This is a genomic window from Chitinophaga sp. CF118 (assembly GCF_900112615.1).
Classification (GTDB): Bacteria; Bacteroidota; Bacteroidia; order Chitinophagales; family Chitinophagaceae; genus Chitinophaga.
Genome location: NZ_FOMK01000004.1, coordinates 1 through 57,671, shown reverse-complemented (window position 1 = coordinate 57,671; position 57,671 = coordinate 1). Strand labels below are relative to the sequence as shown.

47 protein-coding genes (1 of these 47 running past the window's edge) are annotated in these 57,671 nt (G+C 39.3%); 27 read left to right on the top strand and 20 right to left on the bottom strand.

Annotated features, from left to right (window positions below; translation table 11 throughout):
- The 5 genes from BM176_RS16575 to BM176_RS16555 form a co-directional block, all read left to right on the top strand.
- A protein-coding gene (locus BM176_RS16575; RefSeq protein WP_090105051.1) for an RHS repeat domain-containing protein crosses the window boundary here: on the top strand, window positions 1–877 show its end. It extends 2,351 nt beyond the left edge of the window; the window shows 877 of its 3,228 coding nt (coding positions 2,352–3,228); its start codon lies beyond the left edge, outside the window; the stop codon is at window positions 875–877.
- Between the two features lie 12 nt (window positions 878–889).
- Window positions 890–5,383, top strand: a complete 4,494-nt coding sequence (locus BM176_RS16570; RefSeq protein ID WP_090105049.1) for a DUF6443 domain-containing protein — start codon at window positions 890–892, stop codon at window positions 5,381–5,383.
- Window positions 5,384–5,397: 14 nt separating this feature from the next.
- On the top strand, window positions 5,398–5,838 hold the full coding sequence (locus tag BM176_RS16565; protein ID WP_090105047.1) for a hypothetical protein: 441 nt from the start codon (window positions 5,398–5,400) through the stop codon (window positions 5,836–5,838).
- 339 nt (window positions 5,839–6,177) lie between these two features.
- Entirely contained in the window at window positions 6,178–6,636 is a 459-nt protein-coding gene (locus BM176_RS16560) for a hypothetical protein (RefSeq protein ID WP_090105045.1), read from the top strand.
- Between the two features lie 16 nt (window positions 6,637–6,652).
- On the top strand, window positions 6,653–7,093 hold the full coding sequence (locus BM176_RS16555) for an Imm44 family immunity protein (RefSeq protein WP_090105043.1): 441 nt from the start codon (window positions 6,653–6,655) through the stop codon (window positions 7,091–7,093).
- Between the two features lie 437 nt (window positions 7,094–7,530).
- Here BM176_RS16555 and BM176_RS16550 read toward each other — a convergent pair whose 3' ends face one another.
- Window positions 7,531–8,223 carry a hypothetical protein gene (locus tag BM176_RS16550; RefSeq protein WP_143097832.1) on the bottom strand — a complete coding sequence of 231 codons (693 nt, stop codon included), beginning with the start codon at window positions 8,221–8,223 and terminating at the stop codon, window positions 7,531–7,533.
- A 28-nt stretch (window positions 8,224–8,251) separates the two neighbouring features.
- Window positions 8,252–9,037: a hypothetical protein gene (locus BM176_RS16545; protein WP_090105039.1), complete on the bottom strand. Its 786-nt coding sequence runs from the start codon at window positions 9,035–9,037 to the stop codon at window positions 8,252–8,254.
- Between the two features lie 412 nt (window positions 9,038–9,449).
- On the opposite strand from BM176_RS16545, the gene BM176_RS16540 reads away from it, so the two are divergent.
- Window positions 9,450–10,130, top strand: a complete 681-nt coding sequence (locus BM176_RS16540; protein ID WP_090105038.1) for a hypothetical protein — start codon at window positions 9,450–9,452, stop codon at window positions 10,128–10,130.
- 275 nt (window positions 10,131–10,405) lie between these two features.
- On the top strand, window positions 10,406–11,398 hold the full coding sequence (locus tag BM176_RS16535) for a lipid A deacylase LpxR family protein (RefSeq protein ID WP_090105037.1): 993 nt from the start codon (window positions 10,406–10,408) through the stop codon (window positions 11,396–11,398).
- 56 nt (window positions 11,399–11,454) lie between these two features.
- Here BM176_RS16535 and BM176_RS16530 read toward each other — a convergent pair whose 3' ends face one another.
- A complete protein-coding gene (locus tag BM176_RS16530) occupies window positions 11,455–14,088 on the bottom strand; it encodes a discoidin domain-containing protein (RefSeq protein ID WP_090105035.1) in 2,634 nt (877 codons plus the stop codon).
- Between the two features lie 575 nt (window positions 14,089–14,663).
- On the opposite strand from BM176_RS16530, the gene BM176_RS16525 reads away from it, so the two are divergent.
- A complete protein-coding gene (locus BM176_RS16525; protein ID WP_090105034.1) occupies window positions 14,664–15,713 on the top strand; it encodes a sensor histidine kinase in 1,050 nt (349 codons plus the stop codon).
- Window positions 15,694–16,455, top strand: coding sequence for a LytR/AlgR family response regulator transcription factor (locus BM176_RS16520; protein ID WP_090105032.1), 762 nt, complete (start codon window positions 15,694–15,696; stop codon window positions 16,453–16,455). Before BM176_RS16525 ends, BM176_RS16520 begins: the two co-directional genes overlap by 20 nt.
- A 359-nt stretch (window positions 16,456–16,814) precedes the next feature.
- Here the strand turns inward: BM176_RS16520 and BM176_RS16515 are convergent, their stop codons facing one another.
- Entirely contained in the window at window positions 16,815–17,399 is a 585-nt protein-coding gene (locus BM176_RS16515; RefSeq protein WP_090105030.1) for a porin family protein, read from the bottom strand.
- A gap of 389 nt (window positions 17,400–17,788) precedes the next feature.
- Between BM176_RS16515 and BM176_RS16510 the strand changes: the two genes are divergently transcribed.
- Together BM176_RS16510 and BM176_RS16505 are read left to right on the top strand one after the other, a co-directional pair.
- Window positions 17,789–18,595 carry a helix-turn-helix domain-containing protein gene (locus tag BM176_RS16510; RefSeq protein WP_090105028.1) on the top strand — a complete coding sequence of 269 codons (807 nt, stop codon included), beginning with the start codon at window positions 17,789–17,791 and terminating at the stop codon, window positions 18,593–18,595.
- An 80-nt stretch (window positions 18,596–18,675) separates the two neighbouring features.
- The gene (locus tag BM176_RS16505; protein ID WP_090105026.1) at window positions 18,676–20,469 is read left to right on the top strand and encodes a DUF885 domain-containing protein; all 1,794 of its coding nucleotides are present in this window, start codon (window positions 18,676–18,678) and stop codon (window positions 20,467–20,469) included.
- Window positions 20,470–20,633: 164 nt separating this feature from the next.
- Here the strand turns inward: BM176_RS16505 and BM176_RS16500 are convergent, their stop codons facing one another.
- Window positions 20,634–21,677, bottom strand: coding sequence for a LacI family DNA-binding transcriptional regulator (locus tag BM176_RS16500; protein ID WP_090105023.1), 1,044 nt, complete (start codon window positions 21,675–21,677; stop codon window positions 20,634–20,636).
- Between the two features lie 186 nt (window positions 21,678–21,863).
- Between BM176_RS16500 and BM176_RS16495 the strand changes: the two genes are divergently transcribed.
- The 6 genes from BM176_RS16495 to BM176_RS16470 all read left to right on the top strand — a co-directional run bounded on the left by BM176_RS16495 (window position 21,864) and on the right by BM176_RS16470 (window position 32,247).
- A complete protein-coding gene (locus BM176_RS16495; protein WP_218162227.1) occupies window positions 21,864–24,977 on the top strand; it encodes a SusC/RagA family TonB-linked outer membrane protein in 3,114 nt (1,037 codons plus the stop codon).
- Between the two features lie 23 nt (window positions 24,978–25,000).
- The gene (locus tag BM176_RS16490) at window positions 25,001–26,689 is read left to right on the top strand and encodes a RagB/SusD family nutrient uptake outer membrane protein (protein ID WP_090105021.1); all 1,689 of its coding nucleotides are present in this window, start codon (window positions 25,001–25,003) and stop codon (window positions 26,687–26,689) included.
- 116 nt (window positions 26,690–26,805) lie between these two features.
- Window positions 26,806–29,574, top strand: a complete 2,769-nt coding sequence (gene galB, locus BM176_RS16485) for a beta-galactosidase GalB (protein WP_090105018.1) — start codon at window positions 26,806–26,808, stop codon at window positions 29,572–29,574.
- Window positions 29,575–29,814: 240 nt separating this feature from the next.
- On the top strand, window positions 29,815–30,870 hold the full coding sequence (locus BM176_RS16480) for a sensor histidine kinase (RefSeq protein ID WP_090105016.1): 1,056 nt from the start codon (window positions 29,815–29,817) through the stop codon (window positions 30,868–30,870).
- Window positions 30,867–31,574: a LytR/AlgR family response regulator transcription factor gene (locus BM176_RS16475; protein WP_090105014.1), complete on the top strand. Its 708-nt coding sequence runs from the start codon at window positions 30,867–30,869 to the stop codon at window positions 31,572–31,574. The genes BM176_RS16480 and BM176_RS16475 overlap by 4 nt, the downstream gene beginning before the upstream one ends.
- 451 nt (window positions 31,575–32,025) lie before the next feature.
- Window positions 32,026–32,247, top strand: a complete 222-nt coding sequence (locus BM176_RS16470; RefSeq protein ID WP_090105012.1) for a hypothetical protein — start codon at window positions 32,026–32,028, stop codon at window positions 32,245–32,247.
- Window positions 32,248–32,321: 74 nt separating this feature from the next.
- Here BM176_RS16470 and BM176_RS16465 read toward each other — a convergent pair whose 3' ends face one another.
- The 6 genes from BM176_RS16465 to BM176_RS16440 form a co-directional block, all read right to left on the bottom strand.
- Entirely contained in the window at window positions 32,322–34,130 is a 1,809-nt protein-coding gene (locus BM176_RS16465; RefSeq protein ID WP_090105011.1) for an amidohydrolase family protein, read from the bottom strand.
- Between the two features lie 17 nt (window positions 34,131–34,147).
- Window positions 34,148–36,901 carry a S8 family serine peptidase gene (locus BM176_RS16460; protein WP_090105009.1) on the bottom strand — a complete coding sequence of 918 codons (2,754 nt, stop codon included), beginning with the start codon at window positions 36,899–36,901 and terminating at the stop codon, window positions 34,148–34,150.
- Window positions 36,902–37,118: 217 nt separating this feature from the next.
- Entirely contained in the window at window positions 37,119–37,304 is a 186-nt protein-coding gene (locus BM176_RS16455; protein ID WP_090105007.1) for a hypothetical protein, read from the bottom strand.
- A 71-nt stretch (window positions 37,305–37,375) separates the two neighbouring features.
- Window positions 37,376–38,407, bottom strand: coding sequence for a catalase family protein (locus tag BM176_RS16450; protein ID WP_090105005.1), 1,032 nt, complete (start codon window positions 38,405–38,407; stop codon window positions 37,376–37,378).
- A 117-nt stretch (window positions 38,408–38,524) separates the two neighbouring features.
- The gene (locus BM176_RS16445) at window positions 38,525–39,307 is read right to left on the bottom strand and encodes a M15 family metallopeptidase (protein ID WP_090105004.1); all 783 of its coding nucleotides are present in this window, start codon (window positions 39,305–39,307) and stop codon (window positions 38,525–38,527) included.
- A 106-nt stretch (window positions 39,308–39,413) separates the two neighbouring features.
- The gene (locus tag BM176_RS16440) at window positions 39,414–41,522 is read right to left on the bottom strand and encodes a C1 family peptidase (protein ID WP_090105002.1); all 2,109 of its coding nucleotides are present in this window, start codon (window positions 41,520–41,522) and stop codon (window positions 39,414–39,416) included.
- Between the two features lie 466 nt (window positions 41,523–41,988).
- On the opposite strand from BM176_RS16440, the gene BM176_RS16435 reads away from it, so the two are divergent.
- Window positions 41,989–42,441 (top strand): SRPBCC family protein, encoded by a 453-nt coding sequence (locus BM176_RS16435; protein ID WP_090105001.1) that lies wholly within the window; start codon window positions 41,989–41,991, stop codon window positions 42,439–42,441.
- Entirely contained in the window at window positions 42,422–42,745 is a 324-nt protein-coding gene (locus BM176_RS16430; RefSeq protein WP_090104999.1) for an ArsR/SmtB family transcription factor, read from the top strand. Before BM176_RS16435 ends, BM176_RS16430 begins: the two co-directional genes overlap by 20 nt.
- Before the next feature lie 137 nt (window positions 42,746–42,882).
- On the opposite strand, the gene BM176_RS32945 is transcribed toward BM176_RS16430, so the two are convergent.
- A complete protein-coding gene (locus tag BM176_RS32945; RefSeq protein WP_255373526.1) occupies window positions 42,883–43,011 on the bottom strand; it encodes a hypothetical protein in 129 nt (42 codons plus the stop codon).
- A 486-nt stretch (window positions 43,012–43,497) separates the two neighbouring features.
- On the opposite strand from BM176_RS32945, the gene BM176_RS16425 reads away from it, so the two are divergent.
- Window positions 43,498–44,028: an RNA polymerase sigma factor gene (locus tag BM176_RS16425; RefSeq protein ID WP_090104997.1), complete on the top strand. Its 531-nt coding sequence runs from the start codon at window positions 43,498–43,500 to the stop codon at window positions 44,026–44,028.
- A complete protein-coding gene (locus tag BM176_RS16420) occupies window positions 44,016–44,675 on the top strand; it encodes a hypothetical protein (RefSeq protein WP_090104995.1) in 660 nt (219 codons plus the stop codon). Before BM176_RS16425 ends, BM176_RS16420 begins: the two co-directional genes overlap by 13 nt.
- On the opposite strand, the gene BM176_RS16415 is transcribed toward BM176_RS16420, so the two are convergent.
- From BM176_RS16415 to BM176_RS16400, 4 genes are all read right to left on the bottom strand, one after another.
- Window positions 44,668–45,465, bottom strand: coding sequence for a DUF1223 domain-containing protein (locus BM176_RS16415; RefSeq protein ID WP_090104993.1), 798 nt, complete (start codon window positions 45,463–45,465; stop codon window positions 44,668–44,670). The genes BM176_RS16420 and BM176_RS16415 overlap by 8 nt on opposite strands.
- 167 nt (window positions 45,466–45,632) lie before the next feature.
- Entirely contained in the window at window positions 45,633–46,415 is a 783-nt protein-coding gene (locus BM176_RS16410) for an alpha/beta hydrolase (protein ID WP_090104991.1), read from the bottom strand.
- Between the two features lie 4 nt (window positions 46,416–46,419).
- Complete coding sequence (locus tag BM176_RS16405; RefSeq protein WP_090104989.1) at window positions 46,420–46,857, bottom strand: organic hydroperoxide resistance protein; 438 nt, start codon at window positions 46,855–46,857, stop codon at window positions 46,420–46,422.
- A 42-nt stretch (window positions 46,858–46,899) separates the two neighbouring features.
- Entirely contained in the window at window positions 46,900–47,352 is a 453-nt protein-coding gene (locus BM176_RS16400; RefSeq protein WP_090104987.1) for a protein-disulfide reductase DsbD domain-containing protein, read from the bottom strand.
- 342 nt (window positions 47,353–47,694) lie between these two features.
- Between BM176_RS16400 and BM176_RS16395 the strand changes: the two genes are divergently transcribed.
- The 3 genes from BM176_RS16395 to BM176_RS16385 all read left to right on the top strand — a co-directional run bounded on the left by BM176_RS16395 (window position 47,695) and on the right by BM176_RS16385 (window position 50,982).
- Window positions 47,695–48,720 carry a sensor histidine kinase gene (locus BM176_RS16395; RefSeq protein ID WP_090106098.1) on the top strand — a complete coding sequence of 342 codons (1,026 nt, stop codon included), beginning with the start codon at window positions 47,695–47,697 and terminating at the stop codon, window positions 48,718–48,720.
- Entirely contained in the window at window positions 48,701–49,462 is a 762-nt protein-coding gene (locus tag BM176_RS16390; protein WP_090104985.1) for a LytR/AlgR family response regulator transcription factor, read from the top strand. Before BM176_RS16395 ends, BM176_RS16390 begins: the two co-directional genes overlap by 20 nt.
- A gap of 455 nt (window positions 49,463–49,917) precedes the next feature.
- On the top strand, window positions 49,918–50,982 hold the full coding sequence (locus BM176_RS16385) for a metallophosphoesterase family protein (protein ID WP_218162226.1): 1,065 nt from the start codon (window positions 49,918–49,920) through the stop codon (window positions 50,980–50,982).
- Between the two features lie 75 nt (window positions 50,983–51,057).
- Here the strand turns inward: BM176_RS16385 and BM176_RS16380 are convergent, their stop codons facing one another.
- Complete coding sequence (locus BM176_RS16380) at window positions 51,058–51,960, bottom strand: helix-turn-helix domain-containing protein (RefSeq protein WP_090106097.1); 903 nt, start codon at window positions 51,958–51,960, stop codon at window positions 51,058–51,060.
- 187 nt (window positions 51,961–52,147) lie between these two features.
- Between BM176_RS16380 and BM176_RS16375 the strand changes: the two genes are divergently transcribed.
- Window positions 52,148–52,549 carry a GlcG/HbpS family heme-binding protein gene (locus BM176_RS16375; protein WP_090106096.1) on the top strand — a complete coding sequence of 134 codons (402 nt, stop codon included), beginning with the start codon at window positions 52,148–52,150 and terminating at the stop codon, window positions 52,547–52,549.
- A 310-nt stretch (window positions 52,550–52,859) separates the two neighbouring features.
- The gene (locus tag BM176_RS16370) at window positions 52,860–53,270 is read left to right on the top strand and encodes a DUF1801 domain-containing protein (protein WP_090104981.1); all 411 of its coding nucleotides are present in this window, start codon (window positions 52,860–52,862) and stop codon (window positions 53,268–53,270) included.
- 17 nt (window positions 53,271–53,287) lie between these two features.
- On the opposite strand, the gene BM176_RS16365 is transcribed toward BM176_RS16370, so the two are convergent.
- From BM176_RS16365 to BM176_RS16355, 3 genes are all read right to left on the bottom strand, one after another.
- Window positions 53,288–54,025 carry an SDR family oxidoreductase gene (locus BM176_RS16365; protein WP_090104979.1) on the bottom strand — a complete coding sequence of 246 codons (738 nt, stop codon included), beginning with the start codon at window positions 54,023–54,025 and terminating at the stop codon, window positions 53,288–53,290.
- 353 nt (window positions 54,026–54,378) lie between these two features.
- Window positions 54,379–54,669, bottom strand: a complete 291-nt coding sequence (locus BM176_RS16360; RefSeq protein ID WP_090104977.1) for a hypothetical protein — start codon at window positions 54,667–54,669, stop codon at window positions 54,379–54,381.
- A 120-nt stretch (window positions 54,670–54,789) separates the two neighbouring features.
- A complete protein-coding gene (locus tag BM176_RS16355) occupies window positions 54,790–55,281 on the bottom strand; it encodes an OsmC family protein (protein ID WP_255373525.1) in 492 nt (163 codons plus the stop codon).
- A 381-nt stretch (window positions 55,282–55,662) separates the two neighbouring features.
- Here BM176_RS16355 and BM176_RS16350 point away from each other — a divergent pair.
- A partial coding sequence (locus BM176_RS16350; RefSeq protein WP_218162225.1) for a hypothetical protein occupies window positions 55,663–57,671 on the top strand: 2,009 nt, incomplete at its 3' end.

Genomic DNA, 57,671 nt, shown 5'->3' with positions numbered 1-57,671 from the left:
ATATTTTTATAACAGTTATGCAGTGATGCAGCAACGTACTACACAGAAGGAATATTTGGGTACGGACTCTATTATCAATATTACTGAATACACATACGATAACAAACAGCACATTCAGCCTACCCGTGTTCATAAAGTCACTTCTAAAAAAGATGATCTATGGATCTATAATAAATATCCAACTGATTATACAATTCCGACAGGCACATTATCTGCAGGCTTGCAGGTATTAAAGATGATGCAGGATAGTAATATTCACAGCATGATGATAGAACAATATGTGCAGCAAATCCGGTCAGGGATAACTACGACCCTTTCTGCTACACAGGTTCAATACAAAACCAACATTCAGGGTGTGGTGATGGGATCAACATATAAGTTAAAAAGAACGGCACCATTAATTGCTTTTACACCTACAACTATTCAGAGCAACGACTTTGTGAGGGATACCAATTATGAACAGGACATTGCTTTTAATACTTATGATAGCACAGGAAACATTCGGGAACAGCGTAAAGTAAATGACGTAAATGAGGTCTATATCTGGGGATATAATAACCTGTATCCTGTAGCGAAGATCTCTGGCAGTAGTTACACGTCAGCCACTAGCTATGTAAATATGAATATTCTGCGTAATCCTGCCAGTGATACGCAATTAAGGACAGAGTTGAATAAAATTCGAATGGGGCTAGCTTCTGTGAATGCTTTGGTTAACACCTATACTTACAAGATGGGGGTTGGTGTCACCAGTGAAACTGATGCAGCCGGTAAGACTATTTTCTACGAGTATGACAGGTTTGGCCGGTTAAAACTGATTAAAGATGCAGATGATAAGATTCTGAAACAGTTCAGTTACCAATATTCATTAACCTATTAACCTGTAAATATTATGTACAATTATATAATTGCGACACTGCTATTAATAGGTATTACTATTACCTCACAGGCTCAAAATGCCCCGGGAGGAACTCTACGGTCGACAGCAATTCCAGTGCCCCCTCCATCAGCATATACTAATACTCCTATTAATTATGTTCGCACCTGGGAGCCCAGTATGCCCACAACAGATACTACTGCTGTTACATCAACCAGCCGTACTGTAGCAGAGGTAAAGCAGACCACACAGTATTTTGATGGCTTGGGCCGTTCTTTACAAACAGTAGTCAAAGGAATAAGTCCTACGGGTAAAGATTTGGTAACCCCATTTGTATATGATGCATTTGGAAGGGAACAATACAAGTATCTGCCTTATGTTCCTAAAACAGGCAATATCAACGATGGCAATTTAAAAATCGATCCTTTTAACGGACAACTTGCATTCTATAAGGATAGTACCCTCATTCCCGGTATTGGATCTGATAGTGTTTACTATGAACAGACAGATTATGAAGCATCCCCTTTAAATAGAGTGCTTAAATCTTACGCCCCCGGTAACAGCTGGGCGAAGACGGGTGGGAATCATCCCACACAACAGCAATACCGTGTTAATAAAATCGAAGATTCTGTTCGCATATGGTATATGAATTCGGGTAGTGTGATTCCGGTGAGTGGCAGTGGACAGGTGTATGCTCCCGGAGAATTATACAAAAACGTAATGATTGATGAAGCCGGATCACAGATAATAGAATATAAAGACAAGGAGAATCATGTTATTCTGAAAAAAGTACAGCTGGCCACTACTATCGGAACGGCTCATATGGGATGGTTGTGTACATATTATATATATGATGATCTCGGTCAGTTAAGATTTATTATACCACCTAAAGCAGTAGACGCTATCAAGGGCAGCTGGACTATCAGTACTGCTATAGCAGGTGAATTGTGTTTCATATACCGCCATGACGAACGTAACAGGGTAGTCGTAAAGAAAGAACCCGGTGCCGATTCAACGGAATTCGTATTCGACGTACGTGATAGAGTTGCTATTAGTAGAAATGGTTATCTGAAAGCAAAGGGGCAATGGCTATTCTCATTCTATGATGAACTCAATCGTCTTACAATGACAGCGCTGAGTAATGTTGCTGCCAGTCGTATAGATCTCCAATCGACAATGAACACAGCTACGTCAAACACTTTGTCTATCCCTTATACTTTTCCCGGAACAGGAGATTTGATAGTAACTGTACATACTGGCAATACACTGTACCAGGCTACCAACAGCATAACATTTCAGGGTAATTTCAACTCAGGCACTGATGCCAGCTTTATTGCAGAGATTAATCCCAATATAAATAATGGATCAGATACCACCATAGCTACCAATCCTTATCCTAATACAGTTCCAAGTGGATTAATTCCAGTATCATATACTTTTTATGACGATTATAGTTATACAGGAAAGTACGACTATGCAAGTAGTGATGCCAATAAACCACAAGCATTAAGTAATCCCTATGCAGAAACCAATCCTGTTACACCATCTGCTATGACCAAAGGCTTTGTTACAGGTACTAAAGTAAGGGTGCTGGATTCAGATCAATGGCTCACAACTACCAATTATTATAATAACAAAGGTAGAGAAATACAAAAGATAATAGAAAATGCAAGTGGCGGAGAAAACATTATTACAAACCTGTATGATTTTAATGGCAACCTACTAAGCAGTTATCAGCGGCTTCGTAATTTGCGCAGTATTATTACTCCTCAAACCACAGTGTTGACAATGCTGCACTATGATGCAGGTGGAAGACTGGATTCTGTTAAAAAAAGAATAGATGATAATATTAACCTGCAAAAAAACATAGCAATAAACACTTACGATGAACTAGGTCAGCTGAAAGTAAAGCGCCTGAATGCTACCGGCTCTGCTACTCAACTGGAAAGTTTGAACTATGAATATAATATCCGTGGTTGGTTAAAATCAATCAATAAGACTTTTGTAAACACTTCTGGTAGTACAGCTAACTGGTTTGGCCAGGAATTGAATTATGATTGGGGGTTCGATAGCAGTGAATACAATGGTAATATATCCGGAATCAAGTGGAAAAGTGCTTCGGATGGTATTGCCCGTGCCTATGGATATGACTATGATAAGACTAACAGGCTCACAGCGGCTTATTTTACACAGCAAAATGTGGGTGCTTCTGCATGGACTAAGGACAAAGTTGACTTTAGCGTAAGTAATCTGCTGTATGACTTAAATGGTAACATCCAGTCAATGAAGCAGGTGGGATTAAATGGGGTAGTACCTCAGACGATAGATAGCTTGAAGTACGGCTATGCCACTACAAGCAACAAATTGATCTTTGTTACTGATAAGGTGAATAACGCACAAAGTGAGTTAGGTGATTTTAAAGAGATCAATAACGACGAAACACAGGATTACTGGTATGATGTGAATGGTAATTTGACTAAGGATAAAAACAAGAATATTGATGCAATCATATACAACCACCTTAGTTTACCACAAAGTATCACTGTTAATGGCAAAGGAGTGATAAATTATCAATATGATGCTACAGGAATAAAGCTTCGAAAAACGGTGACAGATAATACAGTCACTCCGGCAAAAATAACCACTACGGATTACATAAGCGGTTTCGTATACGAACAGGATACTTTGCAATTTTTACTATACGAAGAAGGTCGTATCAGACCCATATATAAAACCGGGCAGCCTGTTAATTTTGCATTCGATTATTTCATAAAAGATCACCTGGGTAATACGAGGATGGTACTGGCAACAAAAAGTGATACGGCTTTGTATGCAGCTACAATGGAAACAGGTGCAAGTATTGTTGAGAATGCATTATTCAGTAATATTGATAATACCCGCACAGCCATATCAACAATAGCTGGTTATCCCGCCGATAATACCACGAACCCGAATACGTTTGTAGCAAAGCTGAATGCAGTTAATGGGCAAAAGATAGGCCCAGGTCTGGTATTAAGAGTAATGGCAGGTGATACTATCCAGATTAATACCACTGCTGTTTACAGGAGTACTGCTGCAAATACTTCCAGTACAACTTCTCCCAATATGGTAACCGCTATCCTAAACGCGTTTAGCGGTGCTGCAATTGCAGATGGTATCCATGATGCAGGTGGTCCTGGTTCTGTTCTGAATTCCGGCCTTACCTCTGGAATATATGATGGACTAAAGCAAAAAGATCCTTACCAGAATTTGGCTGACAAGCCAAAAGCATATCTTAACTTTGTCCTGTTCGATGATCAGTTTGCCCTGGTAGATGATAATAGTGGTGTTCGACAGGTGCAGGGAAATGCCAATGTTTTACAGCCATTGGCTGTAGGCAAGATGGTTATCAAAAAGACAGGATTTCTGTATATTTATACGAATAATGAGAGTGGTGATGATGTGCTCTTTGATAATCTGGTGGTGATACATAATAGTGGACCGGTATTAGAGGAGACTCATTATTATCCTTTCGGGTTGACGATGGTGGGAATTAGTTCAAATGCATTAAAGGGACTGAATTTTCCGGAGAATAGATTTAAGTATAATGGTAAAGAATTACAGAGTAAGGAATTTGCAGATGGCAGTGGACTTGAATGGTACGACTATGGGGCAAGAATGGAAGATCCACAGACAGGAAGATGGTATGTACCAGATCCAATGTCATCGAAAAACTATAGTTATTCTCCATATAATTATGCATTAAACAACCCAATTAGTCTCCTGGATCCAGATGGAATGGATGTTCAGGTTTTTGAAGGAGGAGTTACATTTACAGGTGCAGATGCAGTAGAAGCATATAATCAGCTTCAGAATGTTGGAAATGGCAGTAATAATAATGATAAAGGAAAAGATAAAGGAAAAGGGAAACCCAAGACAGCGTTTGCCCCTGCGCTATTTCCATTAATTGGAGAAGGAGCTGCATTATTTGGTGCAGGTGCATCAACCGGGCTTTTTCATTTTCCAGGTACTGGTGACTGGAAGGCAGCATGGAATGACTTTTATTCTAAAGTAGAGTACATTCCGAATGGAGGAAGAGTAGGACTGCTGATTGAGGAAATTCGGGAATACTTGTCTGGCACCAATTCTGTATCTGCAGTCAAAGTTGATCCTGTCATTGCAAAAAAAATGTATGATGAGTTAACTAATCTTTTATCTAAAACCTTAACACAACGCGGGGCTGTTTATGCCTTAAAAGCCAGATATGATGGCGATTATAATGTGTATATTTCCGGTTTGCCATTTCCAGTAGGTAAGGTTCCTTTAAAAGCCGGTGACATTTGGAAATATGGAGAAACCACTGATCCTGCTAATAGATATGATGAGGCAGTTTTGAGAAGAGAAGGAGTTTATATGCAAATTTTAGGAACAGGTACTCAATTACAAATTAAAGCAATGGAAAAGTTTTTATTGTATGGTTATTATTATCAACATGGAATTTTACCTCCAGCAAACAAAATGTTTAGATAAAAATTGAATAGATTATGCAAGTTCATACTACAGAAGAATTATCGGATAGTATCCCAGAGAAATTTAAAGATGTTTTTGCAATAAGCAATGAACTAAATGCTTTTTTCAATGAAAAAGAATATGGTGATGATCTTCAGGCATTGATCATTTGTATATTTTGCATGAGCCCTAAACATGCTAGCTTTTTCAAATTAAGAAAGCCCAAATATACTTTTCAAGGCAAAGAATATGTTTATGATGGAATGGAAGTGAAATCAGAAGATAGAAGTTTTTCATACGAATTAAGATTAGACTATGATCTTTATAACAACAGTGATGATATAAAGCCGATCATTGTTTCAGATATGTTAAAATCCTTGGATATCATTAACACCATAAAAAAGATTAAGGATTTTGATCTGGATAGGTTTAAAAATGATTTTGAACGGTTCTTTAAATTAAAAGGATGGATTTAAATCAGCTGGCTTTCTTTGAATTCAATGTTCTTTAATTAAAGGGGAATTCATGCTACTGTTAACGGTTTAGGAATCAATCAATTATGGAAATATAAATATAGATTGTATAAATCAACAGCAGGGAAGAGCTCCTTGCTGTTGACTTATACAAAGGATTACTTCATGCTTTAGAAAATGCGAACTGCGACAAAGATAATTTAAATCTATATCTCAACCCCCTTCATATCCGAACTGACCGTAGAGACAACTGTTTTGGCATAAATCTGAGTAGTGCTTGGAATTTATGCCCCAATTAAATACTAATCGTTCTACCACCAAAAAGAAAATATCAGATAAAATATGCTTGTATACATAACAGAAAAATCATCAGATAAAATTCCTCAAAAACTGACAGATGTTTATGAAATGAGTCTCGCGTTAGGCACTTTTCTTAAAGAAAAACATTATGGTGCTGATCTTCAAGTCTTGTACATCGGTCTATTTTGTATGAATCCTGATTATGCAAGCCTTTTCAAACCAAGTAAACCAAAGTATATATTCGAAGGTAAAGAGTATATCTTTGATGGGATGCAAGCAAAGTCTGAAGATAGGACTTTGGAATATGAATTGAGATTAGATTATGATACTTATAGCAAAAGTAATGATATAAGATTAATTCTTGCTCGGGACATACTTAAGTCTTTAGATGTAATTAGTACCGTAAAAAAAATAAAAGATTTTGATCTGAATACGTTTAGAAATGATTTTAAGTTGTTTTTTGAATCATATGGCTGGTATAAAACCGAGGACTTTATTTGAGGAAATAAATTAGATTATGCAAGTTCACTTAACAAAGGAATTGTCGGATAATATTTCTCAGAAATTTAGGGTTGTTTCTGATATAACATACGAACTAAATGACTTTTTCAATGAAAAGCATTATGGTGATGATCTTCAGGTATTATATATTGGTTTATTTTGTATGAGCCCTAATGTTGCCAGTATATTCAAATTAAGTAAGCCGAAATATATTTTTGAAGGTAAAGAATATATTTTTGATGGAATGCAAAGGAGATCAGATGATAGGTCTTTGCAATACGAATTAAGATTGGACTATGATATTTATAATAATAGTGATGATATAAGACCTATCATTGTTTCTGATATGTTAAAGTCTTTGGATGTCATTACTACCATAAAAAAGATTAAAGATTTTGATCTGGATAGGTTTGAAAATGATTTTGAGCAGTTCTTTAAATTAAAGGGATGGATTTAAATCAGCTGGCTTTCTTTGAATTCAATGTTCTTTAATTAAAGGGAAATTCATGCTACTGTTAACGGTTTAGGAAGCACTCAGTTAGTTTTAGCTGTGAAGATTGCAACTGAGTTGCCGCTGATTTACGAATTCCATTGGCTGAACGTCCGCTAAAGAAAGGCTTTGAATCTTTAAGTTGAATTGGGTTTACAGCTGATCGCGACCTTATTTTTTTAGCTCTGGGTATTTCAAACATAGGTGTATATTTTGGGGTAAATCTAGGGATAAATTTGTCTTATTAAGGTACTAAGTAAAATTGATATTACACAGTATCGAAATACTCCATTTTTAAAATTCTTTTAAACAGTATAGAGGTCTGTAAATACTAGATTTATTGAAGAAATGGATATACAACAAGAATTAAATTACATCAACAGCGGGAATTTTTTAAAACATCTCTAAGACCGCATATAATATGCCACCAGTGCGACAAGCCCCTGAAATGGTAAAGTTATTGCATCTGCAGTAGCGGAAAATGGTGTTAAGCCGTAACGCCAATATGTTCTCTTCCTGGAAGGTGGCAGTGCTATCACGAGATAATCTGTTTTCATATTAGTTTGATACAGTTGCTGCTTCGGTATATACAATAGTACCAATCGGGAATGTTTGTACGAATTGCCATTTTCATCGGAGAAGTGATAATCGTATAGAGATACTGGCAGTTGTAATTTTCCATTGATAGAATCTTTGTATGTGGGTGAAGCAAATCCTCTTTGTACTGCTTTATCTGTCAGCTCTGCAATCACGCCATATCCTAACTTATCAGCAGGGTTGCTGAGCACGCGATGTAGTTTTGTTATACCCGCATATTTTTGGTTGTCAGCAGGATAATAAGTCAATTGGGAGTTGGTTACATACATATGCAACAAACTGTCTGCCGGGATACGTATATGCAATGGTGCTTTCTGTTGGTTCCAGGATAATCTGGCAGTAAAGTTAATCAGGAGGCAACCGCTGGAATCAATGGATGCATCTTTGATCTCACGGACTTTCTGCGGTTGGCGGTCATACTTAGCGGTTTGTACTACACTGCTTGTAATACAGCTGGTGAATGACAAGAGGCTTAGTAAGCAGATTAACGGAAGTCGCATCGGTATAGAGGTTTAACTAAGAAGGAAATTACCCTACAGCCAGGATCTTGGCACAACCTGCATATTTTACTACATTGACTACTGTATTGCTAAGCGGCATTCCCATTTCAATCCCCACAGATACTATCATCGTCATTAAATCTTCCGGTTTCCCTTTATTCAACTTTATCTCAAAACTTTCTCCTTCACAAGCTTCACTGGATGGATGCCAGGCAGAATATACAGGGAGTGTAGAATCAGAGTCTTTAAAACTCAAGTTAGGATAATCGTATTCTGTGTCTCCGATAGCCTCTAATGAAATCACAAACCGGAATAGCGGAGCTTTCCAGGGCAGAAAAATGTTTATTCCCGGTAGCAGCTTAGGCACCTGAACAACAGCACTTCCTGTTGCCCTGTCTACAGAACATTTCAGCGGATGCCTGATCACATTATCAAAAGTATTCTTTCTGTTTAAGCTAAAGCCCTCCAGCATATCACGATGCTGGGAAAGAAGAATTGCCCGTTGACCTCTGATGCTTGTCTTATCTTCTTTCTGAATGATAGAACACAGCTGATTGAGCGTATATGTAAAATTATAATCAGCCAGATGTCTTACATAAGTAAGCGCCCACCGGACTTTTGCCCCAGCCTTTGTATAACTTGTGAAGTCTGAATTATTTTCCCTGGTACGTACAAACGCAGGAGAAGTTTTAATCTTCTTTTTCGAAGCGCCACCTTTCATACGTACAATCGTTCCCTCCATATCCCTTCTTTTGTAAGAAGACATATTACCAACTGGTCCGGTAAAGTCTAAACCTCCTTTGAGAATAGCCATCTTGAGTAGTTTTAATACTGGTGAATAAGATCTGAGTCTTTAGTCTAATTTAAATAAAACTCTTAATAAAAACAAATACTAATCTTATATAAGCCTTATCTATATAGATATGGCTTATATAAGACTAAAATAAGACTAGGATAAGGCTTATATAAGGCTTATAGTACTTACAGCCTACTACTAGAGAGCATTTAGAGGTTAATTAAGTGACTTTATACACAGGAAACCGGTGCAGAAATCCGTTTAACTGAGGTTGTTTTCAATTATATCATCATAATAAACAGAGGAGTTATCTTCTGAATTCAGATAGATTTTCGTTTACACCAGGGAGCTGTGTTAATCATGAATAATATAAATATTTAATATATTTGATCCAGTATAAGAGAAGAATCATGTCAACTTATAATTACAAATGAACTACGAAATCATTAAGGACGAGAAAATCTTAAAAGAATTTATTGAATGGCTGCCAGTACTTGAGAATACTGAAACTTATTATTTGTGTTTGTTTGCAAGAAGTAAGTATATGGGCGATATGGCTCCGATAAAGTTTGACAAGACTCAGTTAAAACGATTCACCAGCAGAAGAGAGGATATATTCAAAAAGATTAAACAACTTGAATGTTCTATAGGTTCTTATATGCTAAAAGATATGGCAATTCCACAGGAAACATTGGCACTATATATCACGCCTAATCCCCGCGATATGTGGAAAGCCACCATTAGTTCACTTGTTCATCTGGCACATTGTATTCAGAATGATAATAGGGCGATTAACCCGCATCAGGAAGTGATGAGCGAAATTCAAAGAAATAAAAGCAGAACGTGTTTTGTTGATTTTGATTTCGACACAAAAATATCTATCGAAGAACTCAAAGCTCATGTATACAAGCATGTAAATCCCGAAGCTGTACAGTTTCTTCAAACCAGAGGAGGATTTCATGCGTTGGTAACACCGGATATGATTGCTGAAGAATTTAAGAAGACCTGGTACAACGGAATAAAATCTCATGAGGATATTGATAAATCCGGTGATCAGCTGCTGCCAGTGCCAGGGTGTACGCAGGGAAACTTTATACCAAGGTTTATTTAAGGTCAGTTAATATCTCCCTATACGCTTGATAATGCCAATCAGGTACAGCCCGCTTTGACCCAAAGCAACGGCATAATTTATGACTGCAAGACATTGTAATACTTTATATTGCAATAACTTTCTGTTCGTAGCAACGAACCTGGCATACGGCTCATCTCTCAATTCTGTCTTTTATCAAATTGCTTAACCTGCAATAAAACCCATTTAAAGGAAAATTTGTGTCTGATTCCGGAAAGGAACTGGCAAATTATTGCAAGACTTTTAAAGACTGTGTCATGGGGAAATTTAAATACTTACTACTGATAAGTTTACTGGTATGGCAAGCGGGCATGACTCAGAAGAAAAATGAGCTACAGGTTCTAAAGATATCGGAGGACGACGATTATTTAAATCTACGGGGAGAAGGTACTGACAGAGGATATTCCGGTGGATTAAAGATCGAATTTTATTATACAAAAAATGTAAAACCAAGGTTCCTCGGTAATCTGTTGATGAGAATTACTGATAAGGCCGATAATTTATATGGATGGGGACTGACTATGAACACTTATACTCCCACAGACATTACAAAAACAGAAATTCAATATGGAGACAGACCCTATGCAGGAGTTACCTATGTTTCTCATATACTCATCTCATCCGATCCTTTGAAGAAACAAAAACTTACTACCAGTATCAGCCTGGGGGTAATTGGAGAATATTCCGGTAATAAAGCAGTACAGATATGGTTTCATAACCTTATCAATTATCGAAAACCGCAAGGTTGGAATAACCAGATTAAAAATGACATCATCCTCAACTATTTTATTAACTATGAGAGAGGATTATTCAGCCCTACCCCAAACCTCGAAATCCTTGGTTCTATCCAGGCAAACGCAGGAACTTTAGCGAATAATATGGGCCTGGGCATTCAGTTCCGTGCAGGACTGTTTAACAATTATTTTACCAAGTATGAACGCCCCACATTTAAAGATAAGACGTCGGGAGATGGCAGCACACGCAGATTTCAATTCTATTTCTATATGAAAACAACAGGAACGGCCGTTATGGATGATGCCTCCTTACAGGGTGGTTTTTTTAGTCATAACTCTTCTCCTTACGTTATAAAAAAGGATAGTATCAGCCGTTTTTACATGCAGTATGAATATGGGATTGTACTGGCCAACAGACGCTTGGGGATAGCTTTTTCGGAAAAGTTACGTACACCAGATTTTAAAGGAACTTATAATCAGCAGGTAGGCAATGTTACATTTTATATCGGGCTATAAATAAAGAAGCCTTACAACCATCAGATTGTAAGGCCTCTTTATTTTCATTCCATCACTTATTCTACAATCACTTTTGAGCGTGCGCTACCTAATGAAATAATATAAATTCCTTTAGGCCATCCGGAAACGTCTATTTGCATCGTATTTCCGCTAACCCTTGAGAAGTATTTCTGCTGACCATTCATGTTATATACTCTTAACACAGACTGTGAGGTCGTGCCTTTATATTTAACAGTCAGTACATCTTTCGCCGGATTAGGCGATACAGTTATTGAAACCAGACTTTCATTTAAATTGTTTTTCGCAGGACTAAGCGCGATCGTATTCTCCCTGGCAGAGGACAGTGGTTCTGCATATACCTCAAATTCCCAGATTGAATAACCATACTCAGTTGCTCTCGTTAATCCATACATCCTTACATAACGGGCACTAACGGCAGGGAAACTTAAATCTTCTGTGCCACCAGCACCAGCTGTTACTGTCTTTTGTGTAGTCCAGGTTGCATTATCGTTGGATGTTTCTATACGATAAGATGTTGCATAAGCAGCCTCCCATTTCAGGACAACTCTTGAAATATTCTGAGCGCTGCCAAGGTCTGCAGTTAACCATTGATTATCCGCAAAAGAAGAAGACCAGCGTGTAGTAGAAGCATCTCCGTCAAACGCTTTTGAAGCCTCAAAACCTGTAGCCTCTACTGAAGATGCACTGGTTGTTTTGTTGATCGCTATATTAGAACCAGACTGAGTAGCTGTACCATATACTTCCAGCTCAAAAATAGAATATCCATATGCAGTACCTCTTGCTGTGCCATATATTCTCACATAACGGCCGCTTCCTGAAAGACCAGTATAATCATTTGCGAGAGCAGTATTACCTGTTACTGTTTTTATAGTAGTCCAGGTAGAAGCATTCGTTGAAGTTTGAATCAGATAGTCCTTACCGTAAGCAGCTTCCCAGGTAATTTTAACTCTGTTTACAGCGTAAGTAGCACCGAGGTCTACATAAATCCATTGTGGATCTACAGCTTCAACGCTGGCCCAACGGGTGGTAGCACTTCCATCAAACGCAAGGGTTGCAGGATAAGAAGCATCTTCCATGGAAGAGGCTGCACCAGTTTTATTCAGCGCCAGGTTTGAAGATGTACCTGTTGGCAGGGTAGTAGCACTTACTACATTGGAGTAAGCAGAACTTCCCGTTGCATTTACAGCATAAACCCTGTAAGAGTAAGCGGTAGAAGCTGTTAAGCCGGTATGGGAATAACTGCTGGTATTTGCAGCAATTGTAGCCAGGGCAGTCCAGCTGGTGCCACCGTTAGTAGAATATTCAATCTTAAAATTATCTTCATTAGATGAGTTGTCTGTCCAGCTTAAGTTGATCTGACTGCTGGAGGCTGCAGTTGCCAGCAGGCTGGAAGGAGGGGTAGGTACAGTTGGTGTACTTGTAGTACCTGGTACCCACCAGTTACCGGAAATAGACAGCATACAAAGAAGACCGATAGCATCATTATAAGAGTCGCCACCTGAAAGACTGGTTAATTCTCCCCATCCTTTATTTAAAAAAGACTGGTATTTAACGTCTACTGTTGCAGCAAGGGTAATAGGAGCCACAAAAGCGAGTTCACCGGCATCATCGCCGATCTTGCTACCATTCAGATTATATCCGCCATTAAAGTTTTTCGGATCTCCACTTGTAGGAGTTCCTGTAGCCCAGTCGAGCAGTTTGGTCATAGCGGCTTTAGCCTTTGCAGATCCATAATGTTGATAACCCATTCCAATGCGCCATGGATAACGGCAACCATTCCAGCTGTATTTGTCTGCATCGTCTTCACCAGTACCACCACCGGCAGCATCTGGTACAGCAGGATCGTTCTTTGCGAAATCTGAAACCAGTCCTGTGCTTGCGCCGGGTTTACCTGATCCGGTAAGGTCTGTTATACAATTGTACACTTCGTTCTCTACATTGGTCCAGAAAGCATCGCCAGTGGCATTTTTATAAGCAACCATGTGGTCAATCATCCAGTCTGAAGAACGGGTGTTAAGCTGATTGCTGAAATCGTCTCCAAGCAGGGTGCGATAAGTAGAGCTGCCTACTACACCATTAGTACCCTTAAATGCATTGATAATGCGTTTGGCCTCATTCAGATAGGTAACGGTAGTTCCTTCCGGACTGCCACCCCACTGGTAATGTGCCAGAATGAGGGAGTATGCGATATCAAAATCGCCATCTGTTGCAGAGCCTTCTCCTCCGGTCATAGTAGATCCGTTTTTCTTGATCTTCCACGACATGAAGTTGTTGTTTGTCGTTGACCGGAAACGTGAATAGAGCTTATACATCCCATCGAAGTATTTCTTGGCATTGGCGTCGTAACCAGCCATAAGCGCCATTGTAATCATGGCGTAACCATGCTGCTCTGAAACTGTAGCATCTGAAGATGAAGAAGGATTGCCTTCTGCATACATATAGTACTGATCTGTTTTGTCAGGACACTGTTTCAGATACTTCGATTTGTAGGTATTGTAAAAAGTCTGAATGGCTGTATTCATCTGAGCCTGCGTTACATTGCTGGGCTTTATACATCCTGGAAAATTTACACCTTGTGGAAAGGGCTTGTTTTGTGCATTAACAAGGCCACAGATCATAAAGAAAATAAGTGTGAGATTACATTTTAAATCTCTGATACGGGTTTTCATGTTTGTTGGTTATTTTTGAGTTAAGGAGACCATAGTTATAGGTTAATTTGTCTCTAACTTTCGTTGTTAGTAACAAGGTTATTTTGAGTTATTCTGATTCATGAAGTTGTTTCCGGGATAATCGCTACCTGTACTCCGCAAAATTAACAGGAAAGTACTTGGGTATATATAACATAACGTTTTTCCTTAGAAATGGATTCAGGCTTTTCATAGAAATGATAGGTTAAAAGGTTTTCAATAAATTTATAATTGTATACCGGAAATATACACGCAGTCAAGATAAAAAGAAATAATGAATTTCTTGCGATTGAAGGAGAAAAATCAAATAACGTTCATGAATTCTTTTCGATCAAAATTACAGTGATTAAATACCCGAATTTATATATCTTATTGATTATCTAATCTTTATAGGTATTTTACATCAAATTTACTACACTCAGACCCGGAAAGGGGTTTAATACAAATGATATCCCGGGACATTCAAAAAGAACACTTATGGAGGTTTTAACAGGTAATTTGTCCGTTTGGGTATTTATCCCCGTATAATACCGCATTACAATTTTTAACTTTGAAATATGAGATTCAATGTACTTGTTAAGGAACTGATCCGATACAGTGGATTAATGGCAATAATCATCTTTGTTTCATCATTTATTATTCTTTATACATTCAGATTAGGGAATAATCCTACGCCTGTTTTATATGCCTTCCTGGTTGGCGCACGTTCTGTTATCCTGAGCATTATCAACATTTTGATAATCATTATGCTCCATGAAATGGGGCAGTCAGTCTCGGAGAAAAAGAAGAAATTTATCCGGTACAGCTTATCATATATCCTGGCATTCATTTTTTTTCTTCTTACAAATCCGCTGGAACAATACCTATCGCATCCGGTTCCTGGCATGGAGAACTGGCCTAACTACCTACCTGCCATTGTAGTACAGTGTGCAATGAATAATAGTATTGTATTGATCATGCATAACTTTGTGATCCTTCAGTTCAAAAAGGCCAGCACTGATCTTGAAATTTCCAGGTTAAGTGCTGCAAACGTTGAATCGGCTAACTTACTACTTAGGCAACAGATACATCCTCATTTCCTGTTCAATGCTTTAAGTATGCTCAAAAGCCTTTACAAATCAGATATTCATGCCGGCGAAGCCTATCTTACACACCTGGTAAATTTTCTTCGTGCTTCACTGGCAGAAAGTCATTCCAGAGTTTCACGTTTATCGGACGAGATCAACCTTTGTAATGATTATCTCGCAATGCAAAAAATACGGTTTGAAGATGCACTGGTCTGCATTATTGAGATCCCTAAATTTGTGCTTTTACAAGGCTCAGTTCCTTTATTTTCAATACAGTCGCTGATAGAAAATGCAATCAAACATAACGAGGCTACAGACTCATCTCCGCTGGTGATAAAAGTCTTTTATAAAGAGGGCCGTATTATTACTGAAAATAATTTACAGGTAAGGAACAATATAGATGCTCCAAGTGGGAAAGGTCTTATCAACCTGATAGAGCGATATAGGATTTTGTCAAACGATGAGGTGATCATCAGTCAGGAAAATTCTACTTTTTCTGTAAGTATTAAAGTGTTAAGCAATGAAGATAGTAATAATTGAGGATGAGAAAGTGACAGCAAGAGATCTTGCGCAGACAATAAAACAACTATACCCCGAAAGTAAGATAGAAGCCATATTAACCACTGTCAGAGAAAGCATCAGTTATTTTAATGATGGTGCAGATGTTGATCTTATCTTTTCCGACATTCAACTTGGAGATGGTTTGAGTTTTGAAATATTTTCAAAGGTAGAGATAGTAGTGCCTGTTATATTTTGTACCGCTTTTGATGAATATGCATTAAATGCATTTAAAGCCAATGGTATTGACTATATATTAAAGCCTTTTACTACTGAAACAGTCGCTGCGGCTATGCAGAAGTATCTGAATTTTCGTGAAAAGTTTGTAGAATATCGCCCCCGGTACGAATCACTCGAGGAGATTTTTGTAACAAGGAAAAGTGTTGATCCCGGGGCTATTCTGGTATTTTATAAGGATAAGATATTTCCAATAGCGATAACCCAGATTGCATTTTTCTACCTGGATAAAGGGTTAGTACAACTAACCACATTTGACCAGAAAAATTACACCATCAATAAAAATATGGAAGAATTAGGGAAGATAACAGGGTCCTTATTTTTCAGAACCAACAGGCAATTCCTGGTAAATAGAAAAGCTGTAAAGGATGCATCCAGTTACCTTTCACGTAAGCTATCCGTTAGTTTATCAGTACCAGTAAAAGAGACGATCACAGTAAGCAAAGAAAAGGTCCCACAATTTTTGGAGTGGCTGACCTTACCTTGAACAAAACATAAACGATTTAGGTTTTATAAGTAACAGTTGTAGGTTTAAACACAGCCGGAATATTCTTATTCCGGCTTTTTAAATTCCTGTCCTTCGGATTCAGGAGGGTAATTGTTACCGTACCCATTTGGTATTAATTCTATTTAGCATTATCTAGCGTATGGGCTTTAGTTATTTATTGGACGATATCAATCGTGGGTCAAATGGCTAAGGTTCGCAATATGTTTGTAGGTCTGCATTTGGGGCGAATGAAAAGAGGTTGTACCACACTTGATACAACCTCTTCATTATAACTCGATCAACTTGGGTTTGGGGTTATAAATTCGATATAATTGGTTGGCTAGGGTAGCTCAGAAAAACTAGAATATGTAAAATATACTAGCCTGAGCTACATTGGTCCGGAAGTCGGTCTTTACGTTTGCAATATTGAAGTCGCCCACTGTAGATAAGCCATAAATATACCTTGCACCGATGCCCAGCCCAAACGGGGTTTGATAACCTATACCTCCGGCTGCGGCCAGATCCATTTTCTTTGTAAATTCTCCATCAATCTTAGTATCTCCCCAATCTTCTTTTTGGCGAAGACCTACCTGTGGACCAGCTTCAAAGTATAATCCAAAATTGGTGCGATACTTTAAAAGAAAGGGTACAGTGATGTAAGAAACTTTTAGATCCTGATCACCGAAAGTACCTCCCTTGGCTTTTGCTCCCTGAGTAGAGAACAGAAATTCTTCCTGAATTGACAGATGATCTGTAATTTTAAAATTAACCAACGCACCTGCATGGAAGCCAACCAATGGATCGGTAGCGAAATCTGCATTGGAATAATTGCTGTAATTTGCTCCAGCCTTGAGTCCGAAGCTGAGTCTTTTCAGCAAACTCTGACTGTAACCATTGGTAGACGCTAATGCCAATACCAAACAAACAAATAGTAGCTTTTTCATTTTTTCCCTTTTAAGTTTTCAATATTAAATATGCATTCTAAAGAGTTGCATTAATTTTTTGTCGCCTCAAAATTGGTTATTTGAAGCAAGTTCTTAAAGGGGAAGATGAATGAAACGGACAAAGTCAGCAAGGAAACGGAAAATGCAGAGCTAGTTTGTTGTACGTGCTTAACCGATGTTAGCTGCAGCTTACCAAAGGAGGGTGCATTTAGGTTATTTAAATATCAGTATTACCAACCATCAATATGTTTGATATTACCGATTGATATTTAACCCGAATACCTAAATTTGTTGCTGATTATTTGTATTTCAAATGTCTACAATACGGAGGAACAATTGAAAGACATATCGATAACTCCGGGATTCAAATAACTGCTAATTTCAGTATCATGATTGTGAATAGTCCGGTTCAACTTGCAAAAGGTACATATGTAGGTATGAAAGTGAAAGAACGCGCTTTCGGTCATGTTTTTGCGAGCGAAACCTCTTTCACTCCGAATATGTCTTCAGAGTGGCATTTTCATGTTAACCCGCATTTTTCACATATCCTTGAAGGTGGTAGTAAAGAGGTAAGAAAAGGTGGATCTGACAGGCAATTTGCCGGTACCGGTCTTTATTATCATCCTGGTGTTGAGCATCAGAACATTGATTACCTTTTAGGTACCCGCATATTTAATATTGAACTGGGAGAAGGATTTTTTAAAGAATTCGGATTGTCGCTGCCTCCCGCATCTCTTATGTTCGAAAATAACACGCAGCTGAATACAAATGGAATTATCAGGATTATGAAAGAATATTACCTGAATGATTCAGATTCAGTAATTGCAATAGATCAGTTATGTATAGACCTCTTAGATCCCTTTAAAGAAGATTTCCGTTGCTTTCCCGAATGGACGGAAAAGATTAAATCTATCCTGAACGATAACTGGAATACACCATTATCACTATCTGAATTAGCTGTACAGCTTGACATTCATCCTGTTACTATTTCAAGGTATTTCGCCAGATATTTTGGATGTTCGGCAGGGGAGTACCTCAGGAAAATAAAAGTAGAACGGGCTTTGGGCCTGATAAAACAGGATAAATACACCCTTACGGATATTGCTTATGAATGTGGATTTTCTGATCAGGCGCACTTCACTAAAACCTTCCAACGAATTACCGGCCTGCTTCCCAAACAATACAGAAATATCTGATCAAGGCTAATTTTATACAATTTTACTTCTGCTGGCTACATTAGTTTTGCACTATCAATTACTAAAAGATAGTGAAACAGATGATTATCAGATCTAATCCCTTGCTGTTTGTTCAGCTAATAATAACTATGCTGTTTGGCGCCGGAGTACAGGCTCAGCATAAGAATGAACAATTGCGTAAATTATTTGATAAATATTACGAAGAACGGTTACAATTGTTTCCAACAGAAGCTACAGCTGCGGGTGACCATCGTTATGACGACCAGCTGGCTAATGATGGATCTGCCCCATATATTGCCGCTACCCGTAAATTTTATGTGAAGTACCTGGATGAGTTGAAAAAAATCAACAGAACAACATTGATAGAATCCGACAGAATTTCATATGATATACTGGTATATAATCTGAATGCAGCACTCGAATCAATATCACTACACCTGGAATATATGCCTATGAACCAGTTTGTTTCTACACCATTGGAAATGGCTTCATATGGTTCAGGGAAATCGGATCAGCTATTCAATACCGTTAAGGATTATGAGAAATGGTCGAAACGAATGATCGCATTTATGGAATGGACAGACACCTGCATTGCAAATTTTAATAAAGGTATTCATGCAGGTGTGGTATTACCAAAGACGCTTGTTGTAAAAATGATTCCTCAAATGGAAGCCCTCGCAGAGAAGGACACGGCCAAAAGCATATTTTACAAACCTTTGTCTCAGTTTCCCGCTTCATTTACGATAGCAGATAAACAACGGGTAACGGCCTTATATCAAAAGGTTATTACTACAAAAATGCTTCCCGCTTATCAGAAGCTAGCAACTTATCTGAAAGAAGTGTATCTGCCCGCAGCACAGCAACATGCAGGATTGTATGCCTTACCTGGAGGTGACAGGATCTATAATTACTACATACATTATTATACTACAGCACCTGAACTTACAGCAGAGAAAATTTATGAAACAGGCCTGGTAGAAGTAGCAAGGATTCATAATGAAATGGAAGCAATAAAGGTAAGCGTGCAGTTTAACGGCACATTACAGGAGTTTTTCCAGCATCTGAAAACTAATCCCTGTCTGATGCCTTTTAAGACAGCAGAGGAAGTGTTGCAGGCTTACCAGGACATCTATAATAAAGTACAACCAGCACTGGCAAAACTGTTTGTACATCAACCTAAAACACCTCTTGAAATCAGACGGGTGGAAGCGTATAGAGAAGCAGCTAATGCAGGGCCTTTTTATATAAAAGGAAATCTGGAAGAAAATAAGCCTGCCATTTTGTATGTCCCGGTTCCTGATGCTACTAAAATCAATGTCACTTTCTATGGTATGGAAGCAACTTTCCTCCATGAAGCAATACCCGGACATCATTTTCAGATATCTTTTCAACAGGAAAATAAGGATATTCCTGCATTCCGCAGGCAGCCGGCTTTCTATGCTTACCTGGAAGGCTGGGCATTATATGTAGAGTCGCTGGGCGAACAATTGAATTGTTATACCGATCCCTATCAGAAAATGGGTAAGCTGAACAATGAAATTCACCGTGCTATCAGACTGGTAACAGACGTAGCCATCCATACAGGTAAAATGACGCGGGAAGAAGCCATTGCCTATATGATGGCAAATGAATCTGTCAGTGAGTCCATTGCTACTGCAGAAGTAGAACGTTATATGGCACTCCCCGGACAAGCACTATCTTACAAAATTGGTGAAATAAAGATCAAAGCACTGCGCGATAAACTGGCATTACGACTAGGTAATAAATTCAGTCTGATGCAATTTCATGATGCACTGCTGGCTTATGGTGATATGCCGTTGAAAACCCTGGAAGATTATATGGATAATTGGGCCAGTCACTATGAGGAAAAGTAATAGGATTAGCAGAAAGATTAGTGAAATGCCCCCGGAAAGTTGGACAACAAACTGTTTCTAAATAGTGGCCTTCGGATTCCGATCAGATAAACTCCGTTTTAGGGCAATATGGTTAATTTGAGGGGATTTTTACGCAATCGGTTGCTTAAAGATCGCAAAAAAAATTACCTTTTGGAATTTGTTTTAAGGGAAGACGCTCTGATAACCAGATCTGCACGGAGTGTGATAGAATTAGTTATATATAGGTCGCTGATTCCTTTAAGATGGTTGATTATACTGGTGGCAGCTGTATTGCCCACGATATCGCCGGGATAATCGACTGTAGTGAGATTGGGCTCGATAATTTTACTGATAGGGTCATTGTTAAAGCCAGCAAATGCAACGTCTTCCGGAATACGGAGACCTTCAGCTTTAAGCGTAAGCATACAATATACCGCTGCTGTATCATTAGCGGAAAACACGGCATCGGGACGCTTATCGGGAGCTAAATCCAGGATATACCTGGCAGCATCTATCCCCGCCTGTTCCGAAAGCGTGCTGGTTAAATGAAGTTTTTCGGAAAAGGGCAGATTATGGTCTTTAAGAGCTTGCTGATAGCCTTCGAGCCTTTCCTTATAAACGTTCCTCAGCACATTTCCTCCCAGATGCATAATCCGTTTGCAGCCCTGCTCTATAAGGTGTTTGGTAATATTATAGGCAGCACTGAAGTTATTTATAACAACAGAAGTGCTTTCATTATGAGGATGAACACGGTCGAAGAAAACAACAGGTATTTTTCGCTTGAAAAAAGGCTCTAAATGATTAATATCCTGCGTATTATAAGAAAGTGAAACCAAAAGTCCATCTACTCTTTTATTGAACATCGTCGCTGCATTGAGTTTTTCCTTCTCCACGTCCTCAAGCGATTGCGCAATAATAAGATTGTACCCATGCCTGTTGGCGGCACTCTCCATGCCCGCTAGTACTGACGACATAAAGTAACTGTTAAGGCGGGGTACCAGTACTCCAAGCGTATGGGTTTGCCGGCTTCTCAGGCTACTGGCAAAGGTATTAGACTGATAACCAAGTGCTTTTGCTGCCTCAATGATTTTTTTTCGAGTGTTCTTATTGATCATAGGGTTGTTTTTCAACCCCCTGCTTACGGTGGCCGCTGAAATATTCAGGTGCTTCGCTATATCATATATTGTTACTTCCCGGTCTTCTGGCATGACTTATTGCTTGTTACCCAAAGGAAATGAACTTTTTTTGATTATAAAAATGCAATCGGTTGCGTTTTTATAGTTTTTTCTTATATTCGTTATATGAGTATCTGATCCCTTATGTCTGGTAGCAATTAACATTCTCTTTTAGCCTATTCCTCGCTATCAATAATTATATAAAAAGCCACATTAGTTATGAAAACAACTGAAAAATTAAAAGGCAAAATGAATTCAGTCCGGCTGTTAATTGGCAAGCCGCTGACACTTATTCTTTTTATAGCCTCTCTATTGACTATGCCAATTCTATCATTCGCCCAGGATACTAAGGATACTATGAAGGTCCGGGTAAGATTTACCCAGGATAAAACTATCCGGGGCCGGGTTACTTTAGATAACAATGACCCGGTTATCGGCGCGTCTGTAATGATAAAAGGCTCTAAGAAAGGAACAACAACAAACAATAATGGAGAATTCTCTATAGCTGCCCCCAAAGGCGCTGTTCTTGTTATTTCAAGTATTGGATATTCAAATGCAGAAACAACTGTGGGCGATGCCACCACAATAAATGTTAAACTGACCTCTTCCGCAACAGATATGGGAGAAGTAGTTGTAGTAGGATATGGTACACAAAAGAAAAAGGACCTGACTGGTGCTGTGGCAAGTGTAAACCTTGAGGCTTTAACCGGAGCACCGAATACAAATATTGCTCAGTTCCTGCAGGGAACAGTGCCCGGCTTAAACGTTGGTATGGCTACTACTGCCGGCGGAACTCCGCCTATTTCCATCAGAGGTCGTGTAACACTTAACGGTAATCAGAATGTATTGATTATTCTTGATGGTATCCAATATACCGGTTCACTTTCTTCCATAAATCCGGACGATATCGCAAGTATTGATGTACTGAAAGATGCCAGTTCCACAGCTGTTTATGGAGCACAGGCAGCTAATGGTGTTATTCTTATTACATCCAGAAGAGGTCAGCTCAATCAAAAACCAAGGATTTCATTTTCCACTGCGTATACCACTCAATATCCTACTATCGGAAATTTAAAACCGTATGACCGTGACGGTTACCTGTCTTATTTGCGGGAAGCTTTTTACGATAAGGCTTATCTCGGTCCGAATTATACAGAACCTAATCCGGACTTTAAAATTGAGGACGTGGCAGACAATAGTATCCGGGATGCTCAGGGCAAGCTGCGCCCAAATAATTATAACTGGTTTGATGAAGGCACAAATCCCGGTGCAATCGTTGAGAATTACCTGAGTATTTCCGGGGGGGGAGATAACGTTACCTATTTATTATCGGGCGGTTTGGTTGATCAAAAGGGTTTTATCATGAACGATAAGTTTAAGAGGAAATCAATACGTGCTAATATCGAAACAAGACCTCTAAGCTGGTGGAAAGTAGGTCTTCTTTCGTCTGCAGCATTTGTGAACCAGGATGGGGCAGAACCATCTTTTGGCAGCCTTCAGCGTATGACACCCTTAATTGTTCCGTATGATAGTACCGGTAAACTGATACCGTTCCCTATGAATACCCTGGAACCAAATCCATTCACCACCTATTACGTAGATGACTACGATAGAAACAACTATTATTTTGCAAATATCTACACCGATATAGATTTTCCTTTTTTGAAGGGGCTTAACTACCGCATGAATTTTGGTAATAATTACCGGTTATCCAAACACTATTTTTCAAGTATTTATGATGCTGGTCAAACTGGCAGAGCCTACAAGCAAAGCCAGAATTATTATGATTATACTTTTGATAATATTCTTACTTATACTAAAAAATTAGGCAAGCATGATATCACTGCTACATTATTATACGGTGCAATAGAAAGACAATCAGAAGATATTTTCTCTGAGGCTACAGGCTTTTCACGGCTTACGCTTAGTTATAATAATCTCTCACAGGGAGCCAATCAGTTTTCACGTTCCGATGCGTGGAAAGAGGCCCTGGCGTATCAAATGGTCCGCGTGAATTATAAATTCAATGACAGGTATCTGCTAACTGCCACCCTTCGCCGTGATGGATTTTCAGGGTTTGCAAAAAACTATAAATATGCCACATTCCCGGTATTGGCGCTTGGCTGGATATTGACAGAAGAGCGTTTTATGAAAAAGATTAAAGGTCTCGACTATCTGAAAATACGGGCGGGTTATGGTGTGAACGGAAACCAGACATCCCGGTACACTTCCATTGCGCGGGTTACAAATAGTGCTGCATATGTATACGGGGATGGCGGTACAACCGCTTTCGGGCAACAGGTATCTTCTTTAGGTAATGATGATCTGAAATGGGAACGTACTAAAGGAATGAACGTGGGTACTGACTTTACACTTTTCAATAATAAACTTACCGGTAGCCTGGACTATTACAGGAATAATACTTATGACCTGCTCTACAGCGTGGCAATTCCAGCTGTAACAGGTTTTGGAAATATTATGACCAACCTTGGTCAAATCCGTAATACCGGATTTGAAGCTGCATTAACTTACAATGTAGTAAAAACAAAGAATGTTAATTGGTCCGCAACATTCAATTTTTCAACGAATAAGAATCAGATCATTAGTCTTACAGGCGTAGATGCTAACAAAGACGGAAAAGAAGATGATCTGATTTCAAGCGGGTTATTTATCGGTAAATCTATTAGCGCCATATATGATTATAAATTAGACGGTATTAATCAACTTAATGATACCAGAATTCCAGGTTTTCCGGTTGGTTCTGTTAAGATAGTTGATCAGAATAAGGATAATGATATTACTCAACAGACAGACAGGGTTTTTCTTGGAAGGCAGGAGCCTGCATACAGGATGAGTTTATTCCAGACGTTTTCATATAAAGCTCTTACGCTTAGCATATTCCTGAATTCAGTTCAGGGTGGAAAGGATGGATACCTGGGTAATAATAATCCTTCGTTTTTCCGTGAAGACAATAGCATACGGGTAAATAATTTGCAGGGAATTGATTTTTGGTCCCCACGCAATCCTACCGGTAAGTATCCCAGGAATATTTCAGGCTCTCATGCCAAAATAGAACCTAACATGTACCAGGACAGAAGTTTTGTGAGATTACAGGATGTTTCACTTTCCTATAATCTGGCAACGGGCCTGCTTAAGAGATTTAAGGCCCAAACGATCAATCTGTATGTGAGCGGAAAAAACCTTTATACCTGGACCAACTGGGAAGGCTGGGATCCTGAAGCCAATGCCGCCGATGGCACTCCTTTAGGATTGGTAATAGGTGGCAGACCTGTTTTAAGAGGCTTTACTGTAGGGTTAAACATCATTTATTAAAAAGAAAGTTTTAAATTTTTTATATGAAAACGTTATATCGGGTATCACTCATTATAATGCTTTTTTCATTTAGCATTTCCTGTAACAGGAATTTCCTTGATGAAAAAGCTCTTTCATTCCTTAGCACCTCCAATGCATTTAAGACGATCAATGATTTTAATGCATCAATTAACAATCTGCATGGATTAGTGAGGTCAGAGTTTTATACATCGAGTGACTGGCAGCCTATGCACTACCTTTACAGGACCGATCTTGCAGTGGAAGTAGCAGTAGGTAGTAATCCAAATCTTTCGGCAGAATTTGGTCCCAATGGCGCGCTCCCCAATAATCACTGGTCCCAATTGTATAAAATTGTAGCAGAAGCAAATACTGTTATCAGCCGGCTTCCTTCCTCAGAGCTTTCAGATGCCGAAAAAATTCTGATTGAAGCAAAGGCACGATTTTTCAGGGCCTTCGGTTATCGGACACTTGCATATTTATACGGAGGAGTTCCACTTGTATTAAATGAGATCATAGGAGAAAAAACAGATTTCGTAAGGGCAACTAAAGAAGAAGTTTTAACGCAAGTGATCGACGACCTGAAGTTTGCGGCAGCTAATTTACCTGGCATCACAGCCGTTAACGATGGAGAAATATCAAACCTGGCAGCTCAGCACCTGCTGGCAGAAGTGTATATTGCAGACGGGCAATTCCAGAATGCAGTCAATGCTGCAACAATTGTGATCGACGATCCTGCAACTGATTTAATGAAGAACAGATTTGGTTCGCGTTCAACCGTTACGCCGGGAGATGTATACTGGGACTTGTTTCAGGCAAAAAATCAGAATAGAAAGAGTGCCAACAACACAGAAGCTATCTGGGTTATTCAGCTTGAAACAGATGTGCAGGGTGGATCTGCAGTGTCGACAGCTATGGCGGGAAATTACCAGTTGGAAAGGGTACATGTACCACTGTTCCGCGATATGAGGGTAAACGGTGTGGCTTTATTTCAATGGCCCATTGGTGATTATACAGGTGGGAGAGGAGTTGGATTTTTACAACCCACGCAATATTTTGCGGATAGCGTATGGCAAAGTGATTTCAATAATGATATCAGAAATGCTAATCATAATTTCGTAAGGGAGGTCGTAGCAACGAATCCTGCGAGTCCGTTTTTCGGACAGGTAATTTCTACCAAAAATCCTCCTGCCGGTGCTAATATAACTTTCCCATCGCGGGTCTTTTATCCTTATCAGTCAAAAGCAACTACACCATTCAATCATCCCACTGCTCTTTATGTTAATCCGGGTTCTACAGACCCAATAAAAAAGTATGAGTTAAAGTCTACAGCAGGTGGTACATATGCAGACCAGTATATGTTTAGGCTTGCCGAAACATATTTGCTGCGTGCGGAAGCATATCTTGGTCTGGGAAATACCGGAGCTGCCGCACTGGATATAAATGTGGTACGTTCACGGGCCAACGCTTCACCTGTTTTGGCTGGAAATGTCACGATCGATTATATACTTGATGAAAGATTAAGAGAATTTGGTGTGGAGGAGAAAAGGATGCTAACGTTAATGCGTTTAGGTAAATTGTATGATAGAGTAGTGAAGTGTAATCCTTTTTATGCGGGTAATATGCAAACGTATTTTAATCTTTGGGCAATTCCTCAGAGTGAGATAGAAAGAAATAGAAGTGCCATACTAGAGCAAAACGTTGGCTATAAGTAATAAAGTTAATTAAGGAGAGAGTATAACATCTCTCCTTAATTATTCTGATTGAAAATTTCTTCATACGATTTTAGTAATTTTAATTGATAGTTTTGAAGTTGATAAACCTTAGATACATGTCTGTTAATTTACCACTCGCGGCGTTTCGTTTTAAGTTTCGTGGATTTTTTTATCTTCTTTTACTCAGCTCATTAATCGGGAGCAGTTTTAAAAGTTTTGGATCAATTGTACAATCGAAAAATAAAATACATCCGGGAGCATCAACCAGGGAGCGCATCAGCATCAATGAAGGATGGAAGTTTTTCCGGTATGATGCTGAGCCCGATAAGTTGATATATGATGTACGCCCTGAGGTTACTGACCATAATGATAATAAGGTTGCGGATAGCAGACCGACTGAAGCAGTAACAATAAACTCTTCGGAGAAGGTATTGAAAAACTGGATACTGCCTTCCGGAAATGATTTCATTGCCGACCCTGCCAAACGACACCAGCGTCCGCAAGGTCAGCCAGGAAGCAACTTCCCTTTTGTACAAAGCAACTTCAATGATCAGTCGTGGGAGTCTGTAACCCTGCCGCATGATTGGGCTATTAAAGGTCCTTTTTATAGAGAAGCCAATGCTATAGTAGGAGGAGGAATGGGCAGACTTCCGATTCAGGGTGTAGCCTGGTATCGGAAAAAATTGAATATAACAGCTGCAGATAAAGGGAAATCTATTTACCTGGATATAGATGGCGCTATGTCATATGCTATGGTATGGCTGAATGGCAATCTGGTTGGAGGATGGCCATATGGCTACAATTCCTTTCGTCTTGATCTCACACCCTATATAAAACCCGGTGGAGATAATCAACTGGCTATAAGATTGGACAATCCGCCCAATTCATCCCGCTGGTACCCTGGTGGTGGTATTTACCGTAATGTGTGGCTCACAAAAGTAAACCCTGTTCATGTAGCACAGTGGGGTACCTTTGTTACCACCAAAAATGTATCGGCTTCATCCGCAACCGTTGACGTCGTTGTCCAGATCGAAAATAAATCAGATACTGATCAGAAAATAGAAATTGTTACAGAGATCTACACTGCCAGTAATAAAGAAAAAGTCGCTACGCTCCCTGTATCAGTTGCAACTGTAAAAGCCGGTACATTACATAAGGTTGAAAAAGCTCTTACACTGAAACATCCATTATTATGGGGACCACGGCCAACGCAGAAGCCTAACCTTTACATAGCGGTTACACATATACGCTCAAACGGAAAACCTGTGGATGAGTATCAAACCAGCTTTGGCATCCGTTCGTTGAAATTTGATGCCGTAGAAGGCCTCCTGGTAAATGGGGAGCATATACGTATTCAGGGAGTTAACCAGCATCATGACCTGGGGGCATTAGGCGCCGCATTTAATGTGAGGGCAGCAGAAAGGCAACTGGAGATACTTCGTGAATCAGGATGTAATGCTATCCGGCTGGCACATAATCCACCGGCGCCTGAATTGCTCGATTTAACAGACCGGATGGGCTTCCTGATAATTGATGAAATATTTGACGGCTGGGAAAAAAAGAAGACACCTTTGGATTTCCATCTGATTTTTCCCGACTGGTATGAACCCGATACGAGGGCCTTTATAAGAAGAGACAGGAATCATCCATCTATCATTGCCTGGAGTTTTGGGAATGAGGTTGGGGAGCAATATACTGCTGAACAGGGAGCCGCAGTTGCAACAAAACTGTATAATATTGTCAAAGAAGAAGACAGTACAAGACCTGCAACCGCATCCATGAATTATGCCAAGCCTGATATGCCTTTTCCTGCAGTGATGGATATATTGAGCCTGAACTACCAGGGAGAAGGAATACGCGATGCCCCGGCATATCTGCATCTCAAGGGCATAAGAACCTCACCTCTTTATCCTGCTTTCCAGAAAAAGTTTCCAGACAAGTTGATCGTTAGCAGCGAAACGTCGTCTGCATTGAGTACACGTGGCACATACCTGTTTCCGGTATCCGATGGGATAAGTGCTCCCATCAATGAAGGTGCGGGCGGCGATTCCGCTCAACAACAGGTAAGTGCTTATGAGCTTTATACGGCAGCATTTGGTGCGTCGCCAGACAAGGTATTTGCTTCTCAGGATAAGCACCCGTATGTAGCGGGCGAATTTGTATGGTCTGGTTTTGATTACCTCGGGGAGCCTACGCCTTATTATTCCGCTCGCAGTTCTTATTCTGGTATTATAGATTTAGCCGGGTTTAAAAAGGATCGCTTCTTTTTGTATCAATCAAGGTGGAGGCCAGAATACAAAATGGCACATATTCTGCCCCATTGGACGTGGCCGGAACGCGTGGGAATGATTACCCCTGTACATGTCTTTACGTCGGCCGATGAAGCGGAATTGTTCTTAAACGATGTTTCATTGGGCATAAAAAAGAAGGGCTTATATGAGTATCGCATCCGCTGGGACAGTGTTACCTATAAGCCGGGGGTACTTAGAGTGATAGCCTACAAAAACGGGAAAGTGTGGGCTGCCGATACCGTAAAAACAGCCGGGAAGGCTGCACAGCTACAGCTTATTCCAGACCGGAGTAATATACAGGCCGATGGAAAGGATCTTTCATTTATTACCCTTCGGGTTCTGGATAGTGAGGGAGTGTTAGTACCACGGGCCGATAATCAGATCAATTTTGAGATATCAGGACCAGGTGAAATTATTTGTACCGATAACGGTGATCCGGCTAATCTTGAATCCTTTCATTTAAAAGAAAGGAAAGCCTTCAATGGGCTTGCTATTGTCATTGTTCGTGCAAAAGCAGGAGCAAAGGGACAAATACAAGTAACAGCACAATCGTCGGGCTTAACGCCTGTACGTATCGTCCTAAATGCGCAATAGCGGACCAGCAAAGGCATTGGGGGAAAATAAAAGGGGAACAGTACATTTAATTGTAATGTTCGCCTTTCCCGTACAACGAACCGGACGATTGTAGAACCGTTATGGAGTAGGCCTTGAATCTATAAGAACCCCCAATACCAGGGTTTTATTTGAATAGTCACCCCGCCGGAATTATGTTTTACCACAATCCTTTGTATAACCCGGGAAATAAAATTGATCTTTGCATCCAAAAAAGACAAGATGTTCAAAAAGATAAAAGGTGGAGGTATAACAACTCATATTTTTTTTCTTTTACTTTTTTTAGTAGTTCCAATTCTTGTATTCCCAAGACCTCCGGGAGAGCCTCTTTTTATATTGAACAGGCCTTTTGTTCAGGATACGATAGCAAATGGTATGTTGCTCTGTTTTTTTTACCTCAATTATTATATTTTCATACCCAGGTTCTTTTTCAATCATAAATATATAGTATATACGTCTTGTGTAATACTTTCGCTAATCATAGCGTTTGAATTTCCACACCTGATAGTGACTCATTTGCTCAAAATGGACATGGATTTGCCAGAATTTCATACGCATATTCCACGTCCACTGCATAACCGTTCACCATTTTTCTTTTTGTTTGACGAAATGCGGCGTCATCTTTATCTGTTTTTTACAGCCACTTTTTTCTCATTTCTTTTAAGAACCAGAGAGCATTTGTCTCAACTAAAGGAGGAAAAGTTGAAAGCAGAGCTATCATCACTCAAATCACAGATAAATCCACATTTCCTGTTTAATACACTTAATAGCATTTATGTTTTATCGGTAATGAAAGATAATAAGGCAAGTGATGCGATAATTCATCTTGCTGGCCTCATGCGTTATGTGATTAAGGATGCTAATGATTATAAAATACCTTTACAAAAGGAAATTGATTACATAAGGAATTATATAGAGCTGCAAAAAGCCAGGCTGGGAAATACTACCTACGTTCGATTTGAGTGTTCCGGGGAGCCGGGAAGTAAAGAAATTACTCCGTTAATATTGATTACCTACATTGAAAATGCTTTTAAATATGGGATTAATCCCGATGTTGATGATTGTATTGTAGAAATAACACTTCAGGTTACTGATACCGGGATAAGGTTATATGTATTTAATAAAAAGGTACAAGTTCCATATGGTACTGAGTCTACAGGTATTGGTATGAGTAATACCCGCGAGAGACTAAAGCATATTTATCCTGAAAGACATAATTTACAAATTAGTGAAAATAAGGAAACATATTCTGTCACTCTTTCACTTCAATTGATATGATTAAAGCAATTGCATTAGATGATGAGCCATTGGCTCTTGAATTAATTGAAGCATTCTGCAAGAAATTTGATTTCCTTCAATTTGAAAAAGGGTTCACTAAAACAGCGGCAGCATTACAGTACCTGGAGAAAAATCCAGTAGAATTATTATTTCTTGATATAAAAATGCCTGCCATTTCGGGGGTTGATTTTTACAAATCACTGCAGTATAAACCGATGCTGATATTTACCACTTCATATAGTGAATATGCATTGGAAAGTTATGATCTTAATGCCATTGATTATTTACTAAAGCCGTTTACACTAAGCCGGTTTGAAAAGGCGGTTGAAAAGGCCAGGGCTTTTTACAATCTGGTTCAGAACGCAACAGTTGCAGAACAATCAAAACATTTGATGTTGAAAATTGATTACGGCGTTGTGAAGGTTGTACTGGCCGATATATTATTTATCGAGGGCCTGGATAATTATCTGAAAATTCACTTGCAAAACCAATTACCAATAGTTGTTCGAATGACCATGAAGATATTGTTGGAAAAGCTGAGTGAAAAGGAATTCATAAGGGTACACCGTTCTTATATAGTCCCTATAAACCGCATTGAATCGATGAAGCAAAGAATAATCACTATTGCCGGTGAAGAAATCCCTGTAGGCAAGCATTTTGAGCAGCAACTGAAAGTTCTTCTTAATAGTAATAGCGGAAAATAAGGCTGCCAGGATAAACCTCAAGCCCTTCATTTATTTTTGATCCATCCTCTTTTAATTCCCGAAGTTACTGTCATTATATAAATACCAGGTGTTGTTATAGCTGCTTATCCCGGATTCTTACTCCCCGACTGAATTTTAACAGAATTTGCTGTTGAATTAGAACTGCTTTCCCTTCAGGTCAAGTATCTCAAATTTAAACTTTCAATCACATGCCCTTTTATTAAGTTTTAGAACCAGGTAGAAATACCTGGTTCTAAAAACGGGTAGTATTGCGTTTATCTCCTTCCTTCCTATGTTGTTATTTTGAACTTGTAAGAGCGCAATTACAATCATTATTAACAATAAAAATTATAATCATCCACCGCTATCTATAGTGGTAAACAGTACCTACAGGTTTAGGTAAAACCTGTTAAGAAAATATCAATAACTAAACACAAAAAAAATTAAAACTATGCCAAAGATTCCCAAAGGAGAAATACGTAACGTTACTCCGCCCAGTAAAAAGGTCCGTATCCAAAACAAAAGCAAACAGGATGGACAATGTGATTTATATTTAGAAGATGGCTCCAGCGTTTCTAAGATAGTGCCCTTAGGTATTCATGAATATCATGAAAATGACAAAGTTGAGTCTATTAAAAATACTGGTAATGTTGAGCTTGACCTGTTGACGTAAGATCTATCTGAAACATATCCGGTGAAAAGCTGGCTGTCTGCAATTGGTAGACGGCCAGCTTTTATTACAAGATGTCATGCAAGTGCTTCATGTCCATTTCCATCTGAAGGTCCGAAACCTGCATCGCTTAGTTTCTGCCTGGAGAAATTACACTGCTGCCAGCGTGTAAGGAAGTTCCGCCCATTCTCATACATGATCTTGCGCACTAAAATCTTTAATTTTTCTTGATCTACAGGATTGTTTTTATTATTGTTGATATGGGGCAATAAAGACGATACACGAAAGGTCTCACAATATTTTTCTTCCGCTTTAGGCAGGAATGAAAGCAGGTTTTTCTCCAGCTCATTTACACTGGCACTGCTCTTGCACATTTTAACCGGGTCTACTAATCCATCGAAATCGCTGCCTATGGAAATCAGGTCCCAATGATTGTGAACATTGTTCAATGCACCCACAGCTGCCACATGCAATATGTTAAAGCATAATGACAAAGGATGACCTTCTTTTTTGGTAGGTAAAAGGCCTTCCTGTACCATAGCCATTTCCGATGCTGCTGTTGGCATACCGCTGAGTGGTATCTCTGGGAAGAACGTTTTAAAATCTGGTAGTGATAAATATTCCGGTGCATCCCTTTTCCCAAGTTTGATCATAGGTTCAAACCCAAGTATGCGCACATCCAGGCTAATGCCTATCAGACCATCACTATTCATTACTTCCAGGATATCTTCATCCATCAGGTTAATAGACCACGGATTAAAAAAGAATTCCTTGTCTTTTAGTAAATCATTGGTCTCAGCAATAAATTTTTTATCTGTGGTTATTTCCACTGCCATTACACCATCCTCTTTATACAATGTGCAATCACCTTCGCGCAAAGCCAGTTCCCATTCATTTTGAGTATAGCCTGTAACTCCCATGTGAGTGGCTACAATAGGCCATTTGTAATTATTGTCGCTGCGGTATTTATAAAAATCCAACCGGGATTTGAGACTCATATGTTTAATGTCTATAAGCACCGGTGTTTGTTTTGTTTCTCCTTCTACAGTTGTAATTTTCAGGTTGTAGGCAGTATCAATCACTTTTTTCCCTTCTTCCGTAAGTCCGTTACCTGCAGGATAGAAAGAGGAATGATGTAAAAACTTCATGCCATATGCATGTGTAGCCAATGGTTGCTCCTGTATATGTGTAAGATGCGTAAGGGTAAGATAAACGAGATCTAAATCATCTTCCCATAAAGCATCAAATAAATGCTGCAAACTTTCAGCAGCCCGCAGTTCCGGGTGATTCACGAAATCTTTATATGCAGCATCTGCATCTTCAATATCTTTAACTCTATCCGGTTCAGCAGGTCGGCCAATCTTCAACCGGCTCAGGTTATGCCCTCCTTCTATGGAAAGCGCCATTAAAGGCAGGCCAGTGGCTTGTAACATTTCATCCAGATCACCCGGATGTTTTCTGCTAAGTATTTTTACCTTTTCGCCGTTCAGTTTGCGATACAGGTCCAGCTCTTTTAGTAACAGCTGGTAGTAGGAGAGAGAGCCTTTACTGATCTCGTTAAAATAGCGTGCATCAAGGGGACGTGTTAATGCAGACCGTAATAATTGGCCTGCAAGGTTCTTTGAAGCAGCCACACCCAGTTCAAGAGATACAATATTGGCCACGCAAAGGAAGCTGCCACCTTCCTCTAATTGAGACACACTACATTGGCTGCCAAGGATGTGAAGGATAGCATTGTCGGCCAGCCGTAACAGTTCATTGCTTAACACTATTTCTTCCGATAAAACGGTATTACTTCTGTCTGAAGGATATACCTCTTCATAGTTGCTAAGGAATTGCTTAAACAAAGGGTGTATGTGAAAGTCAAAGAAAGTATTGATAGCCATGGGGAATTGCTTTAAGGTTAAGATTTAGCGATATAGCTTTCAAAATAAGTATCCAGTATTTTGCGTGTTGCCCGGGTTTTATTTGTAGCTGCTTCAAAAGGACCTGCCTGTGTAGAGGAAAATGCTTCGAGCGCCAGCCGGCCACGTTGGGTAAGTGGAGCAACAGACAACGCTGCTTCCGTATCAGGTGTCAGCTTCGCAATAAGAGTGTTCCATATATGATGTACTGCTTCCCTAATGCCGAGATCCCAGAAAGGCCTTGGGGGCTGGCCAAAATAGGCATTGTCTTCTGGTTTTAAGTCGGGTAATTCTACATTTAGCAGTGCTGTAATATCTAAGATCCCTGCTCCATACTTATCTGTTTCCCAGTCTTTTCCTGGTTTGAAAGCACTTTTTTGCAGGCAACGACGGAAAGCTTCCACTATCTGCCATCCCATTGTGTATTTATTCCTGAGTTCCTCTTTCCGCTTCGCTTTCCACAACATTGCAGCAGCAGCCACTTGTGGAGCAGCATAGCTGGTACCGGAACCAAACACCATAATATCATTGTCGTCTTTATCCAGGAAGGGTACATATACATCTTCTCCCGGAGCTGAAATATCTACAGAAGGTCCCCTGCAACTGTCCTTCCAGGGTTTGCCATCCGGATTTATGCCTGCTACGGCAATGGTGCCTGGATACATAGCTGGCGCTATTACCAGTTCTACTTCATTCCCGGCAGCACATACCCATATTACCCCTTTTTCATAGGCTAGTCGCGCTATTTCTTCTATCATTGGCCGTGGGTAACTGCCCATGCACATATACATTACATCAGCATTATTGTTAATGGCATGAGTGGCAGCATTGACCATATCTTTGCCCCGGCCTATCAGGGCTACGGATTTGGATATACGGTAAGGGACCAGCTTTATCAATGGGCTGTCATCCAGGCTCAATACACCACTGTTACCATCATTTGCGAACGTGCTACCAGTAATTTTTCCTCCTATTACCAGGCTGGCAGTACGGGTACCATGACTGGGGAAAAGCAAGGGACCTGTTGACATTCTATCTCTGGCATCATTATCATCGTCGATAAAATCAGCATCTTCATTAAAGTTATACCCGTTCCTTACCTTGGAATGATCACTATAACCGGTATCCAGCTGAACTAATTTCAGGTTACTGAGATTAGTTCTGGTTGCATTTGAGAGAGAGGGTAGTTTAATAGCTGATTTGTTCCATTGCCGGTAAGCCAGTTTATTTCCCTGGGCAATAAAGTCCTTGCAAAAGGATGATTCTGCCCACTTATCTGTAAACTCTTTTTCATTCCATACGGCCCTGCCAGTATTAAAGATCTGGGATTCAGTTGCCGTAGCGGGCTTGTCCTGCAAGCCGGAGTTTATGTAAGTCTGTACTGGCAAATCGGGTGTACAGGCATTTACATGCGGCAATGTTTCTATTTGTGCAGCAAGCTCCCAGGGACTTTGTGAGGAACGTACCCCAATGTAGTATAATTGCCGGCGCGTGGAGGCTGTTGCCATCGGAAACAGTTGCTCTACGCTCTGCAGGCCGGGCACCTGTACCCATACTTGTGAGATCCAGTTTTCCTGCAAGTTTTCCTGTGTAGTAAGCTCCACTTCAAAATAAACCAGAGGTGTTTTTTCTGAGGTGGGAGCAGGAGCAGATGCCACAATGGTACTTTGAAGGCCTGCTGCCTGTAATATTGCCTGGGTAGATGGTTGTTGCATTTGTGTGCTTTGAGGTGAGAACATATTTACCTGTGCTTTCAGCAATTGCTCCTTGCAAGCCTGCATTGAAACCGGCACTTCCATACCTTGTATAGCTTTTACGATGCTGCTGATGCGAATACCTTCATTGCCCAGCCAGTCAATCACATCATCATTGTCGCCATCACTTGCAACAGTACCATCTTTCCGCAACCATTGATTTTGTGCATTCTTACGGGGCACTGCAGAGTGATGCAAGGACACAATTGTACCGGTTCCCAATGCTATCACCGCACTACCAGAAGAGCCAGGACTGGTATCAGATTCATAAATCATAAAATCATCCACAAGCGTAAGCATACGAATATCTTTCAGTACTACTTTTTTATAGTCGCCTTGCGGATGTTGTATCACAACGCAGTTTTCTCCTTCCAGCATTTTCCCGGTACCGCCATCCAGCTGTATATAACCGAACTGGTTGAGAGGTTGATTATCGGTGGAAGTTGTTTCTATGGCAACTATAGAAAAATCCAGACCGCTGAAAGGCACATTCTGATCTTTGATAATGTCAGAAGTAAGAAAGAAACGATCCGGTCTAAGCCTGAAGCTTACAGGATTTAGTGCATTCCCCTTTTCATCCAGCTCATAACCAAACTGTGCCTGCGCGGTATTAGCCGTAGCCGTATCCGGCAATACATGATGATTGGTAATGATCAGATCCGAAGCAATGAGAAAACCAGTACCATAGCCAGTACCACCAAAATCAAATGAAATCATAATGCGGCAGATGGAAGTTGACATTCCGAAGAGCTTACGAAGAATAGCAACGTCCTGGAAGTTAGGTACGCCGTTAATCCGCTCCAATGCTTCATCAGGAGGTAACCCTTCTCTTAATATACGCTTGGCAAGACGATCAGGACTGTTATTGATCTCCGTTACTTTTTTATTACCCTGGCGATTATGGAGAATACCATTGCGTACATTTTCTATTTCCTGAAGAGAGCTAATATAACGGGAATAGGCACGATCAGCAATGTGTCGTTTTACATCGATGTTCATTGTTTTGGGGTATTAATTTATGATTTGCTCAGAAAATAATAATGACAAGCTTATTAATTGGGGGCAGACTATTGGGGTACGATCATCTGTTGTTTGTCCATAATAAAGGTATATCATTCTTTTAAATAAAAAATATTTTAGGGGGTTTTTCCGGCGGGTAAAAAGAATTGCAAGTGATGATTTTTCGACTCTGAAATAACCTGATTTAACTATAGATTTAAAAATGATATAGCTGAATTCTAAACTGATCCCAATTTTCTTGATTAGCTAGTGTTGCTTCTGATTCAAACTCCTGAAAAAATTGTGTGGCTTTTTTGAGGCTTATTTGCCCCTTTAGTGGATCAATGAAAATAAAAACAGGATTTTTATCTCTTATATTTTCAATGCCTATTAATAGTTTCATTCAAGGCGTTGTACCACAAGGGCAGCTCTTTTCCATGATGTACTGTGGGGAGTACAAAATGGGAAAGGGCCTTAGATGGCTTGTTGATTATTCTTGCAGCGAGTACTTGCACTTGCAGGATATACTGTCTTACGCGAGCGATTCATATTGCCAATAGGTTTAAAGTGGTTCGGATTAACATTCCAGGGGTTAAATTCAAGGGCATCAATTAATTCGTTGTTTATTTCAGAATCGTCTGTAATTGTTAGTACTGCAATAGTTTCAAAAGGTGTCGGCCAAACTACCCTAGCGTCTTCAATAGGGGTTGCGTCATTATCCCGGAAACGTTGCACCTGAAAAAGGAATTTCATCTGGTTACTTCGGGAAAGCAATTCCTGAGCAAGATAGCCTTCTACAGATGGTTTCAATCTGTATTTCACAGCTGTAGACTGATACTGTGCATTTTTAAGATCCTTGCCGACAGCAATTGGGACACGGCTCCAGTAGGTTTCACTTTTCAAACTCTTAACCTCACGCTTCATCTGGTTTTTTAACGTTCTTCCGATACGAAACGCTGACAGAAGGCCAACTTTCCAAGATAAATATGTAAGTGTACCCAGTTTTACGACCATGCTATGATTGTCTTCCAATGTATCCCTCCTTTTTCCTGCCATTATTGTTGCCATTTCTTCACGGGCATTTTTTGCATGATGTTTTTCAGCATTTGTCATTAGAAAATCATGATCATGTTCTTCTTCGCCAGGTCTTTTTGTTAGAACACGGATAGCCACACCACGTAAATCAGGAGGATTTGAGTCATCAGCATTAACCTGGCTGCTGGCATTAGAAAAACGGACAAAGGCCTCATACTTTCTCCCTGGCTTTAAAAATCCAACAGCCAAATCATTTTTTATATCTGTAGAAACAACAAATTCTGCTTTCTGAAAACCTGCAAGAATTTTTGCATGATTACCACGCATTGGGCATCCGTTATCTGCTGTAAAATGTTTAACAACATCTTTGATATCATTACAAAGCGTTTTAAAAAAAACATTTTCTCTTTCCTCGTTGGATTTTGGGTCACTTTTTCCTTTTTCGTTGAGGTATATTTCTTTCCATGACATTTGAGCCTCCTTTTTTTATTAATAGTAAGATTGATTAAGAATATTATAGTATATAATTCATTTCAATGATCTACGAATAAATTGAAGAATCATAGATCTTGAAAAAGTGCTATCGGATTATAATATTTTAGCGATTTCAAAGTGCATACCATCCTTGTTTTTAAAATGTCCTCCCCAGAAGAATGCATTGTTATTAGCTATTTGCACTAATTCTCTCACGCAACCTTTCTGACTTACTAATGCGGGTAAAGCGCCCCGCTTATTAAAGTCCATATTGATATCAAATGCAGTACCGAATGAATGATTGCTTAATGTCGTTGCGCTTCCTCTTACAAATCTTGGTACAAATGATCCTCCCCAGGATAATACCAACGGGAGCAATCCTGCTTCTTCCCAGTCCTTCCATAGTTTTGTTAGTTGATTTGCTGCAAGCTTATGAAATTGTACCTTGTCACTACCTTTAACATGTGTTAATTGAGGGATAGAAACAATTTTTATATTCTGACTTTCCCAATTATCGGTAATTCTTATATTTTCTTTATTACCAGGTATGGGGGCTGCCACAAATGTAAACTTCCCGAAGATTGGTGTTCGCTGTTCATTCGTCACGAGAGGTGGGAATGGCGGTGGAGTAGGGAAGTTTGCTCCTGATTTATCTACGCTGTCATCTTTAATACCCTCAAACCCTAAATGCATAGCAACACCGAAGGTTTTATTTCCAACTATACCATCTGGCTGCAGGTCATTTTTTTTCTGGAATTCGATAGTAGCGTCTTTTACTTCTCCGGTGAAGTTTCCATCTACAGGCCCGTCATAGAAGCCCTGGCCTGTTAAAAAGAACTGCCAGCTTTCTACTAATGCACCCTGGCTATTTATTTTGATAAGTGTGAGAGGTTCCATGATTTATTTAGTTTTTGATGAATTTTTACGAGGTTGAATTTCGTAATAGAGGAGAGCAGTTCGTATTTGATTACCAACTGCTCTCATGTGTTAATTGATCTGTTTTTTATAGTTTGAATTCAGCATTTAACCCATTCCTTCTGTACTCATAATCTTTTTTGCTTGGTCTTGTTTTTGTCTGTGGGTCAGTTGGTGAAGGTGCAATTGGTATTTTTTCTAATACCTCACCTCCCACCGGATTGGCACCAGATCGTAGCCCAGCTTCTCCTCCATTTTCTGGAGGAATTATAAGTGAGGCTCTAACTCCCGCATCACCTTCCTGGATATTAACCACTTCCATGTTTACAAGGCCGGGATCTGCAATCAGAATACGCTGAACTGTGGAGTTAAAGCATATAATATCATTATCAAAATCGCCATGATGACCTGCCACAGAGCTGTCTGGTGAAGCCTTGGTATTAGGCGATTCAATCCAATCCAGTTGTCCGTCATGGATTAATTTCTTAATGACATGATGGGTATTAATAAACTTGGCCATACCCAGGAGAGCAGTACCACGAGCTGTCGTTTCAAACGAGTTCGATACCAGATACAAGAGAGATTTGTTATAAAGGTGGAAACAATTATCATCTTGTTCGGCGCGGTCCGTGAGGGTAAATAATGTAACTTTTTCTATTGCCTGAGATCTGATTGCCGGAACATAAGCCTTTATAAAATCATCAAGGGTACAGGCCGGAGCCCAGAGTATACATGATTTAACTGGTATGGCAATTTCCTTCAGTTGTTCAATAAAGGGAGCGAGGAAGATAGCTCCTGCACTATGGCCTATTAGATGAATGCCGGTATCGCTTTCTTTTTCTATGAATTCCCGTAAATATTCAAGGGTAATAGAAGCCCCACCGGAACCTGGTTTTGAAGCACCTCTTGCGTTTTGCTTCATTTCGGACCATGCAGTCTTACCCGGCAATCTTAATAATGGTTCAAGCATGTCATCTACCCGGTCAAGAATAAAATCAAATGCGGAGCTTATCTTTTCTTCTGGTTGTCTGCCTTTTAAGGCATCCTGAATCAGACCTTTAATTGTAGACAACATATCGGAATGCCATACAAAGAAAATAGGATAAATTTCCTTCGTTAAAAGAGTCTGACGGTAATCAGAGAGCCGTTGCAGAACCCCACTTTCTGGAACAAGTCCCCCATGTGCATAAAACACAATGCGCTTATTCTTCCACTGTTTGGTAATTTCCGGAATATACTCATCAAATATCCGCTTTACATCGTTTTTCGTATTCCCGAAAGTCCCGGTCTCTTTTAATATTCCATTATTCCCCAGGCTGATCACATGCGGCCTTAGTTCTTTAAAAGGTAAATGTTCACTCGCTGAGGCAGTCACAGAGAATGTTTTAGCCAGGCTGTTAGGGCTGCTTAATAAAATCGGAGCACCTAACCTGGCAACCCAAACGTCAGTAGCATTTGCAGCCCAGTCATCATAGGAGATCCGTGCGAATCCATCTTTTCCCCATGTTTTCCCCCAGGAATTTTGTATCCAGAAGCCATACTCATCGTAAGCAACCATGGCAAAGGCATGTCCTCCTTGAATTTGCTGCCCTTCATAGGGAATTTCGCCATCGGCATCTACATTGAACCATCCATCATGTACTCTGGCCGTTGCATATAGTATACCCACTTCGGCCATTGCCGTATGTATATCTGTAAAATCTTTATGATTGACCCTGTAATAAGCTCCAAGAGGGAATCTTGCAGCATTGTCTGCTCTTTCTGCCGTTAATTCCTTATCCGGATTGCCTGGATCGTATATCCATTTCTGTTGAAGGCATACTCCATGCTTATGCCAGCCCTTAATAGCGCCCCGCGCACTTGATCCTATATAATCCTCACCTTCCCATTCATCGTACTTTTTGGCCATTTCATACAGCATCCTGGGGCTGATTTCCTCAATAAATGAATCCCCCTTTCTTATTCTTAATAAATAATGAATAACTGTAGCCAAACCAAAACCAGTGCAGGCTCCCTCCAGGCCCTGGTTCAATATAGGAACACCGGCTTTCCTGTAATCATCAAGGCCGATCCTGGTAGGGACTTCGAAAAGTGTGGATGCATACATGCTATCCCGGAAGTCGATTGTATCTGGACGAGCATTTAGAACACGACCTTTAAATGGGTTTAACTTCTGCTTAAGAATAATCTCAGTCATAACTCAGTTATTTATATTTTATGGAAAAGAAGGGAATCTGGCAACTTCAGACAATCTGTCTAATATGTTTGCAGCATAAGCATCATTGCTCAGGCAAAGCGTTACCTATAACATGGAATGTTACCATATTTTAATGAATTTATTATTTGCGGATAATCGAGAAAGCTTAATGTAGGACAATCAATATTTAGGAGGGCTGCGAATCTATTTTATATAAAAGTAATTTTCTTTTCTCTTGTAAAAAATACCAAGTACTTGGTATTTTTTTTCGCTATTCATTATATAAGAAAGGAACACACGTCGCATTTAGAGCGCGCTCTACAATTGAAAACAACGCAGGATTATTACGCCTGGTCTTACTACATTTTTCTTTCCGGGACAATTATAGTTACTTCCTGTTTGTTTAAAAATATTTGCGTAACTCAAAAGTTACCTATATATTTGGGTAACTTAAAAGTTACGTATTATGGCAACAAGTATTAACCACCAGTTTTTCTTCCCTCATCCTCCTGAGGCGGTTTGGGAATATCTGACGAATCCTGAATTAATAGAGCAATGGTTGATGAAAAATGATTTTCAGCCAATTATTGGGTATGACTTTCAATTCAGTACCAGACCCCTACCCAATTTAAATTTCGATGGAATTGTCTATTGCAGGGTATTAGAGATCATTCCTTTCAAAAAGCTTTCTTATTCATGGAAGGGTGGACCTGGGGATGGCAAGATCACGCTTGATTCGGTGGTTGTATGGAAATTGGAACAAAAAGATAATGGTACAGAACTTTTCCTGGAGCATAGCGGTTTTTCGGAAATGGAAAACTTCATTATGTACACTGCTATGAATGATGGTTGGCTTAAAAATATACATAAGATAGCTGAACGTATAAACGCTGCAAAACATGGCACAACCAACACTTGATACATTTCAGGTAATCGCTGATCCAAGCAGGAGGGAGATGCTAAGGTTACTCTCAAAAGACAGTTTAACCATCAACAGTCTGGCAGAAAATTTCGATATGAGTCGCCCTGCTGTTTCAAAACACATCAAAATATTGTACACTGCAGGATTTATTTCTATTGAGGACATTGGCAGAGAACGGTATTGCACGCTGAAACAAGATGGATTCAATGAGTTGCAGGAATGGATCTCTTACTTTGATAAGTTCTGGGCATCGAAACTGAAAAAGTTGGAAACCCTATTAAATAAAAAATTGCCTAAATAAAATAATTTTATGAATGAGGAACACTGACAATTCAGGAAATTTTGCATTCACCTCATGAGAATGTGGACACATAGTTCCACATTCTCTTCTCTACACAACCATGAACGGTTATGCTTTTTTAGACTCATACCAGGCATTTAACCCGCCATCTGCGGTGATGGCTGTTCCTGAAATAGATCTCCCTTCTTCTCTTCATTCATTTTTGAATACCCCTCTTTCGTTTTATTGTTTCCTCCGGGGCCAAACAGTAGCCTGCGTAATATCATGATTATTCACTTCTGGTTCAAGTTTTTCAAATGGCAGGAGAGAGGCTGATCTTGTTCCATTTATCTTATTTATTGCATTCAGCAATAACAGCAAGCTGTCATTTTTTGAATTATAAAGAGATGGACTCCTGCGTATCCTGCGAATAATGCTATTGGATAACCATCTTGCACACGTTAATTATTTTTAAGGGTCAGGAAAATACCAACTACTTTGTATTTTTTGCAGGGAGAATCAGAGATCGATAAAATACAAGATATTTGTAATGGGTTGATTTTGTTTTAAATACGATTTTTCTGCTGGCTATATACAGGGAAAGCCATAGATATAATCCTGCGGTTTTTGTGCTAGTTTGTGTTGATAATAAAGACTTTATTAAAAGCCCCGGTTTATAACCTCTTGATAAATCACAAGAATCATTTTTAAAAATGTGATATTCTTTCACCTCGTGCGAATAATTAAGAAAGCACCTTTCACATCAAATACTAATGGTTACAAAAGAAAAAGCCAGCGAATTTTTCCTGTCACTTGTTGAAGAGAATAAAGGAATTCTTTACAAAGTAGCGAATGCTTATTGTAAAGATGCCGACGACAGGCAGGATTTGATACAGGAAATCCTGGTGCAATTATGGAAGTCTTATGAAAAATACGACGACCAATACAAACACTCCACCTGGATATACCGGATAGCTCTGAATGTGGCCATATCAATGTATAGAAAAGAACACCGTCGAAAAAAGATTGCCAATCCTATTACTGATAATATTCTATATCTGGCAGATATAAGTTACAATAACGAACTGGATATAAAGGTAGGCCTCTTGCATCAGTTCATTTCCGAATTAAAGGAACTGGATAAAGCATTGATGCTCCTTTACCTCGAACAGAAAAGCCACAAGGAAATAGCAGAGATTATGGATATTTCGGAAACCAACGTAGCCACCAAAGTTAGCCGTATCAAAGAAAAACTAAAGAAAAAATTCTCACAAACGCAAAATCAATCACAATGGAAGATATAGAAATACTGAACCTCTGGAAATCTTATGATAAGAAGATAGAACAGAGCTTGTCGCTTAACAGGAAAAATGCAGAAGAGATTACCAAAATAAAAGTTAGCTCTTTATTATCATCTATGAAGCCACTGAAGATATTTGCTATCTTCGTCGGACTGGTGTGGGTTGGCTTGGGAGGGGGGATAATCATAAACCTGTTCTTATTCGACTTTGCTACAATAAGTAAATTCTTCCTGATCTCTGCCGGAATACAAGTGCTGTTAACCGCCATAGCCCTTGTGATTTATTTCTACCAGTTAGTTTTAATACATCAGGTAGATCTTGGCAGGCCGGTATTGGAAGCGCAGAGACGTCTGTCCAGCTTGAAGTCATCAACATTATGGACAGCGCGAATCCTTTTTCTACAACTACCCTTATGGACCACCTTTTATTTGTCCGAAAGTGTGTTTATAAATGGAAATACAATCTTGTTAGTAGTTCAGGGTAGTGTGACTGTTTCATTTACTTTCATTTCTGTTTGGCTATTCTTAAACATTAAATATGAGAATAGGAATAAAAAATGGTTCCGCTTAATTTTTGACGGAAAAGAATGGACTCCGATGCTCCAATCCATGGAAATGTTGAGCCAGATTGATAAATACGAAACTAGTTAGCATAGACATTATTGTCGAATTCAAACCTGGTTGCCTGAGTAATTTTGCCGTTGGATTTGTTCTGTACAAAACCTATTAATTCCCAATCTTCTTTATTAAAATCATTAGGAAGGTCTATGGAAATATTGTTTTCGCTTACCAATTCCTGCTGATATAACTCTCTCACAATTTGTACATGAGATAGATTCTTTCCTGCATTCTCACCAGCCTTTACTTTAGAAAGAGCAGATTTCTGTACCAAAGCAATTATGATTTGATATTCCTTATGGCTTCTAACATCCGAATATGTCACTTGAATATTTTTACTCTTTACTTCTGCATGTAAAACAAAAGTATCCGATGAAGTTTTTTTCAATTCTGAACTAATGGAACTTAAAACAGCACTCTCATCCGATCCTATAAGTTCAGTTGTGCCATTAACAACAATCTGGGGCGTGTATATGGTATTTAGATTAAGCCAACTGGCATACTGTTGTTGCCTCAATGTGAATTCTGGCTTGCTAAAACGATCCTTCCACCCCTGATGGTCCCAATAATCTACATGAAAAGCCATAATATAGAGTTGCTTGTTGTTGTTTCCTTTTTGCAGTTTTTCAATAAGCTCATCTGCCGGAGGGCAACTCCAACAACCCTCCGAGGTAAAAAGCTCAACCACAGCAAAACCTTTACGTTCATCGTTCTTTTGTAGGTTCTTAATGGTATTTTGTTTTTTAATGTTTTGAAATCCTACCACAATCGCGAATATTGATGCTAAGCCAATGAGTAGAAAAATTTCTTTAAATGGTTTCATGTTTAATTATTTGATGACAAAGTTATTTCCCAATTAAATATTCTATAAGAACAAAATATACTAACCCGGCAATCTCGTATTTGAAGTTGGCATTCTGCCAGTTGGTGTCAAAAGCCGTTTCAAAACTTTGAAACGGCTTTTGAATAATGATTATATCAAGAGATACCTTATTTTGTAGCAGAAATAATAACGTCAGCTACTTCTTTTGGATGTGAAACAAAAACGGCATGACTACCACCCTTAATTTCTGTTGTTTTAGCGCCAGACCTTTTGTACATGTTCCTTAATATTACAGGATTAATACTTTTGTCGGCAGTTGGTACTATAGCAAAAGAAGGCTTGTCATGCCATGCAGCTACAGATACAGGAGTAGCAAAAGAAGAGGCTGCGATAGGTTTTTGAGAATCAGCCATGAAAATGGCTTGTTCTTTACTTAAATCTGCTGCAAAACCTGCATGGAATTTCTGTCTGTCATAGTATACAAGACCTTCGTTATCCGGAGGCAAAATACCATTCTCAGGCAAAGCAGGAGCTGAGGATACCCATTTAATCGTATTTTCACCTTGATCGGGCTGGAAGGCTGTCACATAAACCAATGATGCCACTTTAGGATCTGCACTTACTTCAGTAATAACGGTGCCACCCCAGGAGTGACCTACAAGAACAGCAGGTCCATCCAACTTATCTAATGCCCTTTTAACGACATCTGCATCATCTTTCAATGATGTAAGGGGTATCTGTACTACGACAGTATGATAACCGTTTTTTGTCAGTATATCATATACCCCTTTCCAACCGGAGCCATCCACAAATGCACCATGTACTAAAATAACATTCTTAATTTTTGAAGTGCCATTAGTACTTTGGGCGTTTGTTGTACTATAGCCCAATAGTAATCCGATTGTTATTATAACGACCGCATATAAACTTCCTTTGATTAATGTTCTCATTGTTTTACAGTATAATAGTTGTTAAATTGATATTTCCACTCGTTGCTTTTGAATATGGGCAAGTTTGATGGGCAAGATTGATTAAATCCTGAGCTAGATGTTTTTCTATTCCAGGTAAACTGACATAGAGGCGAGCCTGAAGAAAATACGCCCCTTGTGTTGTGCCCAGGTCTACTTCTGCGTCAACAAAAGTTTCTTTTGGTAGCGCTAAACCGAATCCTTTGGCAGCGAGGCCCAATGCCCCAATAAAACAAGCCGACCATCCTGCAGCAAAGAGCTGTTCCGGATTCGTTCCAATACCATTTGTTCCAGGAGATGATAATAGAATGTCTAATTTCCCGTCATCACTTTTTGAAGTTCCTTCCCTTCCGCCAGTAGTATGTGTTTTGCCGGTATACAATACTTTTTCGATTACAGCTTTCTGAACATTACTGTTTTCCATTTTCTTTTTAAAATTTAGAGTTAATATTTATATTTTTTAGTACTATTCAACGATGACACTGAAATCAAGTGTTTTGGGTGGCAGGCATTGTTGTTCACTGCAAACTGTATACTCAACAGTGCCCTTTACAATACCTTTACCATCAACCAGTTTTATCTTTTGTTGGAATACAACAACCTTTTCAAAATAATTTATGTCAGCATCAAAGAATTTTTCAAATTTCCTGAGTGGCTTAGGTTCGCCAACTTTACCGGAGAGTTGATATGATTTTTCCGGAATAAAGTTAAACGACGTCCTTACTGGACCGTTGTCTGGATTATTCAATGCATATATATGCCAACCATCATCAATAGTTGCTTTTATATATATGGTAGCATCATTTGTTGATGTTCTCTTCGCGGTAAAACTCCATTTCACTGGTTTTGAGATCTGGCCCTTTGCTGTTAAACAAATCAGCATAATTGCAACTAAAGCAAGCGTTGATAAAAGTTTCATCCTTTTTTGTTTTAATTATTATTTATTGCTTACCGGGTATCATTCCTGTATAATTTGGAGGATCACTTCGATAAAACTGATACAAAAGGAATCCAAAAAAACTTTGTACGATAGCTCGAAATGGTGAAATGGACAAATTGGTAGTTGGAATAGACTATTGGAAAGACAGAATTATCAATGCCTAATTCATATATTTATCTGTCTTTTAGCCTTTGGATGGTTATACTTTAATGATATATATTTGCAATCAGTTACATAACGGAATTGAAAAATGAATGGCTGGTAAGCCATACCGTTTATGATACTAAGCCCGACACTGTAGAATGTGACACAAGACCTGATATGAGAACAAAACGCACATTTAAGATATCTAATAAAATAATATGGCTGAGCTCCTTTTTTTTAGGAGTTTTAACTTCTGTTCCAAAAATTGCTGAACATCATTTTGTGCTTTATGAAGCTGCAGTTGATACATCAGTGACATTTCTGTTCTCGGTTCTAATATGGTATTTTAATATTTGGACACTCCCTGCTTATTCTGCTAAGGGTGCTGCAGTAAATGGGGTTTCAATAAAACGATTGTTTAAAGGTTTGTTCTTTGGACTGGTATTGATGTTTGTATTGGCTTGTATACAACAATATCTGTTGTCTCATTTGAATTTCGGCCCCAGAATGTTAATGTTTGAAGTAAGGGGAATACTGATCAATCTTACGTTCTATATGTTTATACAACTTGTATATCAAAGTTATCTCAATCAGCAGGTAAGTATAGAACTGGACCGGACAACAACCGCAAATCTATGGGCACAATATGAATTACTTAAACAACAGGTAAATCCACATTTCTTATTTAACAGTTTAAACACATTGAAGTATATAGTTGAAAGCGGAGACAAACAAGCCGTTAACTTTATACTTAAACTCTCCGACTTTTATCGATACACGCTTGAAAGCCGTAAATTAGATTTAATAAGATTATCTGATGAAATGGACATATTGGATGCATATATGTATCTCCTGAAAGCCCGTTTCGAAAATGGGATTGAGCTTTCTACTAATATCGATGAACAATACTATTCTACTCTTGTACCTCCGTTTACATTACAACTATTGATCGAAAATTGCATCAAGCATAATATTGTTTCATTAGACAAACCTTTACACATTTCGATTTATTCGAAAGATGATTACATCATTGTTGAGAATAATGTACAACTTAAAAGAATAGCAGAATCCTCAACAGGATTAGGACTTGAAAATATTAATCAACGGTATATGCATCTTTTAGACAAGAAAATAGAGATTCAGGTCAGCGAAGATACTTTTACCATAATGTTACCTATAATACGTGAAAATCATCATCATTGAAGACGAACTAAAGGCCGCTAAGTCATTAGAAAACCTAATAGGGAAAATACGGCCAACAGCCACGATCCTGGCAAAATTGCAAAGTATTGAAAGTTCAATTGATTATCTTTTAAATAATGAACTTCCGGATCTGATATTTATGGATATCCAGCTTTCTGACGGGCTCTGTTTTGAAATATTCAAATCAGTTAAGATTAGCTGTCCTGTTGTATTCTGTACAGCTTATGGTGAATATGCAATGGATGCTATTAAAGCAAATGGTGTTGACTATTTGTTAAAACCTTTTTCCGAAGAAGACCTGGTAACAGCCTTTGAAAAAGTGGATAACTTTAAGAATTTTTTCCAGCAGAAACCAACTACAGGCCTGGATGACTTACTTTTAAAAATTGGCCTTGCCGAAGGAAAGAAAAGCTTCCTGGTTTTCAGGAACAACAAATACACGACTGTACAAACGGAGCAAATTGCCTTTATTTATATCAAATACACTTCTCCTTCAATTATGACATTTCAGGGAGAAGAATATTCAATTACCCAATCGTTGGATCAGGTTCAGGGCCAATTATCCTCTAAACAATTTTTCAGGTTAAATCGCCAATACCTAATCAATTTTTCAGCTATAAAAGAAGTCGAACATTATTTTGCCAGAAAATTATTCGTTCGCTTAAGCGTTCCTACTCCCGAAAAACTTTTAATTGGGAAGGAAAAAACAACTGCTTTTTTACAGTGGCTAGAGAATAGATAGAGTTTATTCTGTTCTAAGATCATTCATAGAATTTGTCATAGCCGCTTTAATGGTCTGAAAACTAATAGTCAGTAAAGTAATCCCTATTATAGCGCCTCCGGCTATCAGGAAAACATCGGGGCCTATATTTTACCCAATTACTGAAATGTGATGGGCTAAAATATCCTGGCCGGATCTTTCCCCCCTCCCAATGAGAATATCGAAGGTTAGCGTTCAGATGCGGATTCATTTGAACGCTAATAAGAACGGTCTGATTTTCCTCATCATAGAACAAATGGATCAGCTCTAAATTTATACTTGTAATGCATTAGTAGGTAGGCTTAAATGAGCCATGTAGATCATTTGTAGTAGATGATCACTATAACTATTGGCATTCAAAGTCTATTTTTGATTATTATATTGAAAGAGGATGGACCTCGGATCATCCTGGCTTCAAGTAAGAATTAAGAATGAGTATGATTGATCCATCTTTAGCCGCTTGTTATACAAACATCATCCAGGCTGGTACAGAATTATTAACATGGTATAATGCCCAACCAGTAATAAGCAGGGAGGCATCAGCACTTGAGTTATGGCATATGAAAAGAATGAATGAGATCCTGTTAAATTATTTGCAGCATCGAAAGGAGGGGAGTGAAGAATACTGGAGTGTCGTTAGAGCTAACTATATTTTAAAGTGCGATGTATTTGCCAGGATCCATTATGGTCAGTCATGGCATGCACTGGCAAGTATTATTTATGGACACGAATATGCTGAAAGTTTAAGGGATGAGTATCACATTTTAAGCAAAGAATACCCGGAGGTATTCCGTAAATATTATACCTGGCAGTTTAACAGGAAGGCGAATAAAAGTAAGACGTTTGTCATCGGTGATATACATGGAACATACCGGGCATTATTGCAATGTCTGGAACGTGCAGGTTTTAATTATGAAAAGGATCATCTGATAAGCCTGGGAGACATTTGTGATCGTGGCCCGGATACAAAAGATTGTATTGATGAGCTACTGAAAATTAAAAACCTGACCCTGGTATTAGGTAATCATGATTTTATGGCATTGAACTGGATGGAGACTGGTACTCCGGACGAAGTCTGGCTTAAGAAGGGTGGTGAGGCTACGATAAATTCTTATGGATTTGAAGTGCCTCAGCATCACATCAGCTTACTGAGGAACGCGCTTCCGTATTATATACAGAAAAACAAATTGTTTGTACATGCAGGGATTGAATTAAATAAAAAGCTCCATCTCCAGGATACAAAAGTATTTCTGTCGGATCGTACTCTCGCTACCCAGGTTACGAAATTGTTTTATAATGGGAATGCCAGCCAGTCAACCTTTACAACTTTCGATGAGGTATATATCGGGCATACAATATCGCCATTTTTTAAGCCTCTTCAAGCTGGAGAAGTCTGGATGATGGATACGGGAGCAGGAATGAAAGAAGGGGTGTTGTCTATGATGAATATTGTGACAAAAGAAATATTTAGTAGTGACCTCATTGGTGATTTGTATCCATGAACCGGAAATATATGGAGGGTGGATTCAGAATCTATGTTAACCTAATTTTAGGGCTTCCTTGTTGTTGACGGTAGTTTATTGTCTGTAAACATTCGGCGTTACACCCTCTTTTCTTTTAAATAACCGGATAAAATAGTTGAGGTTATTGAAACCAGCCTCGTAACAAACTTCAGTAATACTGAGTGAGGTATTCGACATCACGCGCTTGGCAAGTTCTATTCTTTCCTGTTGTATATACTCCAGAGGGGAAAGTCCAAACTGTCCCCTAAAGGCTTCAAAGAAAGCAGACTTACTCATGCATGAAAGCTTTGCCAGAGAATCGATACTGATCTTTTCAGTAAGATGGTCTTTAATAAACTGAATGGCTGGTACAAACCGGTGGTCGCGTAGTGTATAATCCTGGATCACCGCTAAATTCTGTGTCTGAATAACCCGCAGGAGTAACATTTTCAGACCCAGGTCTGCAAGTGCATCTTTGGCTACATCATTTTCCATACTAATGCTGATGAGCTTATTGATGCTACCTGCAAGCTCCTTATTATTCAAAAAATGATAACGGCTAAAATTAAGCCGCCATTCAAAAGGTGCTTCGCTATTGACATAATGTTCATTGAGAAAGTCGAGGTTTTTGTGAACCATATCCCAGTCGAGCGCCAGTGTTGCACATTGTACCGGCCGTTTTTCATCAGCTTCAGGAAAGTCCACCTTCATTGATACGCCTTCCGGTAGAATCACACTTTCACCTGGGAGAAAATCAAATTCCTCTGTTCCCTGCAAAGACATCAGTTTTCTTCCACGCATCATACTGGAAACTACCAGACCATTATAGGATAAGGCTACGTTCTGGCAACGATGAAAAGTTTCGAAAATATTGAGTTCACAATGTTTCAGATTAAATACTCTGCGATGTTCTACCAGGGTATCCAGCGAAGTAGTGTCACTAAGATTAATGGGAGCCAGTTGGCACACTTGATTCATCGTGTCAATTTTTAAAGGCATTTTCCCTCAGGGGTAATACTATTAAAATTAATCATAAATAATGATTCTAATGCAAAGCCTGCTTAGAATTAGACAATTGTTCGCTTAAAAAGGAGGATTGTTCTATTTGAATGCCAGCGTAATCCGTAATCTTGCATTCTCATTCATTTTCTTAAAATTGAACGTTATGAACATTACCCTTAAACAGGCAGAAGCGGCAATTGCTGCAGCAAAAACAAAAGCCAAAGAAATCAAAACCCTGATGAACATTGCAGTGGTTGATTCAGGTACCAATCTGGTTGCATTTGCACACATGGATGAAGCGTGGCTGGGTTCCATAGATATTTCGCAGAAGAAAGCACGTACGGCCCGTTATTTCAATATGCCTACCGGCGAAATAGGCAAACTATCCCAGCCCGGAGGTTCTTTATACAATATCGAGCATTCCAATGGCGGATTGATTACTTTTCCGGGTGGCGTTCCTATCAAAAATGCAGCTGGTGTTATTATTGGCGCCATTGGTGTTTCCGGAGATTCTGTGGAGAATGATCATGCTGTGGCTCAGGCCGGGGCAGATGCTGTAAAATAGTGTGCCCAAAAAAATAAGTCATTTTGCATTGTTCGTTTTATATTATCCCTTATCAGTATCTGTTAATATAATCCTCCTCTCAACTCCGGTTTCTTCTAAAATGTCTAAAAGTGGGAGAGGGCGTCATTTACTTTTGACGCCCTTAAGTGTTCCTTTCAATGGTTCTGTATTGTATTATAATAATTATTCCTTATTTTAGTTTGACAACCGGGATGGCATTCATGCTGCTTTGGATATTTTATACTGAGCTGCAGAAACTCCAAATATCTCACTGCCCTTAACCCTTTGATGCACCAGGAAACTAATTGCTATGGCAAAGTATCAGGCTAAAACAACGAAAACCGAAAACAGTGTGGACGATTTTATTTTGTCCATTGACTGTGACAGGCAGCCCGACTGTCAGTCCATTGTTCAGCTTATGCAAGAGCAATCGGGTTATCCACCCAAAATGTGGGGACCGGCAATTATTGGTTTTGGCAGTTACCATTACAAATATGCCAGTGGACATGAAGGCGATGCGCCAATAGTTGGCTTTTCGCCTCGTAAAGCAGCCATTTCGCTTTATCTGGGAACGTTTGAAGGAAGAGAAGAATTATTGTCACAACTGGGCAAACACAAAACAGGGAAGGGTTGTATTTACGTGAACAAACTAGCAGATATTGATACCGTCATACTGCGTAAAATGGTTGCTGCAGTGGTGGAGCAATATAAGAAGCCATGAGCGGATGAATAAGGCTACTACGCCATTGCACCGTTCGCAGCTATGATCTGTCCGGAAATCCATTTTGAATCATCAGAAGCCATGAATAAAACAATTTTTGTAATGTCTTCGGGGTCTGCTACCCGCCCAAAAGCGTTTAACGAGGCTATATGTGTCAAAAGCTCTTCCGACTTTCCATTTAGAAAAAGCTCTGTATTTGTTGGCCCCGGTGCAATCGCATTGACAGATATCCCTCTGCCAATTTCTTTGGCGAATACACGGGTCATTTGATCTACTGCCGCTTTAGTAGCAGAATAGATGGAATAGCCGGGGAACATTACCCGGGTTACGGTGGACGATATATTGATTATGATACCATTATCCGCCAGCTTGGTTGCTGCTTCCTTCATTGTAAAAAAGATGCCTTTTACATTGATATTGAAATGCTCGTTGAAATCTGCTTCGGTGTTTTCCTTAAGCAGTTTGGTTTTCATCATCCCTGCATTGTTAATCAAAACATCAATCCTGCCGAATTCTTTAATGGTTGTTTTGAATAGCCGATTTACCTCATCTTCTTTGCTAACATCTGCTTTCACTATAATAGCTGTTTCACCTTTTTGCCTGATATCATATAGAAGTTCTTCTGCCTTGGTGTGGCTATTTGCATAATTAATCACAACTTTAGCACCGCGTGCGGCAAAGGCTTTAGCCATATGCGCTCCAATACCTTTTGATGCACCCGTTATTAGAATTACTTTCTCTTTTAAGTTGTTCATAGTTTTATTTTTGTCTGAGCAAAACTATAGACAATCTTCTGGTTAGTTGTGGTGAGTGTTTAAGTTTTTTCAGAAATGCTGGTCTTTTATCGAATTGAAGGAGAGCAAGGAGGGATGCCTGGGTTCTTTTGACAACCAGAAAATAACAAACCGGCTATGCTAAGCATTAAGCATGCAGGAACCATTAGAATTGATTTCATGTGATTTTAATTTGAAGTTTAAGAATGACAAACGATGGTGTAGCGGTAGACAGGAATATCAGTTAATCCGGATGTGAGTTTGTCAGGTACTTTGAAAACGAGCCTTGGGGAATTAGAGGGATAAAAAAGGGCCCCACAATGGGGGCGCCAACATTATGGGTGCGAATACAGTTGATATACAAGTGTTCCGGATGGCGGCAGGCCCGGGCCTCCATCGGTATATCCTTTCAGTATCAACGTTCCATTAGTGGGATTTGTATCAGCATCGCTAACAACTTCCGCATTTGCCAATGTACTCCAGGCAACAAACTGGCCTGAAGGAGTGTACCAGGCATAGTTTATTATGGCAGGACTCGCAATTTTCTCCTGCGCAGGTGTAAATGAGCTGAACAGTAATAACATGGCAAATAAGGGGAGAGATAGAAGGGTTTTCAATTTTTCCATTTGAGATGTGTTTAATGATTAACAAAAAGGGTCGTATCCTTTTAAAGATACAAAACAGATTTTAAACGATCAAAGGAGATATCAATAGAAACGTTTCCATTGAGGGTTAGAGATTTTCTTTCAGTCATTATTTTCTTTACTTGTCGGGTTATGCCGTACAGGGAAATTCACGGAATTTGCAATAAAACAAAGTTCATTAGCTTTTTTGTGTAATTCATTTGCTTTATCTATCATTGAGCTGTCTGCTACCGTTACAATTGGGTTAAGTATTACTTCTGCAAATTGTCCCCCTCCATTTGATGTTTCAATCATAATTCCTGTAGCATTGTCAACATAGTCAACAATGATAACTCCCGCTTCTGAGCATAAATGCAGATACCACAACATATGACAGGCAGATAGAGAGGATACTAACAAGTCTTCTGGATTATGTTTTGTCCTGTCGCCACGAAATGCCGGATCAGAGGAACCTAGAATGGTAAGTTTGTTATCAATTGAAATTGAGTGACTTCTTTCATAGGCTCTGTAATTTGAAGTTCCTTCGCCTTTATTTCCTGTCCACCTGATTGTTGCTCTGTATTGATGTTGTTCTTTCATTACTTTTTCTTGCAAAAGTCTGATTTAGTCTCCATTCAGCATTGTAAAATAATGTTCAGATGGCGTTACTGACCTAAGATATTTCAGATTAACTACACATTTACCACCTCAGAATAAAGTTTTCCCCAACCAATGTGTATTAAATATAATATACAAAATAATTAAATGCGTCAAATTTATTATATTAGCAAAATATTACAATCTTAAAATTGTAGTATTTTCTACCATATCAATAGACAAAACACACTGTCTGTGAATGCATTGTATACTTCTCAAAATATTTACCATTAAGGGCTTCGGGGATTTTTTAGTTCGTTAAACATTAAATGTCAGGTGGTGAGGAGGGCATGTGAGTACTCGAAAACTGATACTTTTTTCACATATATTGTCGGTGACATGAAAAAGATTCTTAAGCTATTTATCCTATGTATGTTCTTGGGCGCTGGTGTGGTGCAGGCACAGTCGAAATACATGAACGTGCCAGATACGGTATGTATATCTATGGCAGGTAGTACGTCAGACCAGGGTAAGTTCACAAGCGTAAATGCGCTTATGACAGGTGGCACCAATTATACCTACCCCGCAGATGCCACCTGGACTATAACCACCCCCAGCGGTTCGGATGCAGATTATAATATATTATACTCTGCCAATCCCTCTACTGTGAAGGCTACCAAATTAGTGAATACAAAATCACTGACATTGGAGTTCCTCAGGCCGGGTACTTATACATTCACCGCCACATATAGTTATAAGGTAAATAATGGTGCAACCCAGTATACAAGTGTTACTAAAACATTGGTGGCGCTGGACTGTACAATTTCAACCTGTGTGGGTGGTTATGCTGTAATGGCTGGTTTCAATGAAGACTTTGGAACTATGGTCCCTGGTGTTTTCAGAAGGCCTTACCCGGTTGCTGGTGTAGTACAATATACCTATCAGCCCACAGGTGATTTGAAAGATGAATTCTATGCCATAAGTGCTACTACCAAGCAGAAAAGTAATTGGTTAGACAAGCCCGATCATACCGGTAATACAAACGGCGCTATGTTGGTTGTGAACTCAGCCTATAATCCAAGTCAGATGTATGAGAAAAAGGTAACCGGCTTATGTAGTGGTTCTGTTTATAATTTCAGTGCATGGTTCCTGAACGTTAACATTGAAAACTCATTTGAAAGCCTTTGTATCAGTGGCTATCAATATGCAGGTGTAACCTTCCAGGTAGTGGACGCAAATAATCCAACCGTTGAACTGGCAAAGTTCAGAACATATGCAGTATCTATGATGCTCCCTTCTTCCAATTATAAGTGGCAGCGTTATGGCGGACAATTCACTATCCCTGCTGGCGTTACAGATGTAATAGTACGTATCATTAATAATAAGCCTGGTGGTTGCGGTAATGATATCGCGATAGATGACATCAGTTTTACTTATTGTAGTCCTATCATCACTGCCGGTCTGATAGGTAATAATACTAACCTGAAAGAAGTATTGTGTGAAGGCACTGCCGATACATTAACATCTTCTATATTACCTGCTGGTTATTTCAAAGTTCCTGTTTATCAATGGGAAATGAGTGATAACAACGGTGCTTCCTGGTTCAATGTACCTTATGGTACTCCAAGGGACTCTTTACTCAAGATTCCTGCGGGACAATTAAAAGGTACTAAAACGGTAGCATCAGACTACCTTTTCCGTGTTCGTGTATATGAAAAAGGAATACCGGATTCATTAGGTTGCGCTAACCCATCGAGTCCTGTTAAGATAACAATCCTACCGATGCCTATCCTGTCTCTTACAAAAAGTCAGGTCTGTGCGGGAGCAGATGTTGAATTAATGGCTTCCGGTGGCTTCGATAAATTTACTTGGAAAGATCTTGCCGGATATGAGGGTGCTACCAGGACGATCACACTGACAATGGACACCAATATCGTGGTATACGGTTACGTATTCTATGGTGAAGGTGGAGGTAAAACATGCGTCGACTCCAATAGTGCGAAAATTTATGTGACCGACAAGCCCGTTGTGGAAGTCGCACCTTCTACAGTCAGCATCTGTTTGGGGGAAACTGTCCATTATAGAATCAACAGCGCATTGGCAGGTAAACAGATCAGGTGGTATCATGGACAACACGGTTCTGCTATTGATACTACATTAATGCAAGAGTGGAATGACTATACTGAAATAGATGTACTTCCGGCAACAGTTGCCGATAGTATCTATTCTGTTATTGTTACAGACGGTCCTTGTGTTGTTGAATCGGCGCCGCTTATTATTAAAATAACGCCACCACTTCAAACAATTAAGTTTCCTCCTATTATTAATTGCTCCAGTGTTAATACTACCGGTGTATTTATAATGCCAGATTCTTCCCTGGTAGCTCCACACGATGGAGAGATCGGTTC

Bases quoted from the DNA above. Each gene is read 5' to 3' on its own strand.
- BM176_RS16570 (WP_090105049.1), top strand. From the start codon at position 890: ATGTACAATTATATAATTGCGACACTGCTATTAATAGGTATTACTATT.
- BM176_RS16565 (WP_090105047.1), top strand. From the start codon at position 5,398: ATGCAAGTTCATACTACAGAAGAATTATCGGATAGTATCCCAGAGAAA.
- BM176_RS16560 (WP_090105045.1), top strand. From the start codon at position 6,178: ATGCTTGTATACATAACAGAAAAATCATCAGATAAAATTCCTCAAAAA.
- BM176_RS16555 (WP_090105043.1), top strand. From the start codon at position 6,653: ATGCAAGTTCACTTAACAAAGGAATTGTCGGATAATATTTCTCAGAAA.
- BM176_RS16550 (WP_143097832.1), bottom strand. From the start codon at position 8,223: ATGCGACTTCCGTTAATCTGCTTACTAAGCCTCTTGTCATTCACCAGC.
- BM176_RS16545 (WP_090105039.1), bottom strand. From the start codon at position 9,037: ATGGCTATTCTCAAAGGAGGTTTAGACTTTACCGGACCAGTTGGTAAT.
- BM176_RS16540 (WP_090105038.1), top strand. From the start codon at position 9,450: ATGAACTACGAAATCATTAAGGACGAGAAAATCTTAAAAGAATTTATT.
- BM176_RS16535 (WP_090105037.1), top strand. From the start codon at position 10,406: ATGGGGAAATTTAAATACTTACTACTGATAAGTTTACTGGTATGGCAA.
- BM176_RS16530 (WP_090105035.1), bottom strand. From the start codon at position 14,088: ATGAAAACCCGTATCAGAGATTTAAAATGTAATCTCACACTTATTTTC.
- BM176_RS16525 (WP_090105034.1), top strand. From the start codon at position 14,664: ATGAGATTCAATGTACTTGTTAAGGAACTGATCCGATACAGTGGATTA.
- BM176_RS16520 (WP_090105032.1), top strand. From the start codon at position 15,694: ATGAAGATAGTAATAATTGAGGATGAGAAAGTGACAGCAAGAGATCTT.
- BM176_RS16515 (WP_090105030.1), bottom strand. From the start codon at position 17,399: ATGAAAAAGCTACTATTTGTTTGTTTGGTATTGGCATTAGCGTCTACC.
- BM176_RS16510 (WP_090105028.1), top strand. From the start codon at position 17,789: ATGATTGTGAATAGTCCGGTTCAACTTGCAAAAGGTACATATGTAGGT.
- BM176_RS16505 (WP_090105026.1), top strand. From the start codon at position 18,676: ATGATTATCAGATCTAATCCCTTGCTGTTTGTTCAGCTAATAATAACT.
- BM176_RS16500 (WP_090105023.1), bottom strand. From the start codon at position 21,677: ATGCCAGAAGACCGGGAAGTAACAATATATGATATAGCGAAGCACCTG.
- BM176_RS16495 (WP_218162227.1), top strand. From the start codon at position 21,864: ATGAAAACAACTGAAAAATTAAAAGGCAAAATGAATTCAGTCCGGCTG.
- BM176_RS16490 (WP_090105021.1), top strand. From the start codon at position 25,001: ATGAAAACGTTATATCGGGTATCACTCATTATAATGCTTTTTTCATTT.
- galB (WP_090105018.1), top strand. From the start codon at position 26,806: ATGTCTGTTAATTTACCACTCGCGGCGTTTCGTTTTAAGTTTCGTGGA.
- BM176_RS16480 (WP_090105016.1), top strand. From the start codon at position 29,815: ATGTTCAAAAAGATAAAAGGTGGAGGTATAACAACTCATATTTTTTTT.
- BM176_RS16475 (WP_090105014.1), top strand. From the start codon at position 30,867: ATGATTAAAGCAATTGCATTAGATGATGAGCCATTGGCTCTTGAATTA.
- BM176_RS16470 (WP_090105012.1), top strand. From the start codon at position 32,026: ATGCCAAAGATTCCCAAAGGAGAAATACGTAACGTTACTCCGCCCAGT.
- BM176_RS16465 (WP_090105011.1), bottom strand. From the start codon at position 34,130: ATGGCTATCAATACTTTCTTTGACTTTCACATACACCCTTTGTTTAAG.
- BM176_RS16460 (WP_090105009.1), bottom strand. From the start codon at position 36,901: ATGAACATCGATGTAAAACGACACATTGCTGATCGTGCCTATTCCCGT.
- BM176_RS16455 (WP_090105007.1), bottom strand. From the start codon at position 37,304: ATGAAACTATTAATAGGCATTGAAAATATAAGAGATAAAAATCCTGTT.
- BM176_RS16450 (WP_090105005.1), bottom strand. From the start codon at position 38,407: ATGTCATGGAAAGAAATATACCTCAACGAAAAAGGAAAAAGTGACCCA.
- BM176_RS16445 (WP_090105004.1), bottom strand. From the start codon at position 39,307: ATGGAACCTCTCACACTTATCAAAATAAATAGCCAGGGTGCATTAGTA.
- BM176_RS16440 (WP_090105002.1), bottom strand. From the start codon at position 41,522: ATGACTGAGATTATTCTTAAGCAGAAGTTAAACCCATTTAAAGGTCGT.
- BM176_RS16435 (WP_090105001.1), top strand. From the start codon at position 41,989: ATGGCAACAAGTATTAACCACCAGTTTTTCTTCCCTCATCCTCCTGAG.
- BM176_RS16430 (WP_090104999.1), top strand. From the start codon at position 42,422: ATGGCACAACCAACACTTGATACATTTCAGGTAATCGCTGATCCAAGC.
- BM176_RS32945 (WP_255373526.1), bottom strand. From the start codon at position 43,011: ATGATATTACGCAGGCTACTGTTTGGCCCCGGAGGAAACAATAAAACG.
- BM176_RS16425 (WP_090104997.1), top strand. From the start codon at position 43,498: ATGGTTACAAAAGAAAAAGCCAGCGAATTTTTCCTGTCACTTGTTGAA.
- BM176_RS16420 (WP_090104995.1), top strand. From the start codon at position 44,016: ATGGAAGATATAGAAATACTGAACCTCTGGAAATCTTATGATAAGAAG.
- BM176_RS16415 (WP_090104993.1), bottom strand. From the start codon at position 45,465: ATGAAACCATTTAAAGAAATTTTTCTACTCATTGGCTTAGCATCAATA.
- BM176_RS16410 (WP_090104991.1), bottom strand. From the start codon at position 46,415: ATGAGAACATTAATCAAAGGAAGTTTATATGCGGTCGTTATAATAACA.
- BM176_RS16405 (WP_090104989.1), bottom strand. From the start codon at position 46,857: ATGGAAAACAGTAATGTTCAGAAAGCTGTAATCGAAAAAGTATTGTAT.
- BM176_RS16400 (WP_090104987.1), bottom strand. From the start codon at position 47,352: ATGAAACTTTTATCAACGCTTGCTTTAGTTGCAATTATGCTGATTTGT.
- BM176_RS16395 (WP_090106098.1), top strand. From the start codon at position 47,695: ATGAGAACAAAACGCACATTTAAGATATCTAATAAAATAATATGGCTG.
- BM176_RS16385 (WP_218162226.1), top strand. From the start codon at position 49,918: ATGATTGATCCATCTTTAGCCGCTTGTTATACAAACATCATCCAGGCT.
- BM176_RS16380 (WP_090106097.1), bottom strand. From the start codon at position 51,960: ATGAATCAAGTGTGCCAACTGGCTCCCATTAATCTTAGTGACACTACT.
- BM176_RS16375 (WP_090106096.1), top strand. From the start codon at position 52,148: ATGAACATTACCCTTAAACAGGCAGAAGCGGCAATTGCTGCAGCAAAA.
- BM176_RS16370 (WP_090104981.1), top strand. From the start codon at position 52,860: ATGGCAAAGTATCAGGCTAAAACAACGAAAACCGAAAACAGTGTGGAC.
- BM176_RS16365 (WP_090104979.1), bottom strand. From the start codon at position 54,025: ATGAACAACTTAAAAGAGAAAGTAATTCTAATAACGGGTGCATCAAAA.
- BM176_RS16360 (WP_090104977.1), bottom strand. From the start codon at position 54,669: ATGGAAAAATTGAAAACCCTTCTATCTCTCCCCTTATTTGCCATGTTA.